Origin of the sequence: Mycobacterium sp. (genome assembly GCF_044223235.1) — a bacterium.
Taxonomy (GTDB): Bacteria; Actinomycetota; Actinomycetes; order Mycobacteriales; family Mycobacteriaceae; genus Mycobacterium.
This window is the reverse complement of the sequence record NZ_JBGAME010000005.1, coordinates 1-57,671: the sequence shown is the minus strand read 5'-3', so window position 1 is coordinate 57,671 and position 57,671 is coordinate 1. Positions and strand designations below refer to the sequence as shown.

General features: G+C 68.4%; 51 protein-coding genes and 1 pseudogene (1 of these 52 running past the window's edge). 18 read left to right on the top strand and 34 right to left on the bottom strand.

The features are described 5' to 3' along the window. Positions 1-866, top strand: the 3' portion of a protein-coding gene (locus ADBZ6K_RS09810; protein WP_526345977.1) for an aminotransferase family protein. 463 nt of this gene lie to the left of the window's left edge; 866 of the gene's 1,329 nt are visible here — the last part of the coding sequence; its start codon lies beyond the left edge, outside the window; it ends in the stop codon at positions 864-866. Positions 867-869: 3 nt separating this feature from the next. Here the strand turns inward: ADBZ6K_RS09810 and pdxR are convergent, their stop codons facing one another. Beyond that, a complete protein-coding gene (gene pdxR, locus ADBZ6K_RS09805) occupies positions 870-2,366 on the bottom strand; it encodes a MocR-like pyridoxine biosynthesis transcription factor PdxR (RefSeq protein WP_526345975.1) in 1,497 nt (498 codons plus the stop codon). A 79-nt stretch (positions 2,367-2,445) separates the two neighbouring features. On the opposite strand from pdxR, the gene ADBZ6K_RS09800 reads away from it, so the two are divergent. Next, positions 2,446-3,123, top strand: a complete 678-nt coding sequence (locus tag ADBZ6K_RS09800; protein ID WP_526345973.1) for a TSUP family transporter — start codon at positions 2,446-2,448, stop codon at positions 3,121-3,123. Positions 3,124-3,298: 175 nt separating this feature from the next. Here ADBZ6K_RS09800 and ADBZ6K_RS09795 read toward each other — a convergent pair whose 3' ends face one another. The 3 genes from ADBZ6K_RS09795 to ADBZ6K_RS09785 all read right to left on the bottom strand — a co-directional run bounded on the left by ADBZ6K_RS09795 (position 3,299) and on the right by ADBZ6K_RS09785 (position 5,971). Further along, a complete protein-coding gene (locus tag ADBZ6K_RS09795) occupies positions 3,299-3,919 on the bottom strand; it encodes a hypothetical protein (protein ID WP_526345971.1) in 621 nt (206 codons plus the stop codon). A gap of 137 nt (positions 3,920-4,056) precedes the next feature. Continuing rightward, complete coding sequence (locus ADBZ6K_RS09790; RefSeq protein ID WP_526345969.1) at positions 4,057-4,938, bottom strand: universal stress protein; 882 nt, start codon at positions 4,936-4,938, stop codon at positions 4,057-4,059. A gap of 163 nt (positions 4,939-5,101) precedes the next feature. Next, the gene (locus ADBZ6K_RS09785; protein ID WP_526345967.1) at positions 5,102-5,971 is read right to left on the bottom strand and encodes a MaoC family dehydratase; all 870 of its coding nucleotides are present in this window, start codon (positions 5,969-5,971) and stop codon (positions 5,102-5,104) included. A 108-nt stretch (positions 5,972-6,079) separates the two neighbouring features. On the opposite strand from ADBZ6K_RS09785, the gene ADBZ6K_RS09780 reads away from it, so the two are divergent. Next, entirely contained in the window at positions 6,080-8,077 is a 1,998-nt protein-coding gene (locus ADBZ6K_RS09780; protein WP_526345965.1) for an SDR family oxidoreductase, read from the top strand. Between the two features lie 57 nt (positions 8,078-8,134). Beyond that, positions 8,135-9,166 (top strand): nucleoside hydrolase, encoded by a 1,032-nt coding sequence (locus ADBZ6K_RS09775; RefSeq protein WP_526346329.1) that lies wholly within the window; start codon positions 8,135-8,137, stop codon positions 9,164-9,166. A 67-nt stretch (positions 9,167-9,233) separates the two neighbouring features. Here the strand turns inward: ADBZ6K_RS09775 and ADBZ6K_RS09770 are convergent, their stop codons facing one another. Together ADBZ6K_RS09770 and imuA' are read right to left on the bottom strand one after the other, a co-directional pair. Next, positions 9,234-10,910, bottom strand: a complete 1,677-nt coding sequence (locus ADBZ6K_RS09770; protein ID WP_526346327.1) for a DNA polymerase Y family protein — start codon at positions 10,908-10,910, stop codon at positions 9,234-9,236. Between the two features lie 43 nt (positions 10,911-10,953). Next, positions 10,954-11,655, bottom strand: a complete 702-nt coding sequence (gene imuA' / locus ADBZ6K_RS09765) for a DnaE2-dependent mutagenesis accessory factor ImuA' (protein WP_526345963.1) — start codon at positions 11,653-11,655, stop codon at positions 10,954-10,956. Between the two features lie 318 nt (positions 11,656-11,973). Here imuA' and ADBZ6K_RS09760 point away from each other — a divergent pair, with 318 nt between their 5' ends. The 4 genes from ADBZ6K_RS09760 to ADBZ6K_RS09745 are packed head-to-tail and all read left to right on the top strand — an operon-like array spanning position 11,974 to position 15,931. After that, a complete protein-coding gene (locus ADBZ6K_RS09760; RefSeq protein ID WP_526345961.1) occupies positions 11,974-12,246 on the top strand; it encodes a hypothetical protein in 273 nt (90 codons plus the stop codon). A 43-nt stretch (positions 12,247-12,289) separates the two neighbouring features. Beyond that, complete coding sequence (locus tag ADBZ6K_RS09755) at positions 12,290-13,912, top strand: S53 family peptidase (RefSeq protein ID WP_526345959.1); 1,623 nt, start codon at positions 12,290-12,292, stop codon at positions 13,910-13,912. A gap of 31 nt (positions 13,913-13,943) precedes the next feature. Beyond that, the gene (locus ADBZ6K_RS09750; RefSeq protein WP_526345957.1) at positions 13,944-15,167 is read left to right on the top strand and encodes a zinc ribbon domain-containing protein; all 1,224 of its coding nucleotides are present in this window, start codon (positions 13,944-13,946) and stop codon (positions 15,165-15,167) included. Next, positions 15,164-15,931, top strand: coding sequence for a hypothetical protein (locus ADBZ6K_RS09745; RefSeq protein ID WP_526345955.1), 768 nt, complete (start codon positions 15,164-15,166; stop codon positions 15,929-15,931). The genes ADBZ6K_RS09750 and ADBZ6K_RS09745 overlap by 4 nt, the downstream gene beginning before the upstream one ends. Positions 15,932-16,052: 121 nt before the next feature. On the opposite strand, the gene guaA is transcribed toward ADBZ6K_RS09745, so the two are convergent. Next, positions 16,053-17,624, bottom strand: coding sequence for a glutamine-hydrolyzing GMP synthase (gene guaA, locus ADBZ6K_RS09740; protein WP_526345953.1), 1,572 nt, complete (start codon positions 17,622-17,624; stop codon positions 16,053-16,055). Between the two features lie 162 nt (positions 17,625-17,786). On the opposite strand from guaA, the gene ADBZ6K_RS09735 reads away from it, so the two are divergent. The 3 genes from ADBZ6K_RS09735 to ADBZ6K_RS09725 all read left to right on the top strand — a co-directional run bounded on the left by ADBZ6K_RS09735 (position 17,787) and on the right by ADBZ6K_RS09725 (position 22,462). Beyond that, positions 17,787-18,521, top strand: coding sequence for a beta-phosphoglucomutase family hydrolase (locus tag ADBZ6K_RS09735; protein WP_526345951.1), 735 nt, complete (start codon positions 17,787-17,789; stop codon positions 18,519-18,521). Positions 18,522-18,539: 18 nt separating this feature from the next. Continuing rightward, positions 18,540-20,888 (top strand): glycosyl hydrolase family 65 domain-containing protein, encoded by a 2,349-nt coding sequence (locus ADBZ6K_RS09730; RefSeq protein WP_526345949.1) that lies wholly within the window; start codon positions 18,540-18,542, stop codon positions 20,886-20,888. A gap of 395 nt (positions 20,889-21,283) precedes the next feature. Then, complete coding sequence (locus ADBZ6K_RS09725; protein WP_526345947.1) at positions 21,284-22,462, top strand: FAD-binding domain; 1,179 nt, start codon at positions 21,284-21,286, stop codon at positions 22,460-22,462. A 7-nt stretch (positions 22,463-22,469) separates the two neighbouring features. Here ADBZ6K_RS09725 and ADBZ6K_RS09720 read toward each other — a convergent pair whose 3' ends face one another. The 4 genes from ADBZ6K_RS09720 to guaB all read right to left on the bottom strand — a co-directional run bounded on the left by ADBZ6K_RS09720 (position 22,470) and on the right by guaB (position 27,750). After that, complete coding sequence (locus ADBZ6K_RS09720; RefSeq protein WP_526345945.1) at positions 22,470-22,958, bottom strand: MarR family winged helix-turn-helix transcriptional regulator; 489 nt, start codon at positions 22,956-22,958, stop codon at positions 22,470-22,472. Between the two features lie 133 nt (positions 22,959-23,091). After that, a complete protein-coding gene (locus ADBZ6K_RS09715; RefSeq protein ID WP_526345943.1) occupies positions 23,092-24,831 on the bottom strand; it encodes a GMC oxidoreductase in 1,740 nt (579 codons plus the stop codon). Positions 24,832-24,898: 67 nt separating this feature from the next. Further along, a complete protein-coding gene (locus ADBZ6K_RS09710) occupies positions 24,899-26,071 on the bottom strand; it encodes a GuaB3 family IMP dehydrogenase-related protein (RefSeq protein WP_526346325.1) in 1,173 nt (390 codons plus the stop codon). Positions 26,072-26,208: 137 nt separating this feature from the next. After that, positions 26,209-27,750: an IMP dehydrogenase gene (gene guaB / locus ADBZ6K_RS09705; protein WP_526345941.1), complete on the bottom strand. Its 1,542-nt coding sequence runs from the start codon at positions 27,748-27,750 to the stop codon at positions 26,209-26,211. A 150-nt stretch (positions 27,751-27,900) separates the two neighbouring features. Here guaB and ADBZ6K_RS09700 point away from each other — a divergent pair, with 150 nt between their 5' ends. Next, positions 27,901-28,305, top strand: a complete 405-nt coding sequence (locus ADBZ6K_RS09700) for a DUF5319 family protein (RefSeq protein ID WP_526345939.1) — start codon at positions 27,901-27,903, stop codon at positions 28,303-28,305. Between the two features lie 27 nt (positions 28,306-28,332). Here the strand turns inward: ADBZ6K_RS09700 and ADBZ6K_RS09695 are convergent, their stop codons facing one another. The 3 genes from ADBZ6K_RS09695 to ADBZ6K_RS09685 all read right to left on the bottom strand — a co-directional run bounded on the left by ADBZ6K_RS09695 (position 28,333) and on the right by ADBZ6K_RS09685 (position 31,159). Beyond that, on the bottom strand, positions 28,333-29,688 hold the full coding sequence (locus tag ADBZ6K_RS09695; RefSeq protein WP_526345937.1) for an anti-sigma-D factor RsdA: 1,356 nt from the start codon (positions 29,686-29,688) through the stop codon (positions 28,333-28,335). Further along, entirely contained in the window at positions 29,681-30,259 is a 579-nt protein-coding gene (locus ADBZ6K_RS09690; RefSeq protein ID WP_526345935.1) for an RNA polymerase sigma factor, read from the bottom strand. The genes ADBZ6K_RS09695 and ADBZ6K_RS09690 overlap by 8 nt, the downstream gene beginning before the upstream one ends. Positions 30,260-30,352: 93 nt before the next feature. Beyond that, a complete protein-coding gene (locus ADBZ6K_RS09685) occupies positions 30,353-31,159 on the bottom strand; it encodes a hypothetical protein (protein ID WP_526345933.1) in 807 nt (268 codons plus the stop codon). Between the two features lie 480 nt (positions 31,160-31,639). Here ADBZ6K_RS09685 and ADBZ6K_RS09680 point away from each other — a divergent pair, with 480 nt between their 5' ends. The 3 genes and pseudogenes from ADBZ6K_RS09680 to ADBZ6K_RS09670 form a co-directional block, all read left to right on the top strand. After that, positions 31,640-31,930, top strand: coding sequence for a WhiB family transcriptional regulator (locus ADBZ6K_RS09680; RefSeq protein WP_526345931.1), 291 nt, complete (start codon positions 31,640-31,642; stop codon positions 31,928-31,930). A 146-nt stretch (positions 31,931-32,076) separates the two neighbouring features. After that, positions 32,077-32,523, top strand: a complete 447-nt coding sequence (locus ADBZ6K_RS09675) for a hypothetical protein (protein ID WP_526345929.1) — start codon at positions 32,077-32,079, stop codon at positions 32,521-32,523. Positions 32,524-32,639: 116 nt separating this feature from the next. Beyond that, positions 32,640-33,216 (top strand): annotated as a pseudogene (locus ADBZ6K_RS09670) (DUF222 domain-containing protein); the annotation flags it as partial. 182 nt (positions 33,217-33,398) lie between these two features. On the opposite strand, the gene ADBZ6K_RS09665 reads toward ADBZ6K_RS09670, so the two are convergent. The 16 genes from ADBZ6K_RS09665 to ADBZ6K_RS09590 form a co-directional block, all read right to left on the bottom strand. Further along, positions 33,399-34,049 carry a pyridoxamine 5'-phosphate oxidase family protein gene (locus ADBZ6K_RS09665; protein ID WP_526345927.1) on the bottom strand — a complete coding sequence of 217 codons (651 nt, stop codon included), beginning with the start codon at positions 34,047-34,049 and terminating at the stop codon, positions 33,399-33,401. A gap of 114 nt (positions 34,050-34,163) precedes the next feature. Continuing rightward, positions 34,164-35,129, bottom strand: a complete 966-nt coding sequence (locus ADBZ6K_RS09660) for an NADP-dependent oxidoreductase (protein WP_526345925.1) — start codon at positions 35,127-35,129, stop codon at positions 34,164-34,166. An 82-nt stretch (positions 35,130-35,211) separates the two neighbouring features. Continuing rightward, complete coding sequence (locus tag ADBZ6K_RS09655; RefSeq protein WP_526346323.1) at positions 35,212-35,466, bottom strand: cupin domain-containing protein; 255 nt, start codon at positions 35,464-35,466, stop codon at positions 35,212-35,214. Positions 35,467-35,872: 406 nt separating this feature from the next. Further along, positions 35,873-37,210 carry a threonine/serine exporter family protein gene (locus ADBZ6K_RS09650; protein WP_526345923.1) on the bottom strand — a complete coding sequence of 446 codons (1,338 nt, stop codon included), beginning with the start codon at positions 37,208-37,210 and terminating at the stop codon, positions 35,873-35,875. 597 nt (positions 37,211-37,807) lie between these two features. Further along, positions 37,808-38,794 carry a TIR domain-containing protein gene (locus tag ADBZ6K_RS09645; RefSeq protein ID WP_526345921.1) on the bottom strand — a complete coding sequence of 329 codons (987 nt, stop codon included), beginning with the start codon at positions 38,792-38,794 and terminating at the stop codon, positions 37,808-37,810. A 233-nt stretch (positions 38,795-39,027) separates the two neighbouring features. Continuing rightward, complete coding sequence (gene groL / locus ADBZ6K_RS09640) at positions 39,028-40,656, bottom strand: chaperonin GroEL (RefSeq protein ID WP_526345919.1); 1,629 nt, start codon at positions 40,654-40,656, stop codon at positions 39,028-39,030. 82 nt (positions 40,657-40,738) lie between these two features. Continuing rightward, the gene (gene groES, locus ADBZ6K_RS09635; protein ID WP_045384501.1) at positions 40,739-41,041 is read right to left on the bottom strand and encodes a co-chaperone GroES; all 303 of its coding nucleotides are present in this window, start codon (positions 41,039-41,041) and stop codon (positions 40,739-40,741) included. Between the two features lie 380 nt (positions 41,042-41,421). After that, on the bottom strand, positions 41,422-42,447 hold the full coding sequence (gene tsaD, locus ADBZ6K_RS09630) for a tRNA (adenosine(37)-N6)-threonylcarbamoyltransferase complex transferase subunit TsaD (RefSeq protein WP_526345916.1): 1,026 nt from the start codon (positions 42,445-42,447) through the stop codon (positions 41,422-41,424). Next, entirely contained in the window at positions 42,444-42,941 is a 498-nt protein-coding gene (rimI, locus tag ADBZ6K_RS09625) for a ribosomal protein S18-alanine N-acetyltransferase (RefSeq protein ID WP_526345914.1), read from the bottom strand. The genes tsaD and rimI overlap by 4 nt, the downstream gene beginning before the upstream one ends. Then, positions 42,938-43,609, bottom strand: a complete 672-nt coding sequence (gene tsaB, locus ADBZ6K_RS09620; RefSeq protein ID WP_526346321.1) for a tRNA (adenosine(37)-N6)-threonylcarbamoyltransferase complex dimerization subunit type 1 TsaB — start codon at positions 43,607-43,609, stop codon at positions 42,938-42,940. Before tsaB ends, rimI begins: the two co-directional genes overlap by 4 nt. Beyond that, complete coding sequence (gene tsaE, locus ADBZ6K_RS09615) at positions 43,597-44,076, bottom strand: tRNA (adenosine(37)-N6)-threonylcarbamoyltransferase complex ATPase subunit type 1 TsaE (protein WP_526345912.1); 480 nt, start codon at positions 44,074-44,076, stop codon at positions 43,597-43,599. Before tsaE ends, tsaB begins: the two co-directional genes overlap by 13 nt. Continuing rightward, positions 44,069-45,196: an alpha/beta fold hydrolase gene (locus ADBZ6K_RS09610; protein ID WP_526345910.1), complete on the bottom strand. Its 1,128-nt coding sequence runs from the start codon at positions 45,194-45,196 to the stop codon at positions 44,069-44,071. Before ADBZ6K_RS09610 ends, tsaE begins: the two co-directional genes overlap by 8 nt. After that, entirely contained in the window at positions 45,189-46,364 is a 1,176-nt protein-coding gene (gene alr / locus ADBZ6K_RS09605; protein ID WP_526346319.1) for an alanine racemase, read from the bottom strand. The genes ADBZ6K_RS09610 and alr overlap by 8 nt, the downstream gene beginning before the upstream one ends. Positions 46,365-46,419: 55 nt before the next feature. Beyond that, positions 46,420-47,838: a glutamate decarboxylase gene (gene gad, locus ADBZ6K_RS09600; protein ID WP_526345908.1), complete on the bottom strand. Its 1,419-nt coding sequence runs from the start codon at positions 47,836-47,838 to the stop codon at positions 46,420-46,422. Between the two features lie 2 nt (positions 47,839-47,840). After that, complete coding sequence (locus ADBZ6K_RS09595) at positions 47,841-49,262, bottom strand: NAD(P)H-hydrate dehydratase (protein ID WP_526345906.1); 1,422 nt, start codon at positions 49,260-49,262, stop codon at positions 47,841-47,843. 45 nt (positions 49,263-49,307) lie between these two features. Then, positions 49,308-49,439 carry a hypothetical protein gene (locus ADBZ6K_RS09590; protein ID WP_526345904.1) on the bottom strand — a complete coding sequence of 44 codons (132 nt, stop codon included), beginning with the start codon at positions 49,437-49,439 and terminating at the stop codon, positions 49,308-49,310. Between the two features lie 263 nt (positions 49,440-49,702). Between ADBZ6K_RS09590 and ADBZ6K_RS09585 the strand changes: the two genes are divergently transcribed. Then, positions 49,703-50,149: an FAD-dependent oxidoreductase gene (locus tag ADBZ6K_RS09585; protein ID WP_526345902.1), complete on the top strand. Its 447-nt coding sequence runs from the start codon at positions 49,703-49,705 to the stop codon at positions 50,147-50,149. A gap of 33 nt (positions 50,150-50,182) precedes the next feature. On the opposite strand, the gene glmS is transcribed toward ADBZ6K_RS09585, so the two are convergent. After that, positions 50,183-52,051 (bottom strand): glutamine--fructose-6-phosphate transaminase (isomerizing), encoded by a 1,869-nt coding sequence (glmS, locus tag ADBZ6K_RS09580; RefSeq protein ID WP_526345900.1) that lies wholly within the window; start codon positions 52,049-52,051, stop codon positions 50,183-50,185. 279 nt (positions 52,052-52,330) lie between these two features. Between glmS and ADBZ6K_RS09575 the strand changes: the two genes are divergently transcribed. Next, the gene (locus ADBZ6K_RS09575; protein ID WP_526345898.1) at positions 52,331-53,170 is read left to right on the top strand and encodes a hypothetical protein; all 840 of its coding nucleotides are present in this window, start codon (positions 52,331-52,333) and stop codon (positions 53,168-53,170) included. A gap of 36 nt (positions 53,171-53,206) precedes the next feature. Beyond that, positions 53,207-54,247 (top strand): LLM class F420-dependent oxidoreductase, encoded by a 1,041-nt coding sequence (locus ADBZ6K_RS09570; protein WP_526345896.1) that lies wholly within the window; start codon positions 53,207-53,209, stop codon positions 54,245-54,247. Between the two features lie 28 nt (positions 54,248-54,275). On the opposite strand, the gene ADBZ6K_RS09565 is transcribed toward ADBZ6K_RS09570, so the two are convergent. The 3 genes from ADBZ6K_RS09565 to glmM all read right to left on the bottom strand — a co-directional run bounded on the left by ADBZ6K_RS09565 (position 54,276) and on the right by glmM (position 57,601). After that, a complete protein-coding gene (locus tag ADBZ6K_RS09565; RefSeq protein WP_526345894.1) occupies positions 54,276-55,829 on the bottom strand; it encodes a hypothetical protein in 1,554 nt (517 codons plus the stop codon). 3 nt (positions 55,830-55,832) lie between these two features. After that, a complete protein-coding gene (locus ADBZ6K_RS09560; RefSeq protein WP_526345892.1) occupies positions 55,833-56,138 on the bottom strand; it encodes a type VII secretion target in 306 nt (101 codons plus the stop codon). Between the two features lie 116 nt (positions 56,139-56,254). After that, positions 56,255-57,601: a phosphoglucosamine mutase gene (gene glmM / locus ADBZ6K_RS09555; protein ID WP_526345890.1), complete on the bottom strand. Its 1,347-nt coding sequence runs from the start codon at positions 57,599-57,601 to the stop codon at positions 56,255-56,257. Between the last annotated feature and the right edge of the window lie 70 nt (positions 57,602-57,671).

Sequence of the window (57,671 nt, the reverse complement as noted above, 5' to 3'; positions counted from 1 at the left end):
CCGGAGACCCCAGGCGCTGGCCCAACGACTACGGTTCGGCGGGCAGCGTGCACTTCTTCGGGCCGTTCCTGTACCGCAGCCAATTCGGTTCGCAGACAACAGAAGAAGAGTGCGCAAAGGCGCTCGCGCATCTGCGCTCACTCGTCGAGTTCGAAGGCCCGAGTTCGTTCGCGGCGATCATCCTGGAGTCGGTACCGGGTACCGCGGGCATCATGGTGCCCCCGCCGGGCTATCTGCACGGTGTACGTGAGCTGTGCGATGAGTACGGCATCGTGATGATCCTCGACGAGGTGATGGCCGGCTTCGGCCGGACCGGAAAGTGGTTGGCGCTGGAGCACTTCGACGTCGCACCCGACCTCATCACGTTCGCCAAAGGGGTCAACTCCGGTTACGTCCCGCTCGGCGGCGTGATCGTCAGCGAGCCGATCGTCGAGCGTTTCAGTGCCAAGCCCTATCCGGGCGGTCTGACCTACTCCGGACATCCGCTGGCGTGCGCGGCGGCGGTTGCCACCATCGAGGCCATGCGAGCGGAGGCCGTCGTCGAGAACGCGGCGCTCATCGGGGTCGAGGTGCTCGGCCCGGGACTGACCGAGTTGGCCGACCGTCACGAGATCGTCGGCGATGTCCGAGGGCTCGGCGTGTTCTGGGCAGTGGAGCTGGTCAGCGATCGCGCCGCCAAGACACCGCTGGCGCCCTACGGTGGCACCTCGCCGCAGATGAAGGCGATCGCCGACCGCGCCCGCGCCAACGGACTGCTGATGTTCAGCAACTACAACCGGTTCCATCTGGTACCGCCGTGCAACGTCAGCCAGCAGGACACCAAGCAGGCACTGGCGATGCTGGACGACGCGCTCTGCGCGGTGTGATCGTCAGCCGTCGGGCAGCGCGGCGGCCAGCGCGCGGATACCGGGCTCGACCAGTTCGGTGGGGATCGAGCTGAACCCGATCCGCAGGTGGTTGTTGCGCCAGGTGCCGGGGAAGAAGTAGCGCGACCCGTCGGCCACCAGCACGCCGTGCGCCCGAGCCTGGACCGCCCACCGCTTGCAGTCGATCCCGTCGGGTGCGGTGTACCACAGACTCACACCGCCCGGTGGGAACGCGTCGGCATCCTCGGCGAGCGGAAGGTAGCGGTGCACCGACGCGGATAGCGTCTCCCAGCTGTTGCGCAGCCGCCGGCGCTGGCTGCGCAGCGTGCGGTGGTATTCGCCGGAGGTGATGAAGATGGCCAGCGCCCGCTGCAGATGACCTGCCAGGTGCTTGGACCTGTGGTGACGTTCGGCCCGCAACTCTGCGATGACCTCGGGGTGGGCCACCACGAAGCCCAGCCGGAGGCCTGCGGACAGGAATTTCGAGAACGATCCGAGGTAGATGACCCGGCCCTGGGTGTCGAGCGACTTCAGCGACGGCGTCGGCTGGCCGCGGAAGCGGAACTCGCTGTCGTAGTCGTCTTCGATGGCGAATGCGTCGCGCTCGTCGAGCAGGTGGAGCAGCAGTCGGCGCCGCGGCAGGCTCAGCGTCACATTCGTCGGGTGGTGATGGCTCGGGGTCAGGTAGACCGCGTCGAACCGCGGTGCGTCCTCCAGCACCGCACCCCAGTGGTCGGTATTGATCGGGACGACGACCGCGCCGATCCGCGAACTGATGTGCCAGGCATCGACGTATCCCGGATTCTCAACCGCGACAGTGCATTTCGTGGGCATCAGGACGTCGGCGATCAGCGACAGCCCCTGCTGGGCGCCCGAGGTCACCAATACTTCCTCCGGGGTGGCGTTGACGCCGCGGGGCGGCAGGATCTCGTTGCACAACGCCTCGACCAGCAACGGGTCGTCCTGGTCTCCGGCGTCGCGCACGCTGTAGGCCAGGTGCGGTGTGTGCAATGCCTCGACCGCGGAGCGCTGCCATCCGCGCACCGGGAAGCTGCCCAGTTCGGGCTGGGCGCTGATGAACGGGTAGCGAAAGTCGCGCCAATCCGGGAACGCGGGCGCCCGGGTCACGGGCAGCTGCGGCACAGAGCGCCGGCGTTCGGCCAGCCGGGCCGGCCAGTCCACGCCGACGCCCAACGACGAGGCGCTGATCCGTTGCGCCCCGCGCCCGTGCGGGGTGGTGACCGGGTACAGACCCGACCGCGGCCTGCTCTCCACCAGACCGGAGCTGATCAGCTCCTGATAGGCCAGCGCGATGGTGTTGCGGGATACGCCGAGCGCCTGTGACAGGTAGCGCGTCGACGGCAGCGGCCGGTTGGCGGTGTACACGCCCCGCGCCAGCTGGTCTTCAAGCACCGCACGGACCTGCCGGTAGAGCGGCACCGAGGAGTCCGGGTCGATGGCAGGCAGGCCGATCCCGGACGAGGTGTCGGGGGTCCTCACCCGCGCAGCCTAACTGGCACCGTGAGGTTGCGCTCTTCTGGACCTCTTCGGAGGACAGAATGCACGGAACGCTGGATGAGTGCTCACGACCGACCTGTATGCGCTGTCGGTCGCGGTCGTCGCCATCGCGGTCGCGGCCGCCGTGCAGGGGTTGACGGGGTCCGGGTTCGGGCTCACCGCGGCGCCACCGCTGCTGCTGGTGACGCCGGCGCTGGTGCCCGACACGCTGTTGTGGCTGACGGTGGCCGTGACCGGCTACACCGCGTCGACCGACCGGTCATCCGCCGACCGGGTCTTCGCGCGGCGTTGTGTGTTGGCGGCGCTGCCCGGGACCGCGGTCGGCGCGCTCGCGGCGACGTTCCTGCCGCAGTCAGCGCTCACCGTCGGGATCGCCGCCGCGGTGATCCTCGCCGGGTGCGCGGGACTGGCCGGTTTGCGCATCGCGGTGACGCCTGCCAGCACCGTGGCCGCCGGGGTGGCCGCGGGCGCGCTGAACTGGACCGCTGCGCTGCCCGGGCCGCCGGTTGTGCTCGTCTACCGGGGTGGGGCGGCGACGGTGCGCGCGACGCTGTCCCGGGTCTTTCTGCTCATGTCGGTGGTCACGCTGGCGGCGCGGTATGCATCGGCGCAGACCGACCTGACCGCGGCGCTGACCGCCGCCGCGCTGACCGCCGCCGTGGCCGTGGGAGTGCTGGTCGCCCGTCCGATGGCGCGCCATATCTCCGGCGCGCTGGTCGCCGCATCGCGCTGGCGATGAGTACGCTCGCCGGCGTCGCGGTACTGGTGCGAACCGTGGCCTGACCCCATTACTCCCCAGGCGATGACCCAGCAAGCCGTACGCATGCGGACCGATCACTCCGCGGCGGTGGTGTTGCTTTCCCGCTGATGAGGCTCGACACCGAAGGCCGTCGTCCTGTCTGCGCTGCGGTCGATCAGCGTCGTGATCTCTCCGGGGATTTCTCTGGGGCGCTCTCCGCGCTCTCGGCGTCGGCCTTGACGGTCCGCAGGGTCGCCCGCATGATGTGCCCGACGACCGGCCGGATCAACCACCAGTAGCGCAGAAACCGCCGGCGCGAGGCCGGGTCGGCGGTGACCGTGCGGCACTCGTAACTCACCAGCGTCGCGGCGCCGTACGGACGCAGCGAGAAGTTGGCGGCGATCTTGCCCCACCCAGGTTCGTCGAATGACGCATACTCGGCGGCCGACACGTCGCGCCATTCGATCACCGGCGTCCAGAACCTGCCCACCGCACCGAACGCGACCTCGTGGCCGGGGTTCTCCCCCAGCGTCAGCCATCCGGGCAGACCGACGCCGTCGCCGATCACCAGCCGCGGCGGCGACGGCGCTGCACGTCCCGCGACCCGGGCCGGCAGCCCGCGCAGCCACATCGCCGCGTCCACGACCGCGGAACGCACCGTCAGCAGGTCCAGATCCTGCACGGCCCGGTGGGTCGTGGCCGGATCCGCATCGACCACGATGTGTTCGGCGATGACGGCGTCGTAGCGCGGCATGGCGATTTCGATGATCGAGGGGCCGACCCCGGCTGCGGTCATATTCCGATTGTTCGGCCGTGACGGGCCGGTGCTTAGAGCCATAGGTCACCGGCCGTCGGGCCGTTGCGATCTTCTGCCAGCGGTGGCGGCGCGCGCATAGTCGACCCCAACGGAGCGTGCACGAATCGCCGGGGGTGCTACTCGTCCGCGGGCTGGAGATCCCTCGGTACGACCACCATCGGAACGTCGAGCACCCGCAGCATCTTGGCCGCCGTGGAGCCGAGGAACAGCCGTTTGGGCGCGCTGAGCCGGCTGGATCCGACCATGATCACGTCACCGTCGTGCCAGTCCAGCTTCTTGACGGCATCCTCGACGGTGGGACCGTCGACGATGGTCGACGTCACCGGAAAGCCTTCGGGGAGACCCTTTTTGGCGGCTTCGAGGGTGTCGTGCGCATGGGCGACGGCGCGGTCCCGCAACGCCTCGTCGTCCGCGCGCAGTGTGCCGAACACCGGGTCGAGCGCCACCAGGGACACCAACCGAAGCGGCGTCCCGGCCGCCCGACTGGCCCGCACCGCGGTGTCCAGCAGGAGATCGGCACCCCGGCGCTGGCCGAGCGCACAGGTGACCTCCCGGACGCGGTCGATGTGCGAGTCGCGGGCACCGCGCGGGGCCACCGCGACCGGGATCGGTGAGGAGTAGAGCAACTCGTTGACCACCGTGCCCAGGGAGTAACTGCCTGCCAGGCCGCCGCCCGAGCCGCCGACGACGATCGCGTCGGCGTTCAGGCGCAGGGCCTCGGAGATCAACCCGTCGGCGAAGGAATCGTCGAATCGGACGTGGCCGTGGGCGACGACATCAGCGGGTACCGAAGTGAGGGCTTCGGCGAGCCATTTCTCGCCCTGCTCGCCGAGCACTTCGTCGTAGGCGCCCGGCGACGCGCTCGAGGGGACGGCCCGGTCGTGCGGCAGCACGATGCAGATCTCCAACTCCGCACCCAGGGTGCGGGCGAACCGGACACCGACCGCCAGCGCATCGCCACCACCAGACGTAGCCAGGTAACCAACCACCAGATTCATCGCCACCCACCGCCGATCTCGCACCGCGTTGTACGACCCTTGCAGATAGATCCTGTCGATCCTGTCAAGGCCCCGCACCGCATACGGGCGCTTCGGCGAAACTCACCGGCGGTGGGCAGGAATTCGGTTCGGCGCGCTGCTGGCGGAGCGCATCTGGTCCCACCTAGTCCCGGTACTCGACCACACCGTCGTCGAGCACGAGGCGGGCATCGGCACCGTCGGGTCCGCTCGCCTCGGTCCGGAATACGGCCTGGCCCGGCGCCGTGCGCCAGATCGACGTGGTCAGCTTCTCCCCGGGAAACACCGGCGAGGTGAAGCGGGCGCCGATCGCGGTGATACCGGCGGCGTCGCCACCGGCCAATTCGGCGAGCAGGGCCCGGCCGGTCACACCGTAGGTACACAACCCGTGCAGGATCGGCCTGGGAAACCCGCCCAGTTCCCTGGCGAACCAGGGATCGCTGTGCAGTGGATTGCGGTCGCCGGAGAGACGATAGAGCAACGCCTGGTCCTCCCGCGTCGGCAGCGATATCCGGGCGTCGGGCTCGCTCGCAGGCATCGGCGGGCTGGCCGGTCGTTGGCCGGGCTGCCCGCCGAACCCGCCTTCACCGCGCATGACCATGGTCGAGACCGTCTCGACGACGCCCTCCCCGGTCTGCGGATCGCTGCCGACGCCCCTGAGGACGACGATCGCGTTCTTGCCCGCCCCCTTGTCCTGGATGTCGGCGACCTCCGACACCACCGTCAGGGAACCCGACGGCCCCAACGGCCGCAGCAACCGGATGTGCTGAGAGCCGTGCAGCATCGTGCCCAGGTTGAAGGTGCCGATCTTGCGGATCGCGCCGAACGCCGGGCACACGATCACCGCGTAGGTCGGCAGCACCTGCTGGGCGATGCCGTGGCTGTTCTCCGTGGTGAAGGCCAGATCCGCCGTCCCTGCACCGACGCCGAGCGCATAGAGCAGCGTGTCACGATCGGTCCATTCGACCGTGCGGGGCTTCGTGGTGGCCCCGACGGCGTTGGGGTCGATCGGCATGGGCACTCCCTTCGTGGACCAGACGGACCATAACCGCCGCGCACTCACGTCCTCGCGCCGGTCCGGCAGCCGATTGACGCCGCGCCACCATGCGGCCACCATGCTGGCATGCGCTATATCGTTACCGGCGGTACCGGATTCATCGGCCGTCGTGTCGTCTCGGAGATCCTGGCGCGCAGCGACGATGCGCAGGTCTGGGTCCTGACCCGTCGGCGGTCGCTGGCGCGGTTCGAACGGCTCGCGGACGGCGGCTGGGGCGACCGGGTCAAACCGCTCGTCGGCGATCTCACCGAACCCGGCCTCGGGCTCACCGACCGAACCGTCTCCGAACTCCGACCCGTCGACCATGTGGTGCACTGCGCGGCGCTATACGACGTCACGGCACCCGAGCGGGCCCAGCAGGCCGCCAACGTGGAGGGCACCCGGGCCGTTATCGCGTTGGCGCGCACCCTCGATGCGACCCTGCATCACGTGTCCTCGATCGCAGTCGCCGGCGACCATGCCGGGCCCTACACCGAGGACGACTTCGACGTCGGCCAGAAGCTGCCGACGCCGTATCACAGGACGAAGTTCGAGGCGGAGCGGCTGGTCCGCTCGGCCCCCGGCCTGCGACACCGGGTGTATCGGCCCGCAGTCGTGGTCGGCGATTCCCGCACCGGCGAGATGGACAAGATCGACGGGCCCTACTACTTCTTCGGGCTGTTGTCGAAGCTGGCGGCGTTGCCGCGGTTCACACCCATCGTCCTGCCCGACGTCGGCCGCACCAACATCGTTCCCGTCGACTACGTCGCGGCAGCGATCGTCGAGCTGATGCACGCCGATGGATGCGACGGTCAGACGTTCCAACTCACGGCGCCGCGCAGCATCGGACTGCGCGGCATCTACCGCGCGATAGCGGGGGCCGCCGGCCTGCCGAGCGCCCGCGGATCGCTTCCGCGCGCCGCGGTGAACCCATTCCTCAACGCCACCGGTCGAGTCCGGGTGCTGCGCAACATCGCGGCGACCCAGCTGGGCGTGCCCGCCGAGATCATCGACGTCATCGACCTCGCGCCCACGTTCACCACCCAGAACACCGAACGGATCCTGCGCCCAACCGGCATCGCGGTGCCCGAGTTCGCCACGTACGCACCGCTGCTGTGGCGGTATTGGGCGCAACACCTCGACCCCGACCGCGCCCGCCGTGACGACCCTGCGGGACCGCTGGTGGGCAGGCACGTGATCGTCACCGGCGCGTCGAGCGGGATCGGCAGGGCGTCGGCGGTGGCGATCGCCGCGCGTGGCGGATGCGTGTTCGCACTTGCCCGCAACGGAGCCGCGCTCGACGAGCTGGTCGACGAGATCCGCGCCGCCGGCGGGCAGGCGTACGCGTTCACCTGCGACATCACCGATTCGGCGTCGGTGGACCACACCGTCAAAGACATCCTCGGCCGGTTCGGACACGTCGACTATCTGGTCAACAACGCCGGCCGGTCCATCCGCCGGTCGGTGGTCAACTCCGCCGATCGGCTGCATGACTACGAGCGGGTGATGGCCGTCAACTACTTCGGCGCGGTCCGGATGGTACTTGCCCTGCTGCCGCATTGGCGGGACCGCCGGTTCGGTCACGTCGTGAATGTGTCCAGCTCGGGCGTGCAGGCGCACACCCCGAAATACAGTGCCTACCTGCCGAGCAAGGCCGCCCTGGACGCGTTCGCCGACGTGGTCGCGACCGAGACGGTATCGGATCACATCACGTTCACCAACATCCACATGCCCCTGGTCGCGACACCGATGATCACGCCGTCGAGCCGGCTCGACCCCGGCCGGGCGATCAGCGCCGAACATGCCGCGGCCATGGTGGTGCGCGGGCTGATCGAGAAGCCCGCCCGGATCGATACCCCGCTGGGCACGGCGGCCGAGCTCGGTCACTATCTGACGCCCAAGCTGTCGCGCCGGATGTTGCACCAGCTCTCGCTGGCCTACCCCGACTCGGCGGCCGCCCGCGGCGAGCCCGCCCCTGCCGCGTCACCGCCGCGCCTGCCGCAGCCGCGAGCCCGCGGCGCTTCGGCACGGACGCCCCGCGCACTCAAACGCGCCGTTCGGCTGGTTCCGGGCGTGCACTGGTAGGACCCCAGGCTTATCGTTGGCGGCGTGACAGCCGGGGACTCGGGCCAGCCGGACCGGCTGCCCGTCTTTGCGGACGTCGATACGGGTGTCGACGACGCGATGGCACTGGTGTATCTGCTGGCCAACGCCGACGTCGAACTCGTCGGAATCGGCTCGACCGCAGGAAACGTGCCCGTACAGCAGGTTTGCCGTAACAATGTGGGTCTGCTGCAGCTGTGCCGGGCCACCGCAGTGCCGGTGTCGATGGGCTCGGAGAACCCGGTCAGCGGCGCGCTGCGCACCGCCGAGGACACCCACGGTCCCGAGGGGCTGGGCTACGCACAGCTCCCACAGTCCGACGGCGAGCTCACCGCGTACACCGCCGCGGAAGCCTGGGTGCGCGCGGCGCATGCGCACCCCGGTGAACTGATCGGAGTGGCGACCGGCCCGCTGACCAACCTGGCCCTGGCGCTGCGCGCCGAGCCTGCTCTGCCCAAGCTGCTGCGCCGCCTGGTGATCATGGGCGGCTCCTTTGACTACCGGGGAAACACCACGGCGGTGGCCGAATGGAACATCAGCGTCGACCCCGAGGCCGCCGCCGAGGTCTTCGCCGTGTGGGGTGCGGCATGGGGGCTCGAGCAGCCCCGCCACGTTCCGATCGTGCTCGGTCTGAACCTGACCGAGAGCATCGCGATGACCCCGGCGTTGCTCGGACGGTTGGCGGCCGCGGCGGATTCGACGACCGTGCCGATGAGCGTGCTCGACGACCGGGGCACCCGTTCGGTGGCCGCCAACCCGTTGGTGCGCGTGCTCGAAGACGCGATGCGGTTCTACTTCGAGTTCCACTTCGACCAGGGCGAAGGCTATCTCGCCCACCTGCACGACCCGCTGGCCGCCGCGGTGGCACTGGATCCCGATCTGGTGAAGTGCCGGCCGGCGACGGTCGACGTCGAACTGACCGGCACGCTGACACGCGGTATGACGGTCGCCGACTGGCATGGGCGCTGGGGCAGGGAACCCAACGCGCTCGTCGGCGTCGACGTCGACCCGACGGTGTTCTTCGACCGGTTCATCGCCAGGGCCGGGGCGTTCGCCCGTCGGCTCGGCTGAGATTCGCGATGAAAAGCTGTTGTGCCGCAACACTTTTCGATGGAGTTCACGTCGATCATGGCGGGCGCTATTCATAGACACCTTCGATATACCAGCGCCGTTGGCGGTAACACAGCAGCAGAGCTTGCGCGGGACCCGCGGGGTCTGCGGGCTCGAGCAACACCTGCGCCCGTGCGGTGCGCCCGGCTCTAACCGACCCGGACGACCCTGAGGACCCCACCGGCCCCGCCCTAGGCGATGTAGGCGATGCCGCCGACGCGGGAGACCGGTGGGCCGGTTCCTGGTCCCACCATCGCTCGTCGACCGGCCACGGCCCCGCCCACCAGGACAACCGGCCACGGTAGCCGCCGCCGTCCAGGCGGGCGGGATCGCCGGAGAACAGGCCCCGGTTCGTCACCCGCACCGGATCACCGCCGTCGTCGAGCACTTGCACCGAATCGTCGAGCAGCACCGTCGGCGCCGGCTCGGGAAGACGGCCAGGCCATGGTTGACGCGGGTCGGCCCGCGGCACCGGTTCGTCACCGAGCGGCGTGAAGGTGATCCGTTCGGCGGGTCCGCGACCGCCGCTGAGCACCGGCATCTGCACGGCCTCCGGCCCGAGCAGTCCCTGCACCCGTACCAGCGCCCGGCGGGCGCGCAGTCTGTCCTCGTCGCCGACGCCGCCCCACAGGGGCAGTTGTAACGCCCCCGCCGAAACCACCTCGACGGGCACTAGGCGCAGCACGGTGATCGGGGCGGTGGGGCCTCCGCCCGCCCCCGCCCGGCGATTCAGCCAGCCGTCCAGTTGCCAACGCACCCGATCGGCGGTGGCATCCTCGGTCAGCGGCTCGGCGCAACGCCAAACCCGGTTCAGCTCTTCGCCATTGGCGGTGACGGCCAGGATGGCCAGCCGGGTGCATCCGACCCCGGCGGACTCCAGCCGCGAATGCAGGCCGGCGGCCAGCGAACGCCCGGCGAAGGCAGCGGCATCCACCCTGTCGATCGGCGGATCGCAGTCCATCGCCACCTCCAGTTCGGGCGGCGGTTCCCGCCCGGACGGTCCGCGCATCGGTTCCCCGCGGGCGAATCGGTGTGCGACCACCGCATCGGCACCGAACCGGGACGACACATCCGTCCTGGACAGCTCAGCGAACTGACCGATATTGCGGATCCCCATGCGCCACAGCAGATCAGCCAGATCCTCCCGCCCGGGAGAAGCCAGGCTCGGTTCCGTAGCCAGCTGCCTGATGGACAGCGCGGACAGGAACAGCGCGTCCTTGCCCGGCTCGACGATTCGGCCGGCACGGGCCGCGAAGACCGCGGTGGGCAGCCGATCGGCGATGCCGACCTGACATTCGGCACCCACTGCCGCCACCGCGTCGACCAGCCGCTCGGCGGCAGCCTGTTCGGATCCGAAGTAACGGCCCGCCCCCCTGGCGGACAGCACAAGCAGCCCCGGCCGCAGCACCTCCGCCCGCGGCACCAGATCGTCGACGGCCGCCGTCACACCCTCGAAATGACGGGCGTCGCGGGCCGGGTCGGCGGGGACGACGTGCAGCTGCGGGCAGCGTGCCTGCGCCTCCCGGCGGCGCAGACCTCGGCGCACTCCCGCCGAGCGGGCCGACGCCGAGCAGGCGATGACACGGTTTGCCAGTGTGATCGCGACCGGGTCGGTCGACGCCAGGCCACTGGCGGCCGCCGCGGCGACAGCGGGCCAGTCCATGCACCACACTGCCAACACCCGGGAGCGGCGATCGGAGGACATACCGCCGGCACGGGCACTGAACGCTGCAGCGGGGCCGGCCACGTCATCCGCCCACCGCGCGCATGGGACCGAGGGAGCGCCCGCCCGCCCGCATATCCAGCCGCACCCGGCCGATTCGGCCACACCCCGGTATCGGGGTCCCTGGGCCGGCACCGATGATCTCGTAGCCGCTGACCCTGGCCTCCAGCCGCGCCGAGGCGCCCTGCCAGGTGCCGTCGGTGACCAGCAGGGTGCAGCCCCGCTGCCGGGCGCGGGCCGTCACCGCACGGGCCCGCCCCGCCGTCACCGCACACCCGCCCAGGCCTAGCAGCACGAGATCCATGCCATCCATCAGCACCGCGGCCACCTCGACGGGATCGGTTCCCGGGTCGGGGATGACCGCCAGCCGGCTCAGATCCGCACCCATCTCCACCGCCGCCAGCAACCCCATCTCGGGTAAGCCGACGATCGCCGCGTGACCGCCTGCCGCAGTCGTCGCCGCCACTATGCCCAGCGGCAGCGACCGCGCACCGAGCACCACCGCTACCGTGCCGCGTGGCAATGCCGCGGGAAGCCGTCCGGCCAGCGCATCGGGCACCGGCAGCAACGTCTCCGAGTCGGGCAGCAGGTCATCGGACGCCACCTGCCCATGGTGCGACGCCCCCACCCCGCCCGAAACGCCCGATGCCCCCGATACCCCGGCCATCCTGCGGCGCAGCTGTTCGAGCTGTTCAGCCCGGCTGAGCCGACGCAGATCCGGGCTCATCGCCCTCTCCACAGCAACTCCTCCCGCACCGGAACCACCCGTCAACACCCCGCCAATAGGCACGGCCTGGCACCCATTTTTTCGAATGTATGTTCGATCAATCGAGTAAACACCCGGTCACCGACACCGTCAAGCGGTCGATCTCAGCGAAGCGACGCCACCAATGTTTCTGCAGGTGCGGGCGCATTACGCTAAAGTTTCAGTCACCAGAACCGGCTTCGGGAAAGGGCTGGCGTACGATCTCGGATCGTGCCGAATCGCAAGCGATTCACCGAAGGCAGCTCTGTCAGTACTCGGGGGATAGATAAGGAAGGCATCATGAGGTCACGATTGGCACGCCGACTGGCACTCACTGCGGGCGGCGCGGCGATCATCGGGATGGTCTCGCTGACCGCGGCGTGCGGTGGCGGCGAGCAGGCTCCCGAAACCACCACGGAAACAACTACGACCACCACCACCGAAGCCACGACCACGGCACCATCGGTGGAGCCCACCGAGAAGGCGCCGCGCCTCGATCCCGGCGGCCCCAACCCCTTCTCTCCGACGGTGATCGCACCTCCGGCGCCGACGGCCATCCCCGGCGATCACTAGCACCCCGCTCGCACGGGAGGCTGGATCGCCCAGTCGTTCGGCGATGACCGCACAACGCGGTTTGCCCGGAATTTCCGGGCACTGGCTGCTGGTCCTCTTGACGGCCGGCGTGCTGGTACTGGCATCAGACCTGCGGGTCGTGTCGGTACCCGGCGCGCCGGCCGTTATCGGTGGTCCCTATGCGTTGTTGCTGGGCGCCTCAACCGACCTCGGCCCGTCCCACAGTGACCGCGTCCAGCTCACCGTCACGCTGCGTGACTCAACCCAACCGGACAGACTGCTCGGCTGGGCGGGCGAACACCACCTGTCGGTGCGCTGGCGGCCCGGGGACGACTGGGCGATCGTCGAAGGTGGCCCGCAGGCCGTGGCAAATTCCTTCGGCGTCGAGGTACACGACTACCGGGGGCAGCTCGGCCAGGTGTTCTATGCATCCCCGCAGCAGCCGGTGGTCCCCGCACCGCTGCGCGGCCAGGTCACCGAAATGGGCCGGATCCTCGGCTACACCCCGCACCGCATGTCACGTCCGTCGATGATGCCGCTGGACGTGCCGGATCAGGGACTCTCCCCGCAGGCGTTGCTGACGACGTACAACGCCGACCGGCTGGCCCAACAGGGCTACACCGGCAAGGGGACCACCATCGTCATCTTCGCCTTCGACGGCTACGACCAGGCGGACCTGGATTCGTTCGCCACCCTGTTCAACCTGCCGAAGTTCACCCCTGTCCTGGTCGGTGGGCAGCCGGGGGAACCCAGGGGTGAGACCACGATGGACCTCGAGGTCGCCCACGCCGTCGCACCCGATGCCCGCAAGGTAGTCATCAATGCCCGGCCGACGGTGGCGGGAGACGGGGCGTTCGAGAAGATCGGCCAGATGCTCGAATCGGCCAATCAGCAGTTCCCCGGCGCTGTGTGGAGCTTCTCCATCGGCTGGGGCTGCGACAAGCTGCACACCGCCGCCGACATGGCACCGGTGCGCTCGGCATTGGTCAACGCGCACCAGCGCGGCACCACCGCGTTCAACGCCAGCGGCGATCTGGCCGGCCTGGAATGCAAGGGCGGGCAAGACTGGTCATCGCCTCCCGGAAACGCCGACATCGGGCTGGACTCGATCGCCTCGCTGCCCGAGATGACCGACGTCGGGGGCACCACCCTGTCCACCGATGCCGAAGGCCGGTGGCTGTCCGAACAGTCCTGGTTCGACGTTCCGCTGTCCCTCGGCACCGGCGGCGGCGTGTCGTCGATCTTCGAACGTCCCGAATGGCAACGCGGGCTGACCACACCCGACGGTCAGGATCCGGATGGGCAGCGACGGCTCACACCGGATGTGGCGGCGGTGTCCGATCCGTTCACCGGTGCGCGGATCGTCTTCAACCAGAAGGTGTTGCAGGGCGGCGGCACATCCCAGGCGGCGCCGCTGTGGGCGGGGCTTGCCGCGCTGATGAACCAGTACCTCGTCGAGAACGGCGGGCGTCTGCTCGGCGATCTCAATCCGGTGCTGTACCGGATCGCCGCGGGTGCACCGAGACCGGCGTTCCGCGATGTGGTTCTCGGCGGCAACGTCGTCGCCGATGCCGGTCCCGGCTACGACCTGGCAACGGGGCTCGGGACGCCGGACGTGGAGAATCTGGTGCAGAACATCCTGACGTTGCAGCGGGTGAGCCAATGAGCGGCCAGCGAGAGGCGAAGGCGGATCGCGCATGACAGATCCAGATTCCGGTCGACCCGGAGCCGACGATGTCGTGCCCACCATGGAATGCGAGGTGTGTCAGCTCGACGTGCCCGCGGGCAAGTTCTGCGGTTTGTGCGGCGCGCACCTGACGCCGCAGCGCGGCGACGGCCCGTGGTGGCTGCGCCTGAGTGCCTACGGCGCGGCACCCAACGAGGGTCTGTTCCGCCTGTCGCTGACCAGTTCCCTGTTCCCCCAGCTGCCCGAACGCAGCCGGATCCCGTTCCGGATCGGCCTGCTGGTGCTGCTCGCCGGATTGATCGCGTGCACCCTGCTTCGGCTGCCCGCCGCGCTGATCGCCCTGTCCGCGCTGGGCCTGCCCATGCTGTTCCTGATCTACCTGCGGGAATCCGACGCGTTCCGCGACCTGGCCGCCCGCGATCTGATCCTGGCCGTGCTGATCGCGATCACGCTCGGCGTGGGCTGGGTAATGCTGACCGGCGAGATGATGGCCCGGTCGTACGGCGTCCCGCTCGGCGTCGGGATCGCGGGCAGCCGGATCCTGCGGGAAGGCCTGGGTATCCCGCTCGGCGGCCTGCTGCTCATGCTGGTGCCCGCCCTCGTCGTCCGCCTGATCCCGACGCCCAACCGGGAGTCGCTGCAGGGGTTCGCGATCGGCGCGCTCGGGGCGCTGACCTTCACCGCGGCCGCCACCCTGACCCGGCTGGCACCGCAGTTCAGCACCGGGATGATCGCCCGCAACCGGCCCATGTCGGGGCTGATGGTGGAGGCCGGCATCCGCGGGATTGCGGTGCCCGTGACCGCCGCGGCGGTGGGCGGCCTGATCGGGGCGGCGCTGTGGTTCAACCGGCCCGCCAGCAAGACGGGCCAGCACCGCTCCTATGTCCGCATGATCATGATCGGCACCGGGCTGGCCGTCCTGGTGCTCTACGCGGGGATCGGGCTCATCGACGTCGCGCGCGTGCCGCAGTTCCTGCAGCTGTGCGTCCACCTGGCGGTCTCACTGCTGGCCATCCTGGCGTTGCGGGTCGGCCTGCAGCTCGCGCTGCTGCACGAATCCCACGATGCGATCGAGGCGGATGAACCGCTGCTCTGCCCCAACTGCGGTCACGTCGTGCCCGATATGGCGTTCTGCCCGGCCTGCGGGGTGGCGACACACGCCTCATCGCGATCGTCACGATCCGCGCGGCGCCGGGTGCGTCCCGTGCGCGACACCGAATCGAACAGCCCGTGACCACTGCCACCGACTCGGACGGCCCGGCGGCGGCCGGTCCCGCCACCACCGAGCTGTTTCCCGGCTACGCGGTGCCCCGGGGAAACTATTCGGCGACCCCGGTGCGCCGGACCTCGCTGGTCGGCGTGCTGCGGACATGGGGCGTGGCCATCCTCGTCCTGGCCGCCGCACTGGTCGGGCTGTCTGCGATCGTAAGTAAGCCGCCCGCGCGCTACGCGTGCCCCCCGGACTGCGGCAGTCCGCCCACGGGTGAGCCGGTCGCGGTCAACCCGCTCTTCACCGCACCCGACGGTTCGTTCTCCGTCTCTTACCCGGCCGAGGGCACGGCCTACCGGGTCACCACGAAGCCCAACGGGGTGACCGCCGACTTCCTCGGCGGCGACGGGGGCACCCTGCAGCTGTTCAGCGAGCCGGTCGCCGGGCGGACGCCGGAGCAGATCGCCACCGGTCTGGTCAACAGCACCTTCCCGGATACCCGCACGGCCTACGTGATCCCCAACACGATGGTGGGTTACCAGCCCGGCTACGGCCTGGCCGCCGACTGCTGGCCGCAGGGCGCCACGAGCAACTACACCCGGATGCGTGTGCTGGTCATGGTGGCCGTGAAGAACAACCTGGCGCTGGTCGCGTCGGCCGTCGGGCCATTCCGCCAGTTCGGACCGGAGTTCGGCCTTGGCAAACCGTCGGGCGCCAACCTGCAGATCGCACTCGATATGGGCAAGTACGTCAACAGCTTTCGCTGGCAGGGCGACCCGGCGCGGTGACGCTCAGTCGTACACGCATGAACCGGCCGGGCGCCTCGGCGTGCATTGGCCAAACCGGCACGGCGACACCCATTAGTGGCGAATCACGCTGCAGCACAACCGATTCGACAGCGCGAGGCGGCTACTCCCATTCGATGGTTCCCGGCGGCTTGCTTGTGACATCGAGCACCACGCGGTTCACCTCGGCGACTTCGTTGGTGATCCGGGTGGAGATGCGCTCGAGCACCTCGTAGGGCACCCGCGTCCAGTCCGCCGTCATCGCGTCCTCGCTGGACACCGGCCGCAGCACGATCGGGTGACCGTAGGTCCGTCCGTCGCCCTGCACACCTACCGAACGGATATCGGCCAGCAACACCACGGGGCACTGCCAGATCTGGTGATCCAAGCCGGCCGACGTCAGTTCCTCACGAGCGATGGCGTCGGCACGCCGCAGTGTGTCGAGCCGCTCGGCGGTGACCTCGCCGACGATCCTGATGCCGAGCCCGGGGCCCGGGAAGGGCTGGCGCGCCACGATCTCCTCGGGCAGCCCCAACTCGCGGCCCACCGCGCGAACCTCATCCTTGAACAGCAGCCGCAGCGGTTCGACGAGGGTGAACTTCAGATCGCCGGGCAGGCCACCGACGTTGTGATGGCTCTTGATGTTGGCGGTACCCGACCCGCCGCCGGACTCCACCACATCGGGATACAGCGTGCCCTGCACCAGGAAGTCGATCGCCCCGTCGTCTGATTCACCGGTACCGGAGAGGATGTCGCGCACCGCGCCCTCGAACGCACGGATGAACTCCCTGCCGATGATCTTGCGCTTACCCTCCGGGTTGGTCACGCCCGTCAGCGCCTCCAGGAACCTGTCGGCGACGTCGACGGTCACCAGGTTGGCGCCGGTGGCCGCGACGAAATCGCGCTGGACCTGTGCCCGCTCCCCCGCCCTGAGCAGGCCGTGGTCGACGAACACGCAGGTCAGGCGATCGCCGATGGCGCGCTGCACGAGAGCGGCCGCCACCGCCGAATCCACTCCGCCGGACAGCCCGCAGATCGCTCGGCCGGCACCGATCTGCTGACGCACCTGCTCGATCAGTGTGTCGGCGATGTTGGCGGGCGTCCACGCGGCGCCGATCCCCGCGAACTCGTGCAGAAAGCGGCTGAGCACCTGCTGACCGTGCGGGGAATGCATCACCTCGGGGTGGTACTGCACACCGGCCAGGCGGCGGGCCCGATTCTCGAAAGCCGCCACCGGCGCACCGGCGCTTGCGGCAACCACCTCGAAGCCCTCCGGCGCGGCGGTGACCGCGTCACCGTGGCTCATCCACACCGGCTGAAGGCTCGGAAGATCCGAATGCAGGTTCCCTCCAGCGACTTTCAGCTCCGTCCTACCGTATTCGCTGGTACCGGTGTGCGCGACCGTTCCCCCGAGCGCCTGCGCCATCGCCTGAAACCCGTAGCAGATGCCGAACACCGGCACCCCGAGGTCGAACAGGGCGGCGTCCAGCTGGGGGGCGCCGTCGGCGTAGACGCTAGCGGGCCCGCCGGACAGGACGATGGCCTGTGGGTCCTTGGCCTTGATCTCCTCGACGCTGGCGGTATGCGGCACGACCTCGGAGTACACCCGCGCCTCCCGCACCCGGCGTGCGATCAGCTGCGCGTACTGCGCTCCGAAATCGACCACCAACACGGGGCGGGGCGAGGGGGAATTCACGTGTGCAGTCTAGTGTCGGCGGATCGGCGTGTATCACGGCGCAGGCGCACGCGAGGAGCAATGCAGCCAGGCGCACGCGAGGAGCAATGGAGTCGTGGGGACACGCCTCGTCATGCTGGTGGGGGAACGGCAACGACGCCGAACTCGGAAAGCGAGGTCACCGTGCTGGGACTGCCCGATCACATCCGGGCCTGCCTCTTCGACCTCGACGGTGTGCTCACCGACACCGCAAGCGTGCACACCAGGGCGTGGAAGGCGATGTTCGACCGGTTCCTGCGGGCCCGCGCGCAGCGCACGGGTACCCCGTTCGTGCCGTTCGACCCGGTCGCCGACTACCGCCGGTTCGTGGATGGCAAGCCCCGCGGCGACGGTGTCCGGTCATTCCTGGCCAGCCGCGGCATCGACATTCCCGACGGCGACCGTGACGATCCCCCGGAGGCTGAGACGGTGAACGGACTGGCCAACAGCAAGAACGACGCCTTCCTGCAGACGCTGCACGGCGATGGCGTCGAGGTGTTCGACGGTTCGCGGCGCTACCTGACCGCGGTCTGGAACGCGGGCATGGCGGTGGCGGTGGTCTCCTCCAGCGCCAACACCCGCGAAGTGCTCGCCATCACCGGTCTGGACCGCTACGTGCAGCACCGGGTGGACGGTGTCACGCTGCGCGACGAGCACATCCCGGGCAAACCCGCTCCCGACTCGTACCTGCGGGCAGCCGAGTTGCTCGGAACCCCACCCGCCGACGGCGCGGTGTTCGAAGATGCCCAATCCGGGGTCGAGGCGGGCCGGGCCGGGGGATTCGGCTACATCGTCGGCGTCGACCGGCTGGGGCACGCCGACGAGCTGCGCCGCTGCGGCGCCGACGTGGTGGTGACCGACCTCGGCGAACTGCTGTAGGCGGTATCGGAGGCCATGATGATCACCCATGACGCCTTCCCCGTCGAACCGTGGCAGGTCCGCGAGACCCGGCTCGAACTGACCCTGCTCGCGCAGACCGAGTCGCTGTTCACCCTGTCCAACGGTCACATCGGATTGCGGGGCAACCTGGACGAAGGGGAACCGCACAGCCTGCCGGGCACCTACCTGGGCTCCTTCTTCGAGGTCAGGCCGCTGCCGTACGCCGAGGCGGGCTATGGCTACCCGGAGGCCGGTCAGACCATCGTGGACGTGACCAACGGGAAGATCTTCCGGCTGCTGGTCGACGACGAGCCCTTCGACGTCCGCTACGGCGACCTGCTCGAGCACGAGCGGATCCTCGACCTGCGGGCAGGCACGATGACCCGGCGCGCGGGCTGGCGATCACCGGCTGGCAAGCAGGTCACCGTCACGTCGACGCGGCTGGTGTCGCTGACCCACCGCAGCGTGGCCGCCATCGAGTATGTGGTCGAGGCGCGCGACGAATTCGTCCGGCTCACCGTGCAGTCCGAGCTCGTCACCAACGAGGACCAGCCGCAGATCTCCGCCGACCCCAGAGTGGCGGCGGTGCTGCGGAGCCCGCTGCAGGCGGTGCACCACGAGCACACCGACCGCGGGGCTCTGCTCGTACACCGGACCCGCGGCAGCGCGCTGATGATGGCCGCGGCGATGGACCACGAGGTCGAGGTTCCCGGGCGCGTCGAGATCAGCACGGACTCGCGGGAGGACCTGGCCAGGACGACGGTGATCTGCGGGCTGCGGCCGGGCCAGCAGCTGCGGATCGTCAAGTTCCTGGCCTACGGGTGGTCCAGCCTGCGCTCGCGTCCGGCACTGCGCGACCAGGCGGCCGGGGCGGTGGCCGCGGCCCGATACAGCGGCTGGCAGGGTCTGCTGAACAGCCAGCGGGCCTATCTCGAGGAGTTCTGGGACGGCGCCGACGTCGAGGTGGAGGGCGATCCGGACTGTCAGCAGGCGGTGCGGTTCGGCCTGTTTCATGTGCTGCAGGCCAGTGCGCGCGCCGAGCGCCGGGCGATCCCGGCCAAGGGCCTCACCGGCACGGGCTACGACGGACACGCGTTCTGGGATACCGAGGGATTCGTGCTGCCCGTGCTGACGTACACGGTGCCCGCTGCGGCCGCCGACGCGCTGCGGTGGCGGGCGTCGACGCTGGAGTTGGCCAAGGAACGGGCCACGCAGCTCGATCTGAACGGCGCCAGCTTCCCGTGGCGCACCATCCGTGGCGAGGAGTGTTCGGCTTACTGGCCCGCCGGTACGGCGGCCTGGCATATCAACGCCGACATCGCGATGGCGTTCGAGCGGTACCGCATCGTCACCGGCGATGACTCCCTGGAGCGGGAATGCGGCCTTTCGGTGCTGGTGGAAACGGCCAGGATGTGGCTCTCGCTCGGCCATCACGATCGGCATGGGGTGTGGCACCTCGACTGCGTGACCGGACCCGACGAGTACACCGCCGTGGTGCGCGACAACGTGTTCACCAACCTGATGGCCGCACACAATCTGCGTGTCGCCGCGGACGCCTGCACCCGCAACCCCGAGGCGTCCTACGAGATGGGCGTGACGACGGAGGAGACGGCTGCCTGGCGCGACGCCGCCGACGCGGTGCACATCCCATTCGACCACGAGCTCGGGGTACACCCGCAGTGCGAGGGATTCACGACCCTCGCCGAATGGGACTTTTCGGTCAACACCCGCTATCCGTTGCTGATGCACGAGCCCTATGTGCGGCTCTACCCGGCGCAGGTGCTCAAGCAGGCCGATCTGGTGCTGGCGATGCACTGGCACAGTCACGCGTTCACCGCGGAACAGAAGGCGCACAACGTCGATTACTACGAACGCCGCACCACGAGGGACTCCTCGTTGTCGGCGTGCACGCAGGCGGTGATGTGCGCCGAGGTCGGGCATCTGGAGCTGGCGCACGCCTACACCTACGAGGCGGCGATGATCGATTTGCGCGACCTGCACTCCAACACGCGCGACGGCCTGCACATCGCCTCGCTCGCGGGAGCGTGGACGGCGCTGGTCGCCGGGTTCGGCGGCCTGCGCGACGACGGGGGTGTGCTCGATCTCGACCCACACCTGCCCGACGGGATCGCGTGCCTGCGTTTTCGGCTGCGCTGGAAGGGTTTTCGGCTGACGGTGGATGCCAACCACACCGATGTCACCTATACGCTGCGCGACGGGCCCGATGCGGCACTGTCCATCCGGCACGCCGGACGGGCCGTCACACTCACTTCCGCCGCGCCGTCGACGCTGCCGGTTCGGCGCCGAATTCCGTTGCTGCCTACCCCGCAACAACCCCCGGGCCGCGAGCCGGCCCGGCGCCGGTAAGGAGCCGTAGCCCCAGCTGTCGAACCGGGTTGACAGCTTGCCCGCGGGACCAACCGGCCTGGCCGGGTGGCGCGGCACGAACCGCACGAACGGTAGCCATTCGCCGACGGCGCGGAAATCCGCATCCGAACCGTCCACCTCCAGCACGACTTCCCGCGGCTTTCCCGATGTCCGTCCGGTGTGGTTGAGCAACAGCAGCCGCCTGCCGAACACCCAACCCAGTTCGAGGTGGTACATCCGGATCGGCAGCCGCAACAGCCGGCGCCACAACCCCGAAGGCAGGGGTACTTGTCGAAGGACCTTCATGTCGCACCTCACAGCCACCCTTGAATAGGATAGTGCAACTATTGCATAGTGCTATGGTAGTCATATCCTTGCGACGGGAAAGGCACGCCATGAAAGTCGCGATCGTCGGTGCCGGCATCGCCGGGCCAACACTTGCCTACTGGCTGACTCACCACGGCCACGAAACGACGGTGATCGAGAAATCCCCGCACCTGCGCACCGGCGGCTATGTGGTCGATTTCTGGGGCGGCGGGTACACGGTCGCCCAGCGGATGGGTCTCGATGAGGAACTGCAGGCCAAAGGCTATGCCGTGAACGAGCTCCGGTTGGTCGACGGGCGCGGCAAACGCGTCGGGGGCTTCGGTGTGGAGGCGTTCCGACGCAATCTGGCAGGCAGGTTCGTCAGCGTCTCGCGCGGTGACCTGGCGGCGATGATCTACCACCTTGTGCAGGATCGGGTGGAAACTCTGTTCGGCCAAAGCATTTCCGCGATTGAGCAAGACGACGGGGAGGTCGCGGTGACTCTGGGGGACGGCGTATCGCGCACGTTCGATCTCGTCGTCGGCGCTGGTGGTATTCATTCACCCGTCCGCGGCATGATCTTCGGCCCGAATACCCGATTCGACCGGGATCTGGGCTACCGCGTCGCGGCGTTCGAAACCACCGGCTACCGGCCCCGGGAGGAGCTGGTGTACGTCGCGTACAGCACCCCGGGGCGCATGGTCGGCAGATTCACCCTCCGAGACGATCGCACGCTTTTTCTGTTCGTTTACCGCGACGGCGGGTCAGGTGACGATCCGGCGGACGCCGCCCAGACGCGGTCGGTCCTGCGCAGCCGATTCGCCGACGCGGGATGGGAATGCCCGCAGATCCTCGACAGTCTCGAGGAGGCCGACGACCTCTACTTCGACCGGGTCAGCCAGATCGTGATTGATCGCTGGTCTCGGGGGCGGGTGGCGCTCGTCGGGGATGCCGCCGCGGCGGTGTCGCTGCTGGCGGGCGAGGGCGCGGGACTGGCGATGGTGGCGGCCTACATCCTGGCCGGTGAGTTGGCGCGAGCAGGCGACGACTACGCCGAGGGTTTCCGCCGATACGAGGACCGGCTGCGACCGGTGATCGCGGACAGGCAGCAGTCCGCCCGCAGATTCGCCTCGGTGTTCGCACCGAGGACGGCTCTTGGCGTGTGGACCCGCAATCACGCCAGCAGTCTGCTCAACATGAAGTCGTTGGCCGACTGGACAATCCGCCGCGAATTCGCCGAGGACGTCGCGCTTCCGGCCTACCAGTAGATCTTCGTCACCGTAGCTGCTCGTCAACGTCGAGGTGCGCGTCGGGTTCGCTACCCGCGGCCGCGAACGCGGTCAATGCCCGCACCAGGCCCCGGCGGTCCCTGGCCGACATCTTCTGCACCACCCTGGCGATCTCGTCGCGGCGGTGCGCAGTGACCTCGTGCACGACGTCGCGCCCGCGGTCCGTCAGCTCGGCGACCAGCTCGCGGCGGGACTGCGGGTGCGGATTGCGCACGATCAGTCCCGCACCGACCAGCCGGTCGACCATTCGCCCTGTGGTCGACGGTTGCACGTCGAGCAGACCGGCCAGCGTGACAAGGTTCAGCGGGCCGTGATTGGCCAGGATGACCAGCGTCCGGAACTGCGGAATCGTGATCGTTTCGTCGACCCGAGCGATGGAACGCGCCGACAGCGCGACAAGCAGCCGTGATGCGGTGAGCAATGCATCGGTGATGGCATCCAGCGGTTCGGAGGGCTCCGTCGTTGTCCCGGTCACAGGCTTGCCTCCCGCTCGGCGCACACGCTCCCCTGCAGGACGCAACTATTGCATACAGCCACGGTCGCCGGATGCGCGACAGCACCTCATCCCGCGATGAGACGCAAGTGGCGCCGGATCCCGCGAAAATGGGTTACTTTGCGTCTGCTGGCGCCGGAACGGTGGGCCGGCCGCGCAGTGCCGCGGGCGCCGCTGCGGGCACCACCGGATGCTCCGGCGGGATCGCCGCCAGCCGAACGTAGGTTTCACCCTGCGGCGGCCGGGCTTCCCGCTGGCCCTTGTTCGGCCACAGCGATGCAGCCCGCTCGGCCTGCGCAGTGATCGAAAGTGACGGGTTGACACCGAGATTGGCCGATATGGCGGCACCGTCCATCACGTGCAGGCTGGGATAGCCGTAGACCCGCTGATAGGGGTCGATGACGCCGGTGTCGGGGCCGTCACCGATCGCCGCACCTCCCAGGAAGTGCGCGGTGAGCGGGATGTTGAACAGCTCGCCCCAGGTGCCGCCCGCAACGCCGTCGATCTTCGCGGCGATGCGCCGGGTCACCTCGTTGCCGACCGGGATCCACGTCGGATTCGGTTCGCCGTGGCCCTGCTTACTCGTCATCCGGCGGATGCCGAGCCGGCCGCGCGTGGTGAATGTGGTGATCGAGTTGTCCAGGTGCTGCATCACCAGCGCGATCACCGTGCGCTCGCTCCAGCGGCTGACGTTGAGCATGCGCAGGCTTGCGCGCGGATCCTCGCGGGCGTTGGCGAACAACTGCTTCCAGCGCGGCACGTCGGTGCCCTGCGGTCCGGTGCCGTCGGTCATCAGCGTCTGCAGCAGGCCCATCGCGTTGGATCCCTTGCCGTAGCGCACGGGCTCGATGTGGGTGTCCGGCGTGGGATGGATCGACGACGTGATGGCGACGCCGTGGGTGAGGTCAAGGTCGTCGCCCGTCTCCAGTCGTCCGGCGCCGACGATGGATTCGGAGTTGGTGCGGGTGAGCACACCCAGGCGGGCCGACAGCCGCGGTAGCTTGCCTTTGTCGCGCATCCGAAACAGCAGCTTCTGGGTGCCGAACGTGCCCGCGGCCAGCACCAGGTGGGTTGCGGTGAACGTATTCCGCCCGCGGCGCAACCGACGGTCGGTCCGGGCCGTGCGGACCTCCCATGACCCGTCGGGCCGCTGCTCGAATCCGGTCACGGTCGTCATCGGATGCACTTGCGCACCAGCAGATTCCGCGAGCCCGAGGTAGTTCTTCACCAATGTGTTCTTGGCTCCGTAGCGGCAGCCGGTCATACACGACCCGCATTCGATGCAGCCGGTTCGGGCGGGACCGGCGCCGCCGAAGTACGGGTCGGGGACGGTCCGGCCTGGCGCCTTGGTTCCGTCGGGCCCGAAGAACACTCCGACCGGTGTTGGCACGAAGGTGTCGCCGACACCCATGTCCTCGGCGACCTCCTTGATGATGCGGTCGGCGTCGGTGAACGTCGGGTTCTTGACCACTCCGAGCATGCGCTTGGCCTGCTCGTAGTGCGGCATCAGCTCGTCACGCCAATCGGTGATGTGCGCCCATTGGTTGTCGTCGAAGAACGGGTCCGGCGGGACGTAGAGCGTGTTGGCGTAGTTCAGGGAACCACCACCCACCCCGGCACCGGCCAGGATCATCACGTTGCGCAGCAGATGGATGCGCTGGATGCCGTACATACCCAGTTTGGGAGCCCACAGGAACTTGCGCAGATTCCACGACGTCTTGGCGAAGTCGGCGTCCTCGAATCTCCGACCCGCCTCCAGCACACCGACGCGGTAGCCCTTCTCGGTGAGGCGCAGCGCGCTGACACTGCCCCCGAATCCCGAGCCGATGATCAGGACGTCATAGTCAGGCTGCATCGCCCCAGTATGAACTTACCCGTCGGTAACTTCTAGACAGGATGCCCTAACTTGTAAAGCGGGCAGGTCAGCTGCCGACGGCCAGGCCGACCTTCTGGAACTCCTTGAGATCGCAGTAGCCGGCCTTCGCCATCGCCCTGCGCAGTCCGCCGACCAGGTTCAGCGACCCGAAGGGGTCGTCGGAAGGCCCATTGAGCACCTGCTGCAGCGACGGCCGTTCACCCGTCGCGATCTGCAGCAGTGCGCCGCGGGGCAGCGACGGGTGCGCAGCCGCGGACGGCCAGAACCACCCGTCGCCCAGCGCCTCGGCGGCGACGGCCAGCGGCGTACCCAGCACCACCGCGTCGGCACCGCAGGCGATCGCCTTGGCCAGCTCACCGGAGGTGTGGATGTCGCCGTCGGCGAGCACGTGCACGTAACGGCCGCCCGTCTCGTCGAGATACTCGCGGCGGGCCGCCGCGGCGTCGGCGATCGCCGTGGCCATCGGGACGCTGATGCCAAGAACCTCGTCGCTGGTCGTCGCACCGCTGGTGGAGCCGTAGCCGACGATGACCCCGGCGGCTCCCGTGCGCATCAGGTGCAGGGCCGTGCGGTGATCGAGCACACCCCCGGCCACGACGGGCACGTCCAGGTTGGCGATGAAGGTCTTCAGGTTCAGCGGTTCGCCGACCCCGTGATCCTGCGCCACCCGCTCGGCCGAGATGATCGTGCCCTGGATGACCAGCAGATCGATGCCGGCGGCGACCAGCGACGGCGTCAGCGCCTGCGCGTTCTGGGGGCTCACCCGGACCGCGGTCGTCACCCCGGCTTCGCGGATCCGCGCGATCGCCGCACCCAGCAGGTCGGGGTTCAGCGGCGCGGCGTGCAGTTGCTGCAGCAGCCGGATGGCCGCCGACGGCGCCGCCGGGCAGGAGCGGGGCGACCCGGGATCGGGTCCCTTCTCCTTTTCGGCGATCTCGATCACCTGGGCGATCTTGGCCTCGACGTCGGCGTGGCGACCGATCAGACCTTCACCGTTGAGTACGCCGAGCCCGCCGAGGCGGCCCATTTCGATGGCGAACTCCGGCGACACCAGCGCATCCGCCGGATGGGTTACCACCGGGATGTCGAACCGGTAGGCGTCGAGCTGCCATCCGGTCGACACATCCTTCGACGAACGGGTACGCCGCGACGGAACGATGTTGATGTCGGCGAGTTCATAGGTGCGGCGGGCGGTGCGGCCCATCCCGATCTCGACCATGTCACGCATGAGTCAGCCCCTTGCCGAGTGGCGAAATCGACATTTTGCAGGCAAAGCTCGAGTGGAGGTCTGCAAAACGTGGATCTCGGCGGATTGATGTGCCGCGTCCACCTCGTGGCATGACGTAGCGGTCCGTTCTAGCGGGTGTAGTAGTTAGGCGCCTCGACGGTCATCGTGATGTCGTGTGGGTGGCTTTCCTTCAGCCCCGCCGCGGTGATCTGCACGAACTGCGCCTGCTGCAGTTGCTCGATGGTCGCCGACCCGGTGTAACCCATCGCGGCTCGCAATCCGCCGGTCAGCTGGTGGATGACCGTGGCCAGCGGCCCGCGGAAGGGCACCCGGCCCTCGATACCCTCGGGCACCAGCTTGTCCTCCGACAGTACGTCGTCCTGGAAGTAGCGGTCCTTCGAGTACGACTTCGCACCGGAGCGGCCTTGCATGGCACCCAACGAACCCATGCCTCGATAACTCTTGAACTGCTTGCCGTTGACGAAGATCAGATCGCCGGGGGATTCGGCGGTACCCGCCAGCAGCGAGCCGAGCATGGCCGTCGACGCGCCCGCGGCGAGCGCTTTGGCGATGTCACCGGAGTACTGCAAGCCGCCGTCGGCGATCACCGGAACGCCGTGCGGGGCGCATGCCGCGACCGCTTCCAGGATCGCGGTGATCTGCGGGGCGCCGACGCCGGCGACCACGCGGGTGGTGCAGATCGAACCCGGCCCGACGCCCACCTTCACCGCGTCGGCGCCCGCGTCCACCAAGGCCGACGCGGCGGCGCGGGTCGCGACATTGCCGCCGACCACCTCGACGCGGTCACCCACCATGGTCTTTAGCCGGTGCACCATGTCGAGCACCGAACGGTTGTGGGCGTGTGCGGTGTCGACGATCAGCACGTCGACACCCGCGTCGACGAGAGTCACCGCCCTGGTCCACGCGTCGTCGCCGACCCCGACCGCGGCGCCGACCAGCAGCCTGCCGTCTCGGTCCTTGGTGGCCAGCGGGAACTGCTCGGTCTTGACGAAGTCCTTTACGGTGATCAGCCCGGTGAGCTTGCCGTGCCCATCGACGATCGGCAGCTTCTCAATCTTGTTGCGGCGCAACAGACCCAGCGCAGCTTCGGCGGACACGCCCTCGCGGGCGGTAATCAGCGGGGCCTTGGTCATCACCTCCGACACCGGCTTGTTCTGGTCCACCTCGAACCGCATGTCGCGGTTGGTGATGATGCCGACCAGCGACCCGGTGTCGTCGACCACGGGCAGGCCGGAGATCCGGAACCTGGCGCACATGGCGTCGACCTCGGCCAGTGTGTTGTCCGGTGAGCAGGTGACCGGGTCGGTAACCATGCCTGCCTCGGAGCGTTTGACGGTCTCCACCTGCCCGGCCTGCTCGGCCACAGGCAGGTTGCGGTGCAATACGCCCATTCCGCCCGCACGCGCCATCGCGATCGCCATGCGCGATTCGGTGACGGTGTCCATCGCGGAGCTGACCAGCGGCACCTTCAGCCTGATCTTCTTGGTGAGCTGGCTGGATGTGTTGGCGGTGGCGGGCACCACATCGGAAGCCGCGGGCAGCAGCAGGACGTCGTCGAACGTCAACCCGAGCATGGCGACCTTGGTCGGATCGTCGCCGCCGGTCGGCACCGGTACGGCGAGGGGAACGCTGCTTTCAGCGATCGACATGGGAGGGGCCTCCAGGGACAGGCGCAGAACAGATGCCTAATCTTATCGGCAGGGGCGCCGGAGCATTCGCTCCGGCGCGTCCGTTCGCGGCCGGCCGAACCTGATCGAGGTGGCTGGCGCGATACCAGCGGGGCTGCGTAGTGTGGAACTGTGCGTGACAACCTGCCGCCCGGTTTGCCGCCTGATCCCTTCGCCGACGATCCCTGCGACCCGTCGGCAGCATTGGACGCGCTCGAACCGGGCCAGCCCCTGGATCCGCAGGAGCGCACCGCCGTCGAGGCGGACCTGGCGGACCTGGCGGTCTACGAGGCGTTGTTGGCGCACAAGGGTATTCGAGGCTTGGTGGTGTGCTGCGACGAATGCCAGCAGGACCACTACCACGACTGGGACATGCTGCGGGCCAACCTGTTGCAGCTGTTGGTCGACGGCACGGTCCGTCCGCACGAACCGGCCTACGATCCCGAACCCGACGCCTACGTCACCTGGGACTACTGCCGGGGTTACGCCGACGCGTCACTGAATGAGGCGACGTCGGAGTCCGACGGCTACCGCTGAGCGTCGGCGCGCTTCCCGGCACTCCACTCACTCCCCGTCTCCGCCGCCACCGCCCCCCAGGATCGGCAACGGAATGATCAGCGTCGTCGTCACCGGACCGGGAAGCGACGGCCGGCCACCGATCGGGCCGCGGTCGGGAACCTGGACGTTCGGAACCTGGTTGGGAATCTGGACATCCGGAACCCGAATGGTGGGCACCTGGACGTCCGGGACCTGAACAGCGGGCACCTGGACGTCCGGGATCTGAACAGGTTCGGGCACCTGCAGAACCGGGCCACGCACCGTTGACGTCGACCCCTCGACGACGTCGCTGGTTGCGCCTCCCACGCCTGCCGTTTCCTCCGGCGCGGCGGATACACCCGCGTTGGTTGTGGTTGTCGTGGTGAATGTCCTCGTCGTCGTTGTTGTCGTGGGCTCTGTGGTGGTGGGTTCCGTCCTCGTCGTCGTAGGCGCCGTCGTTGTCGGTTCCGTGGTGGGTTCGGTTGTCGTCGGCCCTGTGGCTGTCGGCGCTGTGGTCGTCGGCCCTGTCGTCCCGGTCTGAGGCGCGGCGCTGGTCGTTCCCGACTCGGACGGCACAGTCGAGGTCGGGGTGGTCTCCGACGGCGACGTGGCGGTTCCCGATGTTCCCGATGTTCCCGATGTTGTCGTCGTTTCCGACGGTGACGTGGCTGTTCCCGATGACCCCGATGTGGTGTCCGACTGCGACGTGCTCGTCGAATCACCGGGGGCCACGACCACGGGCAGGTCGGGAAGCGTCGCCGGTGGAGCGTTCGGTGGGACGGTCGCGGCCGCATCGCGGGCCTCGACCTTGACCGACAGCTGTTGCCACTGGTCGACGAGTTGCTGCTGCCGCCCGGAATCGGTCACCTCGCGCACCGTCGTGGTTACGGTGTTCAGTTTCTCCTGCGCGGCGTCCCACTGACCGTCGTCGATCAGTTGCTGGACCTGTTCGAGTTCTGTCTGCGCGGCCAGCACGACCTGATCGTCGCGGGTCGTATGCTGCTCACCGAACATCATGGTGCGCAGGCCGTACAGTGCGTCGCCGGGCGCCGCGCCGTACACCACGGTGCCGAAACCGCCGATGCACAACAGCACCGCGGCGATCGAGCCGATCACAGCAAACGGAAACCGGCCGCGTGGGCGGGTTGCGACTGCATGGTCCAAGGCGGCGATCGCTTCGCTCTCCGTCGCTACCCCAGCGGTTCCCGGTGCGCGGACCTGGTCACGCCACCCCACGAGCAGCGAAGCGAGTTCCGCCTCGGCCGGGTCGGTCGAGTACGCCGGCTGCTCCGACGCCAACGCGTCGAGGAACCGGTCCGTGCGGTTGAGCTCATTGAGCGACGGGTCTCCGCCATTTGCCGTCCATCGACCGAAATCAGGCATGGTCGCCGCCTGTCGCGATGATCTCCGCCTTCAGCCGCGCCAGGGCCCGGTGCTGGGCAACCCGCACCGCGCCCGCCGTGCTGCCGACCGCCTCGGCGGTCTCCTCGGCGCTCATGCCGACGACGACCCGCAGAATCAGGATCTCGCGCTGCTTCTCCGGCAACACCTTGAGCAGTTCACTCATCCGGGCAGACGCCTCGGCCTCGACAGCCAACTGCTCCGGACCCGCTTCCGCGGAGAGCCGCTCGGGCACCGCGTCGGTCGGATCGGACCGGTTCCTTGCGACGGCCCGATGCGCGTCAGCAACCTTGTGCGCGGCGATGCCGTATACGAAAGCCAGGAACGGGCGTCCCTGGTCCCGGTAACGCGGCAGCGCCGTGATGGCGGCCAAGCACACCTCCTGTGCGATGTCATCCGCTGACAGACCACTCCGCTCCGTCGTTCCGATCCGCGCCCTGCAGTACCGCACAACGATCGGACGAATGGTCTCCAGCACCTCCCGGAGGGCGTCTCGGCTGCCGGCGACAGCCTCAGCAACGACAACATCGAGACGTTCTCCCGAACTTGTCATCGTGGGCAGCTTCTCCAGCGTTACGTGTGGGGACGCAACTAGTCGGCGTGGGGGGTCAGCTAAACAATAACGAGCCGACGCGCCCGAACCCGGTCAGCGACCCTCCCACACACCTCCCCTGTGATGCACCGCGTCGGCGGTGTCCCGGCGGATCTCGGCGATCTGCGCCATGGTGCGGCTGCCACTGCCGATGTCGCCCAGCAGGCAGGCCAGCGCCCAGCGAAGGGGGATGAGATCAAGTCGCTCCGCAGAGTCCAGTGCCGCATCGGCCACCAGGCGCGACCGGTCGATCATTCCCGCACTACACAGAGCCGCAGCCAGGATCACGTCCGTCTTGACGATGTGGCGCGCCGATCCCAACGCCGCCGCCAGCACCGCGGCCCGCTCTGCGTGCCCGACCGCCGCAGCGCCGTTGCCGGACGCCATCGCCAACTCCGCGCTCACCCATTCCAGCCGCACAGAAACCCGGATCGTCGGCCCCGCATCGCCGCAACGCTCACCGGCGCGCTCCAGCAACCGCGCCGACGTGCCGAACCTTCCGGTGCCCAGCGCATCGGCAGCCAAGCCGATCAACGCATCGGAAGCCGCTTCCACATCCGGGCCCGCGACGGCCAGCGCCCTGCCGTCCCAGCCGGCGGCGCGGCTGTGCCAGCCGAGTTGACGCAGGAACGACGCCCGGGTGCTGTGGGCAAGGGAAACGAACGGTCCGCCCCCATCCGCACGGGTGAGACGGGCCAGGTCCGCAAGCGCGCTGCCGTAACGGCCCTGCCCCCCGGCCGCGACCGCGCGCAACCACAGGGTCTGCGGAGTTGACCCCGACGGCAGAGGCCACCGCCACGGAGTGTGGCCAAAGGCACAATCCGCCAGAACGGTTGCCGAGTCGACATCTGGGGATGGCATTGGATCGCGACACTACCAACGCGGCGACGGCGCCGATACACCGAACTGCCTGTTCATTCGGCATATGCCCTATCGATCGATTCGGCAACTACCCAGGCGGGTAGGTGGGCTGCCCATTTGCCGGGTGCGGCTCGTTAACAATTTGTGGTCACTATGTTACGACAGTGTAAATCGTTGACAGGGCAACAGAAAGCAACAGCGCCGCGGCGTGGCACGCGAACAGCGGAAACGCGAGGCACGGTCTCTCGGCGCGGGATTCGATAGCACGTTTGTCGTTGCGAACGGGTCAGACCGATGAACGTGATGTAAATTCTCAACCTGCGATTATGTGAATCAGCACATGATCGGGCTATTGACTCTAATTATTCAGCCACCCTACTTTGTGTGCACGAGTAGTCATCGGCGACATGTGCTCGGATCGTTTCGACTTCTGACGATCTCCCGCGTTCTCGAAAAGGGTGTGTAGAGAGGGGTTTTCCCATGCCACAGCCGCAGCAGCTACCCGGGCCGAACGCCGATATCTGGGACTGGCAGATGCAGGGCCTTTGCCGTGGTGTCGATTCGTCGATGTTCTTCCACCCCGACGGGGAGCGTGGCCGTGCGCGCGCGCAGCGCGAGATGCGGGCCAAGGAGATGTGCCGCCGGTGCCCCGTGATCGCCCAGTGCCGCGCGCACGCGCTGGCCGTTGGTGAGCCCTACGGCATCTGGGGCGGGCTGTCGGAGTCCGAGCGCGAGCTCTTGCTCAAGCGCGGGATCCGCCGCACCGCCTAGCCCACAGACTTCCTTCAAAACGACTTCGCTTCCCACACGCTCGGCGTGTCGGAGGCGTTGTTCTGTTTGACTGACTCTGCTCTGATTGAGCGGTCCCGCCACTACGCTCAATCATCGTCGCAGCCGACAAGCCGACCGGACGGAAGGTGAACGACGTGGTCGAATCCCTCGAGACCGAGGGCAGCATCGTCGCATCGGAAGCCACGACTGCGAGCACGGTTGTGGCCGGATCGGCTGCCACCGTAGCCAGCTTTGCAGTCGCAGGATCGGCGGCGACGGTGGCCAGCACCACTGTCGCCGGGTCGGCGGCCACGGTCGCCAGTGCCGGCGTAGTCAGCTCGGCCGCCACCGTCGCAAGCACCGCCGTCGCCGGATCGATCGCCACCGCAGGCTCCGCCGCTGTCGCCGGAAGTATCGTCACCGCAATGTCACTCGCGGTCGCCGGGTGCATCGCATGCGTGGCGTGCGCCTTCTGCAAACGCTGTATCGCATGTCTGGGCTGCTTCGGCTGTACCAATTGCGTTGGGTGCGTGGGGTGTTACAACTGCACGGGCGTGCGCTTCGCCGTCGGGCTGCGCGACGTCCACGTCTGACCAGCCTCGAGGGACAGCATTTCTCCATAGGCGTGGGTATGTCTGGGCGCCAATGGTTTTGGTGAAGAGCCGATCGCGCGCGCGGTTTTGTCGGTGGTGGCCGTGATGATGGTGTCATGCCTTCGACCGCAACTTCTCCCGCCGCCCCGGTGAGCCGGGGTCAGCGGTTGGAGAGGTTGTTCGCGCGCTAGCGCAGTTGTGCGGGCAACGCAACGCGATCGATCGGCGCATCGTGGACATCGTCGCCGAAATCGACAGGCAGCGGCCGTGGGGCGCCACCGGGGTGCGCTCGCTGTCGGCGCTGGTGGCCTGGAAAAGCGGGATGTCACCGGCCAACGCGCACACCATCACCACCATCGCCGAGCGCCTACCCGAGTTCCCGCACTGCGCGGCCGGGCTGCGCGAGGGCCGACTGTCCCTGGATCAGGTCGGGGTCATCGCCACCCGAGCCACCGACGGATCCGACGCCCACTGCGCGCAGCTGGCCCAGGTCGCCACCGTCACCCAACTACGCACCGCGATCAAACTCGCCCCCCGCCCCACACCCGACCCAAAATCTGAACTCGAACGCTCGATCCACACAACCACCGACGACACGCACACCACCTGGCGCATGCGACTACCCCACCCCGACGCAGAGGTTTTCCAGGCCGCCCTGGCCTCCCACCGCGACGCCTGATCACCGAATGGAAACACGGAATCGCCGACCGCCCCACCACCATCGGCCAACCAGGAGGCGGTCAGTCATCGCGCGAGTCGTGGGTCTAGCGGGGCGCCGGCCCCGGAAACCACCACAACAAGAAACCCCGTGGCACTCAACCCACCCTCCAACCCGCCTCGCCGCTCGACCCGCGACCTGCAGGAACTCGGGGGAGTCAGGACCGCTGCACCGCTTGTGCCTCGAGTAGCCCGGCCCTGAGGGCGGCGTTCTCCTCCTCGAGCGCAGACAACCGTTGCCGCAGATTCGCCAGCGCCGGTTCGAGTTCCGCCGCCGAGAAGCGTCCGGTGATGTGCTGCGGACAGTTCCAGTCGAATGCGTCGACGGTGACGACGACGGCTCGTTCGACGACGGCGTCGTAGGCGGGGTCGCTCAGCAACCGCATCAGGTCCGGATCCTGGTGGGCAGTCACGAGGCGGGCATGTCCGAAGATCTTCAAGCGACTCCGCCGCCGGTAGTCGACGGCGATAAGCGCCACGCGATCGTTTCCGCCGAGGTTCCCCGCGCTGATGTACTGCAGGTTGCCTCGAAAGTCGGGCCAGCCAATCGTGTGATCGTCCAGCACGTGCAGGAATCCGACCGGCCCGCCGCGGTGCTGAACGTATGGCCAGCCCGATTCACTGACGGAGGCCAGATAGAAGCTGTCCCGCCCGGCAAGGAAGTCCTTTTCGTCGTCCGTCAGGGCGTCCGGCTCGGTGGATGCCTGAGCCGCCCTGCGCTTTCGGTCGTAGAAGGCGTCGCTGCCATGCTCGTGCTGGACGGCGCGCACGTCGTCGGTGAATGCGATCGCCGGATAGCGCTTACTCATCCGTCCTCCAGTCGACGTGCCCAGCGGGTAGCCCGTGCAACACCGAAGGTCTCGTCGTTCTTCCTCCGGAAACTAGGCCACTCCTTCACAGAATCCCGTGAGAACGAAAGTTCGTTACGGTCTGATTCCTCCGCCGGATCGTCGGTTGCCGGTTGCCAGTTGCGCGTCCATCACTCGGATCATCGTCCTGCCGCCGCTGCGGTTGGCCGGATCGAACGCGGCGGCAGCCTCTTCGAGGGCGTAGGTCCGTCCGAGGAGTGGCTGCAACCGTCCGTCTCGAAGCCTGCGCTCCAACTCGACGAGGCCCGTGCGATCGGGTTCGACGACGAAGAAGACGGCGCGCCTGCCCTCCCGCGGAACCGGCGGCGGTTCGGCGATGCTGACGAGTGAACCGCCGCGACGAACCAACATCGCTGAGCAATAAAGGATTTGGCCGCCCAACACATCGAACACCACGTCGACCTCGCCGATGTCCTCCAGCCGGTCGCGCTCCAGGTCCACGAAGATCTCCGCACCCAGACCAAGCACGATCGGTGCGTGTGCACCGCGGCCCGTACCGATCACCCTGGCCCCGGCCGCATGCGCCAGTTGCACCGCAAGCGAACCGACGGCGCCCGCGGCGCCGTGGATGAGTACGGTCTGACCTGTCTGGAGATGTCCATGCGTGAACAGTCCCTGCCAGGCGGTGAGACCAGAAATCGGCAGCGCCGCAGCCATGATGTGGTCTACCCCGGTAGACAGCGGCGCAAGGTTGCGTGCCTCGACCGCCACGAACTCGGCCAGCGTGCCGTTGCGGCACCAGTCGGTGAGTCCGAACACTCGTTGACCGACAGCGACACCGGTTGTCCCGTAGCCCAACTCGACAACGACACCGGAGACGTCGTGGCCGGGAATCGTCGGGGTCCGGTCTCGCCCGGCACGGTCGGTCCATGTCCCCGGCCAGTCGAGTTCACCCGGGGTGAAGCCCGCCGCGAACACGCGCACGATGACGTCGTTCTCGGCAGCATGCGGGTAGGGCATATCGGCCAGCGCAAGCCCTTCGACGCCTGCAGCGCGATCACACGCGACAATCGCTCGCACGGTGTTCAGCACCCAGTTCGGCGCGCTCTGGGGTGGCGCATTGCATCGCGAGCGGCGATCTCTTCAGGATCGAGCATGGTGATCATGTCCACATCTGGAGCACAGATGCAGACCGCCAAAACGCGGCTCCACCCCTGGCGTCCAAGTTCCTCATCTGATAATGCACCACTTCGCCACCGGGCTCCCAAAAGGCCTCACCCGCACCAATTTCAGTGGGTGCGTCTCGCTCGAGCTCGAAGCGGATCCTGCCCTCCAGTACGTAGCCGAATACCGGTCCAGAGTGACGATGTGGCTCCGGTCCGGCATCGGCGGGTGGAATCTCGACGAGTTGTGTCATCGCGTGTGCACCCTCCGGGATTGACGGTGGGGTGGCGGATAAGAGATCGGTGACGGTAGCACCAACCAGCCCAACCGAAGTCCGGGCCGCCAGCGACTTGCTGACCGTGCCGATGTACACGACGCCCGGCTCCACGGCAGCCGGGTGCCCCGCACCAATCGACCCGACCGGATCGCGACACAAATGGCGTCCATCACGCTCTCCCGTGCCCTGCCACCGGAGCGATCCAGGTGCAGATCCAATCCGGCGACCGGACCGCGGACGTTTGCCCCAACGATCCCGTGCATCGCGTCTTCTCTCCCGGTTTGCGATATCAGGAGAACGCAGGACGGTGTTCGCCGTATTGCACGACCAGCCGAACACCGCCCCGGGGTGCGCGATACGGGGAGTTCAGGGCCCCAGTGGGCTAGTCCGCAATCCCGGCCGCCGACTGCCCCACACGCGTGCTGCGGCTATGGCGGCGGGTCTGCAGTCCGCGTCGTCGGACCATCCACGAACTCCATTCGCCCAACGTGACCCCGGCAGCCAGGGCCGTCCCGACCGCGAATGCGCCCAGCACTGCGGCGAACCCGACAGCATGCTGATCGTTGAGGACAGCGTAGATGCCGTGCAGCAGTGCCAGACCTGGCAGAAGGGGCACGATGCCCGCGATCGACACGGCCAGCGGCGGCGCGAGATTGTGACGCTCCACCAGTCGGCCCACGAGGCCGATCGGCACGGCTGCGACGAACGACGCCACCACCGCCCCCAAGCCCGCGCCCTGCGCCACAAGGAACGCGACGGTGCCCGCGGCACCGCCGAACGCCGCAGCCACCGCCGCGGACCGTTCGGCATAGCAGGCCAGGGCGAAGGCCGCCGCGCTCGCCGCGCCGAACGCGACACGCGCAGGCAGTTCGGCCAGGGCAGGCGGTGCGTACCCGCTGATGGCGACGAACGGTGCACCGAAACGGTTGCCGAGGTGCAGGACCAGCGCCACCCCCGCGATCGTCGCACCCGTCATCATGACCAACTCGAAGAAGCGGCCCGCAGCGGTGACGGGGGCACCGCTGATGACATCGCCGACCGAGCCCACCAGCGAAAGACCCGCGAGCAGAACGACGAGGCCGGCCGCGATCGCCACGGTCGGTTCGAAGTGCCACCCCAGCTTGGGGCTGAGCCAATAGAGCAGGATCGGCGGCGCGGTGGCGATCGCGCCGCCAACCGCGTACTGGAAGAAGAACGGCAGCCCGTACTTGTTGAGACGCCTGTTGACGCGGTCGATCGTCATGGCGCTCAGGGCGCCGACCAAACACACCAGCCAGTCCGCACCGAGAGTTCCCGCCGTCGCAAATGCGAGCATGCCCCACGCCAGGGTCGCGACCCAGCGCTTGTAGGGGTGCGGTGCGGTGATGATGGCGTCAAGTTCGTCGCGAGCGTCCGACGTGGACACCTTTCCATCGCGGATGCGGGCGATCAGGCGGTCGACGGCCGCCAGTCGGCTGAAGTCCAAGGACCGGGATTGCACGTTGTGAAAGGTGCTGGCCGGCGGCGACGACGGTCCGCGGGAGGCGGCGATGTGGATCGCCGTGTTGATGACGTCGACTTCGCATCGCTCGATGCCGTAGGCGGCGGTGATCGCGCTGACCTGGTCCATCGTGGCGGTCGCGGGCATCCCGGTGGCCATCAGGATGGCGCCGATGGTCCCGGCTAGATCGAGTACCTCGCTTACGTGCGCGTCGGAGGCGTTATCGACTTCCGCGCGCACGGACGTCGCGATCCGCGGCAGGCCGTCCGTGGGTGGCTCCGTCTCCCGAACGATCCGGGTCAGGATCCCGCGCTGACGCGCCCGCCGCGGTTGGCCCGTGCAATCACGGGTCGACTCCACTACTACTGCCCTCCCCTGCCAGAGAACGATCTCAGGCACTAACGATGGCCGGGCACCGACGCTCCTCGCGCCCATGACCAGCCGCTTTGATTTCTTCTGTTTGCTTGTGCTCAACGCCGGAGTCGATGCTCAGGCCTTTGCGACCCAGACAGTCATGAGCAAAACCAAGTTTACTCATGGCAACACGGTGGATCATATGGCGGATTCTGTGAGAGTGACCACAGTCCGCCGGGGCTGAGGATCGCCGCCGCGCGCCTGAAAGGGCAGGAGCGCATCACGGGGGTCTCCGAGGCGCAAATCATGCACAAGGCAACGAATCGGGCGAACAGGCCCCAGGCCCCAACGACGGCCCGCGGGATAGCGCGACTGGCACAAAATTGGCGTGTCGCTGTGTAGTCCGCGCCCTGCGCCTAAGCGAAAGCGCTCACAAATCCCGAGCCTCACGTCGGCGTCACCTGAAGGGAAACGGAGGGCTCATCAGAGTAATCGTCGAGTAGGTCGCGGTGTAGCCGCGATCGCAGCCCCGACAAGGATCCCGTACACCGCTATCGATAACGCATCGACGACTATGGAGCCCAGGTCCACGGCGACGGCAAGACCGCCGAGAGCGCCTACGAATGTGCCCATGACGATGTGCTGTGGTGAATAGGTCGGCACCATGGCGGCGAAGGCCGACATGGCGAAACCGGCTGGGTAGGTCACGAAGATGTATCCGTCGCTGTTCGGCGCGATGCCAAGTACCGCGTTCTGGAACGCTCCGACCACCGCAGCCACAGCAACCGTGTGCCCCAGCGGCCATACGCTTCGTCTGGCTGCCGACACCACCACGGCCAACAGTGCCGCGGATAATGCGCCATTAAGCGTCGCAATGACGATGGACCATTGCACTTCGGAGTCGATATTCGGCTGGTAGCACTGAACCGTGATCGAGACTAGTCCCCCGATCAACGATAGGACGCCTGAACTTGCGGCAATCAATAATGGTGAGCGAGCCCAAGCCGCAGGTGGATTGATATGTTCGTCAATTCGCGCTACCAGTTTTTCGACCTCTGATCGCCATCCTTCCAGTGAAAGGTTCACATCTTGACGAGAACTGAGCATTTCAAGATCGTCAGGTAGATCGGCAGTCGTCGGCATCACCGCACCATTGACCAGCACCGGCACGACGAGTACTCCTCGTTTCAGGGCCTCCGTAACCTCGATGCGCACCCAGTCGTAGGGATCGTCGATACGACGTAGCCCGTCTGCCCGGCGGCCGAACCAGTTCGGCCCAATGACGGCGATCATCGCATTGCATTGGGCAACCCGGTGCCTGATGATGCCCGGAAAGTCGGCACCGAGCGGAGTGCTATCGATATCCCGATAGATGTTTGCAGCGCCGAATTGCTCGACAAGACGATCATAGAGTCGCCCCGTCTCCGCGCCTGAGTCATCACGGCGGTAGCTAAGGAATAGCGAGGACATTCAAGCAGGCTTCTTTTTGGCCAAGGCGTGGACGCCCATTCAGCAAGCGATAACCGTCGTAACGAATGCGTACCGCGCACCGCGCATTGCGTGCACCATAAACCTCCCCTCGCTCCGGACGTCAAGGCTATGTACGGGACGCGTTGGGTGTCCAGCCTCCTCTGGTGGATGGTCTCGGCCCAAATGAGAGCGCCCCCGGGCCAACAGGGCCGGGGGCGCTCCATAGCAACTACTCAGTGGTGGTGGTGCCCGTGGCCGTGCCCATGGCCATGGTCATCGGCGGCCGCAGCGGGCCGGTCGACGACCGCGGTCTCGGTGGTGAGAACCATCCGGGCGACCGACGCCGCGTTCAGCACCGCTGAACGGGTGACCTTCACCGGGTCCACGACGCCGTCGGCGACCAGGTCACCGAACGACAGCGTGGCGGCGTTGAGGCCCTGCCCGGCCGGCAGCTCGGCGACCTTGTTGACCACCACGGAGCCGTCCAGGCCCGCGTTGGTGGCGATCCAGTACAGCGGGGCGGTCAGCGCGGAGGCGAACACATCGACCCCGAGCGCCTCATCGCCGGAAAGCGACTCTCGCAGCGACGTGAGCACCGACCCGGCCTGCACCAGGGCGACGCCACCGCCGGGGACGATGCCCTCCTCGACGGCGGCCTTGGCCGCTGCGACGGCGTCCTCGACGCTTTCCTTGCGTTCCTTGAGCGCCGTCTCGGTGGCGGCACCGACCTTGATCACGGCCACACCGCCGGCCAGCTTGGCCAGCCGCTCCTCGAGCTTCTCGCGGTCCCAATCCGAATCGGTGGCCTCGATCTCGGCGCGGAGCTGCGCCTTGCGGCCGTCGATGGCGTCCTGCGTGCCACCGCCGTCGACGATGATCGTGGAGTCCTTGGACACCACGACCCGCCGCGCCGAACCGAGCACGTCCAGACCGACCTCGCGCAGCACCAGCCCGACGTCCGGGTTGACCACCTGGCCGCCCGTGACGACGGCGAGATCGTCCAGGAACGCCTTACGCCGGTCCCCGAAGAACGGCGCCTTGACCGCCACGGCCTTCAGCGTCTTGCGAATGGCGTTGACGACCAGCGTCGACAGCGCCTCACCCTCGACGTCCTCGGCGACGATCAGCAGCGGCTTACCCGCCTCGGCGACCTTCTCCAGCAGCGGAAGCAGGTCGGGCAGCGAGCTGATCTTCTCGCGGTGCAGCAGCACCAGCGCGTCGTCGAACGCCGCCTCCTGCGCGTCGAAGTCGGTGATGAAGTACGCCGAGATGAAGCCCTTGTCGAAGCCGACACCCTCGGTGACCTCCAGCTCGGTGTTGACGGTCGACGATTCCTCGACCGTGACGACACCGTCGTGACCCACCTTGGTCATCGCCTCGCCGACCAGCTCACCGATCTGCTCGTCGCGCGACGACACGGTCGCCACCTGAGCGATGGCCGTTTTGTCGCTGACGGGGGTGGCAGCGGCCAGCAATGCCTCGGACACGGCGTCGGCGGCCTTGCTGATTCCCACTCCGAGAGCGATCGGGTTGGCCCCCGCCGCCACGTTGCGCAGACCGCGCTTGACCAGCGCCTGCGCCAGCACGGTCGCGGTGGTGGTGCCGTCTCCGGCGACGTCGTTGGTCTTGGTGGCCACCGACTTCACCAGCTGCGCACCCAGGTTCTCGAACGGATCGTCCAGGTCGATCTCACGGGCGATGGTGACACCGTCGTTGGTGACCTGCGGTCCGCCGAAGGCCTTGGCGAGCACCACGTGCCGACCGCGCGGACCCAGCGTCACCTTCACTGCGTCTGCGAGTTTGTCGACACCGACTTCCATTGCGCGGCGTGCAGTTTCGTTGAACTCAATCTGCTTGCTCATGTATGTCTTTCCTGACTCCTGACGCGTGCCGCCCCGGACATCGCCCGTGGGAACGGGGATCTCCGGGGCGGAACACGACTGATTACTTGGAGACGACTGCCAGCACGTCGCGCGCGGACAGGATCAGGTACTCCTCGCCGTTGTACTTGATCTCGGTGCCGCCGTACTTGCTGTAGATGACGGTGTCGCCCTCCGACACGTCCAGGGGAATCCGCTTCTCGCCGTCCTCATCCCAGCGGCCGGGGCCTACTGCGACGACGGTGCCTTCCTGCGGCTTCTCCTTGGCGGTGTCGGGGATGACCAGACCGGATGCGGTCGTGGTCTCGGCCTCATTGGCCTGTACGAGGATCTTGTCCTCGAGTGGCTTGATGTTCACGCTCGCCACGATTGGAGCCCCTTCACTCTGTTCAGGTGGTCCGGGTGTATCCCGGGCCGGTTTGGGATTGCCAGGTGTTCGGCATTGGTCCCCCTCGCGCCGTCGTCGCGGGTGCCGACACAGGGGCGGGCCGTCTGCCACCTAGCACTCTATACACGCGAGTGCTAGCACTCAAGGCTGCCCCTGGCTTGGTCGGTCAGCGCTAGGTCTGACGACTGCGGTGTTGGTGGACGCGACGTTGGTTCACACACCGCCGTGCCTGCACCCATGCGCGTACTCGCCGCGCGAACTTGTCGTCGTCAAGACAATCTGACCGGGCGCGACGAATCGCCCGTTGCCTGACGGCACCGTCCGCCGCCGTTCTGAGCCCGGGCGTTCAGCCCGAGGGATCAGCCCACCTGCCCCTTGACCACCGGCAGGCCGGGGTCACTGGGCACGTCCAGCGGCGACGGCGCCGCGCCGGCGGCGATCAGGTGCGCCGCGAAGGAGGCGATCATGGCGCCGTTGTCGGTGCACAACCGCGGCCGCGGGATCCGCAGCGTCAGCCCCGCCGTCGCGCACCGTTCCGCCGCCAGCTCACGCAGCCGCGAGTTCGCTGCCACCCCGCCGGCGATGAGCAGCGTCGAGACGCCCAGATCGGTGGCCGCGCGCACCGCCTTGAGCGTCAGCACATCGGCGACCGCCTCCTGGAACCCCGCGGCGACGTCGGCCTGGGCGGCATCGGGATTCCGCTCGACATGGCGCGCGACTGCGGTCTTGAGACCGGAGAAGCTGAACGAGTACGGATCGTCACGCGGCCCCGTCATACCTCGCGGGAAGACGACGGCGTCGCGGTGGCCGACGCGGGCCAGCTCGTCGAGCACCCGCCCGCCCGGATACCCGAGCCCGAGCAGGCGGGCCACCTTGTCGTAGGCCTCACCGGCGGCGTCGTCCACGGTGCTGCCGAGTTCGACGATCGGCTCGCCCAGCGACCGCACATGCAGCAGGTTCGTGTGCCCACCCGACACCAGCAGTCCCACGCTCTCCGGCAGTGGACCATGCTCGAACACGTCGGCGGCCAGATGGCCGCCCAGGTGGTTCACCGCATAGAACGGCACCTCCCACGCCGCCGAATACGCCTTCGCCGCAGCCACGCCCACCAACAGCGCACCGGCCAGTCCCGGCCCGATGGTGGCGGCGACGACATCGGGCCTGCGCACCCCGGCGACGTCAAGGGCGCGGCGCATGGTGGGACCGAGCGCCTCCAGATGCGCACGCGAGGCAACCTCGGGCACCACACCGCCGAACCGGGTGTGCTCGTCGACGCTCGACGCGACCTCGTCGGCCAGCAACGTCACGGATCCGTCGGCCCCCAGTTGGGCGATGCCAACGCCGGTCTCATCGCAGGAGCTCTCGATCGCCAGGATGATCGTCACGGCCGCGATCCTTCCGCAGTAGAGCGCGGATCGCGGCGCATGGTGTACGCATCGGCGCCGCTGGCCCGGTAGTAACGCTTACGCAACCCGATCCTGACGAAACCCACGCTCTCGTAGAGTCCGATTGCGGGCTCGTTGTCGGTTCGGACTTCCAGGAACACCACACCGCCCGCCGCGTATTCGAGCAGTTCGGTGAGCATCGTCCGCCCGATACCCTTGCCCTGATGGGTCGGATCGACACCGATCGTGTGGATCTCGTACTCGTAGGGCGGTTTTCGACCCAGCCTGGCGATGCCGGCATAGCCGATCACGACATCGTTGTCACGGGCCGCGACGTAATGGTTGTGCTGCGCCTTCAACTCGGCCAGGAACGCCCGCGCTGGCCACGGATCGTCGCCGCCGAAGAGTTGCGCCTCCAACTCCGCGCACCGCGCGGCATCGCCGGCCCGCAAACCGTCGTAGACGAACCCGGTCGCCTTGCCCTCGGCGCTCACCTCGACACTGTGGTCTGCTCGGCCAGCGGTTTCGCGTCGGGACGGCGCAGGTACAACGGCACCAGCGGCACAGGGTCGACCGACCAGTCCGCGACCGCGCGCACCAGCCCGCCCGGCGTCGGGTACACCGCCAGGACACGCGGCGTCATTTCCGCAGGGTCAACCAGTGCGGCGTGCTCGGGTGATCCCGCGATCACATCGAGCCCGTCGGCGGTCACATCGGTGGGAGCGCTCACCGCAGGTCCGTGCGTCCGGATACCGTCGCGGTAACGCGCCCAGTACACCTCGCGACGCCTGGCGTCGGTGACGACGAGCGCCGCACCTGTCGTGAATACGCCGATGGCATCGAGGCTGCACACCCCGTGCACGGGTACGCCGAGCGCGTGACCGTAGGCCGCCGCCGTCGCCATGCCCACCCGAAGGCCGGTGAAAGGCCCTGGGCCACAACCGACCACGACGGCGTCGATGTCGCCGGGCGATACGCCCGCCACGCTCAGGGCTGCCACGATGTTGGGGGTCAGCCGCTCCGCGTGCGCACGGGCGTCGATGGTGACCTGCTCGGCGAGTCGCTCGACCACGCCGTCCTCGCCGCGCTGCACCACCCCGGCGGTGACTGCGGGCGTCGCGGTGTCGATCGTCAACACAATGCGGCCACTCACGGCACGCACCACTGCCAGATGGCGGTTCTGACCTCGGTGTCGGATCCCCGTTCGAGCCGGATGTCCAAGTGCCGATCCGAAAGCCGTTCGGCCAGGCCCTCACCCCACTCCACGACCACAACCGCGGCGTCGAGGTCGGTGTCGAGGTCGAGCGAGTCGAGTTCCCCGAGTAGGTCGTACCCGGAATGGTCAAGCAAGCGGTACATGTCGACGTGCACCATCGCAGGTGCGCTGGCACGCCGCGCCCGATGCACCCGGGCCAGGACGAACGTCGGCGAGGTCACCGGTCCCTCGACATCCATGCCCTCGGCGATCCCCTTGGCCAGCACCGTCTTTCCGGCTCCCAGCGGCCCGGACAGCACCACCACGTCGCCGGCGCGTAGCCCCCTGCCGAGCCGGGCACCCAGTGCCAAGGTGTCACCCGGGGTCGGCAGCTCCGCCGTGCCGTCGCGGCGCGGCGCGGACGGTTCAGCCATTGGGGCGGCTCCGTTCGCGCAGCCGCCGCTTCATCGCCGTGAGCTTGGACGGGGTGGCCCGCTCGACCAGCCGCACCAGCGCATCGTCGACGACCGACGGCTGCTCAAGCTGCACCAGATGGCCTGCGCCACCGATGATCTCGAGTTCCGAATCGGGCAGCTCCGCCGACATGGCCTGCGAGCGATCCATGGGGGTGATCAGGTCTCGGTCCCCGCAGGCGATCAGCGTGGGAACCCTGGTCAGGGTGGACAGCGCAGCGCTCTCGTCGTGCACCTCGAGGGCGTGCAGGAACTCGACCAGCGTGGCGATCGGGGTGTCGTGCATCATCTTCTCCGAGAACGCAACGACGCTGGGACTCACCTTCGTGTTGCCGTAGGACGCAGCCCGAAGGATCGGGCCAAGCACCGACCGTGCCGCGCCCCTGGTCCTGTGCAACATCCCCGGCGCGTACCGCCCGGCGAGTAGCGCGGCTTCCAGGGCCGGATTCTTGAGGATCTCCCCCAACGGAGATCCCGAAACTCCTTCAGCGGCAGAAGAGATGATCGCCGCACCGGCGATCTTGGCCGGATACCGATTGGGGAACTGACGCGCATGCGACAGGACCGTCATACCACCCATCGAGTGGCCGACGAGCACCACCGGGCCACGCGGCGCCATGACCGCCAGCACGGTCTCCAGATCCTGCCCCAACTGTTCCACCGTGTAGGTGTCCGAAGGAGCATTGCCGGAGCGCCCGTGGCCGCGCTGGTCGTAGAACACCATGCGGACCTGTGGGCCCCACTGCTCTGCCAACGCGGCCCGCTGAAAGTGGAAGGCGCCCATGCGCAGACAGAAGCCATGCGCGAAAACGACCGTCAGCGGCGCATCGTCGGGTCCCACCTCGCGAACGGCGAGGGGCACCCCGTCCGGCGTGGTGACCACGTAGCTGCGGTCGGCGTCGAGCAGTTCGAAATCCTCAGCGGCATAAGGGTCGTCTTCGACCTTGACCAACCGGGAGCCTACCGACCGCGCCACCGAGATCCCCGCTACCGTACCGAGCGTGGTCAACCCGGCGGCGCCTGCCAGCCAGCGGCCGCTCTGCCTGTGGGCGTGCCGCTGTCCGGTTTTGTTGTCACCCAAGACGGTTGGCCTGTCCTGGAGCTTCGCGGTAGGTCCGGACCACCCGGCCGCGCGGGCTGGTCACGATCTCATAGTGGATGGTGTCCAGCAGATCCGCCCAGTCCTGCGCCATGGGTTCGCCATCGGTTCCCGGTCCGAACAGGATCGCGTCGTCACCCTCGCCGACGCCGACCTCGCCGGGCCCGAGGTCGACCACGAACTGATCCATGCAGATCCGGCCGACGTTCGGGTAGCGCCTGCCGTTGATGAGCACCTCGATTCGACCGCTGAGGCCCCGGAAAACCCCGTCCGCGTAGCCGATCGGCAGCAGCGCCAGCGTAGTGTCGCGGTCGGCGATCCAGGTGTGGCCGTAGGACACCCCGTCACCGGCCCGCACCGAACGAACCATTGCCACATGACATTTCAAAGTCATTGCGGGACGAAGACCCATATCGCCGCACTCCGGGATGGGGCTCAGACCGTAGACGGCGATACCAGGCCGAACCATGTCGTAGGACAGATCGGGGCGGGCCATCACGGCCGGAGAGTTGCTCAGGTGCGCCACCTCGAAGCGCACACCCTGATCGCGGGCCTGACGGCGCATCGCGGTGAACCGCTGGGCCTGCAGGTCGTTGACCGGGTGCTGCGGATCGTCGCCGTTGACCAGATGCGACATCAGGCCGCGCACCCGTATGGCGTCGGCGGCGACGGCGCGCCGCAGCGCGGTCAGCACGGACGGGTAATCGGCGGCGGCGACACCGTTGCGGTTGAGGCCGGTGTCGACCTTGACGGTGACGGTGGCCGTGCGGCCCGTCAGGTTCACGGCATCGAGCACCCCGTCGAGCTGGCGCACCGACGACACCGCGACCTGCACATCGGCACGCAGCGCCGGCGCAAAATCCGTACCGGGCGGATGCAACCACGCCAGCACCGGCGCGGTGATGCCGTCGCGGCGCAACGCCAGCGCTTCGTCGATGGTCGCGACCCCGAGTTCGGCGGCGCCCGCCGCCAGTGCGGTGCGCGCGACGTGGGTGGCGCCGTGGCCGTAGCCGTCCGCCTTGACCACGGCCATCACCTGCGCGCTGCCCGCGTGTTCCGCCAGTACTCGCACGTTGTGCTCGACGGCGCCGAGGTCGATGACGGCCTCGGTGCCGGGATTCAGGGATGTCCTCAGTTCGGTCGTGTGCATGCTCATGTCACCATCGCCGATTGTCCCAGACCACGCGACCCGCGGTACCGAGACGTCAGTGTGCGAACGGTCTCAGCTGGTCGAACTGGCCGCGGGGCTTGAGCGTGTCGAGGTGACCGAGTGCGGTAATCACGTCGTCACGCAGCGCGCGGGCGAGGTCGGCCGAGAAGCCCTCGCGCACCACCACCCGCAGCACCGCCACGTCGGTGGCGTCGTCGGGCATGGTGTAGGCAGGCACCTGCCAGCCGAATGCGCGCAGCGATTCGGACACGTCGAATTCGGTGTAGCCGCGCTTATCCTTGAGCCGGAAACTGACCACCGGAATTGCCGAACCGTCCGAGATCAGCTCGAAGTGCTCACTGCCACGCAGCTGGTCGCCCAGCCAGCGGGCGGTCTGGGACAGGCACTGCATCACCTGCCCGTAGCCCTCGCGGCCCAGCCGCAGGAAGTTGTAGTACTGGCCGACGACCTGGTTGCCCGGCCGGGAGAAGTTCAGCGTGAAGGTCGGCATGTCCCCGCCGAGGTAGTTCACCCGGAACACCAGGTCCTCCGGTAGATGTTCGGCGCTGCGCCACACGACGAACCCGATGCCCGGATACGTGAGCCCGTATTTGTGCCCGCTGACGTTGATCGACACCACGCGCGGCAACCGGAAGTCCCATACCAGGTCGGGGTGCAGGAACGGTACGACGAAGCCGCCGCTGGCCGCGTCCACATGCACCGGGACGTCGGCGCCGCCGCCCGAGGCCAGCGTGTCGAGCGCCGCACAGATGTCGGCGACCGGCTCCAGCTCGCCGGTGAAGGTGGTGCCCAGGATGGCCACCACCCCGATGGTGTCCTCGTCGACGTTGTCGAGCACCTGCTGGGGCGTGATGACATAACGCCCCTCCTCCATCGGCAGGTAACGCGGTTCGACGTCGAAGTAGCGGCAGAACTTCTCCCACACGACCTGGACGTTGGACCCCATCACCATGTTCGGCGTGCGGCCCTTCCAGGCATCCGTCTGATCTGCTCCTCGCGTGCGCTGGCCGACCTTCTGGCGCCACCGCCACTTCATCGCCAGACCGGCCAGCATGACGGCCTCGCTTGACCCGATGGTGGACACCCCGGTGGCGCTGGCGGGGTCATCGTCGCGCAGGTCTTCGGCGTGGAACAGGTCGGCGACCATGCACACGCAGCGTTGCTCGATCGCCGCGGTGGCAGGGTACTCGTCCTTGTCGATCATGTTCTTGTCGAACGTCTCGGCCATCAGCTTCTCGGCCTCGGGATCCATCCAGGTGGTGACGAACGTCGCCAGGTTCAGCCGCGAGCTGCCGTCGAGCATCAGTTCGTCGTGGATGAACCGGTAGGCCGTGCCGGGGTCCATCGCGTCGTCGGGCAGACGAAGAGACGGCACCGGGGCCATCGCCAACCGCCCCGTGTAGGCCGGGGCGATGTGGGGGACGTGGGTCGGATTTCGCGGCATGCCGATCATTACTACACGCTGGCGATGGCGGCCCGCAGGTGGGCCAGGATGCGCGACGCGGAGGTCGGCGCGGGACGGGGACCAGGGTCGGCGGCGGACAAGTTGGCGGCCCGCGCGTGCACGAAGGCCGCTGCCGCGGCCGCTTCTGCGGGTGTCAGGCCGGCAGCCAACAGGGCGCCGATCACTCCCGAGAGCACATCACCCGACCCGGCAGTGGCCGCCCACGACCCGCCGGCCGGGTTGAGGAACACCCGCGCGCCCGGTTCGGCGATGACCGTGACATTGCCCTTGAGCAGCACGGTGGCGCCCAGCCGGTCGGCCAGGGCGCGGGTTGCCCCGACGCGATCGTCTCCGGGCGGTTGCCCTGCCAGCCGTGCGAACTCGCCCGCATGCGGTGTGAGCACCGTGGGTGCCGCACGGCCCGCGACGAGGTCGGGGTGCGCGGCGAGCAGGGTGAGCGCATCGGCGTCGACGATCACCGGCAGCTCGGTGTCCAGGACGTGGCGCAGCGTGTCCGCAGCCGCCGCATCGGTGCCCATGCCGGGCCCGACCACCCAGGCCTGAACCCGGCCCGCGGACGCGGCATCGCCAGTGGCGATCACCTCGGGCCAATGCGAAAGCACCTGCTGTGCAGCGCTTCCCGCGTACCGAACCATGCCCGACGTGGCAGCGACGGCGGCGCCCGTGCACAGCACGGCCGCACCCGGGTACGTCGCCGAGCCTGCCATCACGCCGGTGACGCCCTGGGTGTACTTATCGTCGGTGGGTCCGGGCAGCGGCCAGCGGGCCGCGACGTCGGCGGCCTCGAGACCCAGCACCTCGGTTGGCGGTAGGTCCAGGCCGATGTCGACGAGTTCCACGCGACCGCAATCAGCCAGGGCGTGAACGGGTTTGAGGCCGCCGAAGGTGACCGTCAGCGCGGCGTTCACGTGTGGCCCGCTCACCGCGCCAGTGTGGACGTCGACCCCGCTGGGGAGGTCGACCGCCACGACCGGGATGCCCGCACCGTCCGCCGCGGCGAACACCTCGGCGGCCGCCGGCCGCAGCGGACCGGATGCGCCGATGCCCACCACGCCGTCGATCACCAGGTCGGTGCCCGCCGGAGTGCGTTGCACCACACGCCCACCCGCGGTGAGGAACGCCGAAAGCGCCTTGCGATGCGCACGTTCCGGATCGAGCAGCACCGCACTGGTGGACGCGCCGCGGCGGCGCAGGAACGTCGACGCCCACAGCGCGTCACCGCCGTTGTCGCCAGAACCGATGACAGCGCAGACGCTTCTGCCGGTCAGCCCGCCGGTGCGCGCCACCAGTTCCCGGATGACCGCCATCGCCAGCCCGTACGCCGCGCGCCGCATCAGGACGCCGTCGGGCAGGCTGGCCAGCAACGGAGCCTCGGCGTCGCGGATCGCATCCGCGGTGTAGTAACGGCGCATCCTAGTCAGGATCGCACGCCCGGGGGCGCCGCCAGGGTGGTGGGCTCAGGGATTCGGCGCGGCCTGCGTTGCCAGCCCGGAAACGATGACGGTGATGCCGAACTCGAAGCGCGCGTCGAAGTCGACCAGCGACGCGCCGAACGGTTCGACCTCGTGATCGGCTCCGACGGAATCCATTCAGAGGTGCGAAGAAGGGTCTTCGGTGACGGTGCCGCGCGGGTCCACCTCGACACCTATGTCGCGTTCTGGACCGCCGAGAATCATCTCGGGCTGGCCGACGAGTCCGTGATGTACAGCGAGCCGGGTCGCAGCATCGGCATGCGCACCATCCTGGGCGGCTCGAAAGTGATGGCGTTCTTCACATTCGTGGCGGTAAACCCGCCTATCACCACCGCGACACCGAGACGCAGAAGCGCATCACCGAACTGCGCGGCGCAGGAATGGGCTGGGAAGCCGCCCCGCTATTGGCCCAGGTCCGCACCGCCGACGACTTCTACTTCGATGCGTGCGCCCAGATCAAGCTGGACAGCTGGGCGCGCGGCCGTGTCGGTCTGATCGGCGACGCCGCCTACTGCGCCTCTCCGCTTTCCGGGCACGGCGCGACGATCGCGATGGTCGGCGCCTACGTCCTGGCGGGCGAGCTGGCGACCGCAGGTGGCGACCACACGGCGGCGTTCGCCCGGTACCGGGAGCGACTCGCGCCGCGGATCGCCCGCATACAGGACAGCGCGCCGGCCAACGGCCGGACGATGACACCGGAGACCAACCTCGGGATCTGGTTCCGCTCGACCCTCACCCGCCTCACCGAGCGGTTGCCCGCCAAGGCGCTGCTGGTGCGCGACCAGGTCGAGATGTCGAACGCGTTCGTATTGCCACGCTACGCGTGAGCCTGCCGACGATCCTCGTCACCGCCGGGTCGGTCACTCGACAGTGACGGACTTGGCCAGGTTTCGTGGTTTGTCGACGTCGTAGCCGCGGGCGCACGCCACCGACGCGGCGAACACCTGCAGCGGGATGGTCGACAGCAACGGCTGGAAAAGCGTTGTTGTCGAAGGCAACTCGAAGATATGGTCGGCGTAGGGGCGGACCGTGTCATCCCCTTCCTCGGCGATGACGACGGTGACCGCACCGCGCGCCTGGATCTCGCGGATGTTCGACAGCAACTTGGCGTGCAGCATCGCCGAACCCTTTGGCGAGGGCATCACGACGATGACGGGCAGGTCGTCCTCGATCAGCGCGATGGGCCCGTGTTTGAGCTCACCGGCCGCGAAACCCTCGGCGTGCATGTACGCCAGCTCCTTGAGCTTGAGCGCACCCTCCAGCGCGACGGGGTAGCCGACATGTCTGCCGAGGAACAGCACGGCCGGCGAATCGGCGAACCGGCGGCCCAGCTCGACGATGGGTTCGAGATTGTCCAGCACCTGCTGCACCAGCCTGGGCATGGCCTCCAGTTCCCGGTATTCGCGGGCGACCTCGTCCGGGTACTTGATGCCCCGGGCCTGCGCGAGCGCCAGACCGACGAGGTAGTTGGCGGCGATCTGCGCCAGGAACGTCTTGGTGGCCGCCACGCCGATCTCCGGGCCGGCACGTGTGTAGAGGACGGCGTCGGCCTCGCGGGGGATCTGGCTGCCGTTGGTGTTGCAGATGGCCAGCACCTTGGCCTTCTGGCTCTTGGCGTGGCGCACCGCCTCCAGCGTGTCGGCGGTCTCGCCGGACTGGGAGATCGCGACGACAAGGGTGCTGCGGTCCAGAACGGGGTCGCGGTAGCGGAATTCGCTGGCCAGCTCGACCTCTACGGGCAGCCGCGTCCAGTGCTCGATCGCGTACTTGGCGAGCAGGCCGGAGTGATACGCGGTGCCGCAGGCCACCACGAACACCTTGTCGACATCGCGCAGCTCCTGGTCGGAGAGTCGCTGCTCGTCGAGCACGATCCGGCCGTCGACGAAATGCCCGAGCAGGGTGTCGGCTACCGCGTCCGGCTGCTCGGCGATCTCCTTGAGCATGAAGTAGTCGTGGCCGCCCTTCTCGGCGGCCGACACGTCCCAGTCGATATGGAAGTGCCGGGCATTCGCGTCATCGGGGTTGCCGTTGAAGTCGGTGACCCGGAACCCGTCGGCGGTGATGATCACCGCCTGGTCCTGTCCCAGTTCGACGGCGTTGCGGGTGTGCTCGATGAACGCCGCCACATCGGAGCCGACGAACATCTCGCCGTCCCCGACGCCGAGAACCAGCGGAGTCGAGCGCCTGGCCGCGATGATCATCCCCGGCTCGTCCGCGTTGGCGAAGACCAGGGTGAAATGCCCTTCGAGCCTGCGCAGGACGGCCAACACCGACGCGGGGAAATCTCCCGCGGTGTCGCCGTGCCGGTACTCGTGGGCGACCAGGTGCACCGCAACCTCCGTGTCGGTGTCGCTGGCGAACTCGACGCCGGCTACCTCGAGTTCGTGGCGCAGCGACGCGAAGTTCTCGATGATGCCGTTATGGACGACGGCGATCTTGCCGGCGGCGTCACGGTGGGGGTGAGCGTTGCGATCGGTCGGCCTGCCGTGCGTGGCCCAGCGGGTGTGTCCCATCCCGGTGCTTCCCACGAGGTGGGCATCACCGGCCTCATCGAGAGCCGCCTCCAGGTTGGCCAGCCGGCCGGCGCGGCGGTGAACCGTCAGTCCGCCGTGTCCGTCCAGCAGTGCCATACCCGCGGAGTCATAGCCCCGGTATTCCATTCGACGCAGGGCATCAACGACGACATCGCGTGCGTTGCCCGACCCGACGTAGCCGACGATCCCACACATAGCTACTCAGAGTAGTGCAGCACCGTGCCGCCCACCGGGAACGTGTTGACACCGTTGTGTTTGCTACCACATACCAAACGTGTCGTCGCCCTCTGGCAACGTCGCTGCTGAATCCCTGTTCCATCCGCTTTCCGTAGATCGGATCGCACGAATGACGGCTAACACACAATGTTGCCCAAGGGTACAAAACTCCGTCGCCCGACGGTGTGGTTTTGTCGGTGCGCGGACCGTGGTCACGCGTAGAGCGGGCAGGCGGCTCCGATGGGTTACGGTCATCGGGTGGCGAGCACGAAGAGGCTGTTCAAGGCGTTGACCCGGCGCGGGCCCCATCGCGTTCTGCGCGGCGACCTCGCGTTCGCCGGGCTGCCTGGCATCGTCTACACCCCGGAATCGGGTCTGAATCTGCCTGGCGTCGCCTTCGGCCATGACTGGCTCGCCACGGCGGACCGCTACCGCGGCACGCTGGAGCATCTGGCGTCGTGGGGAATCGTGGCCGCCGCGCCGAACACCGAGACGAGCGTCGCGCCCTCGGTGATGAACCTGGCCTTCGACCTGGGCACGGCGCTGGACATCATTACCGGCGTGCGGCTGGGGCCCGGCAAGATCAGCGTGCATCCCACCAAGCTCGCAGTCGCGGGCCACGGGTTCGGGGGCGCGGCCGCGGTGTTCGCGGCGGCCGGTATGCCGGTGAAGCCGAAGGCCGCGGTTGCGCTGTTCCCCACCGTGACCAAGCCGCGCGCCGAGCAGCCCGCGGTGTCACTGAAGGTGCCGGGGCTGGTACTGACCGCGCCCGGCGATCCGGTCACGCTGCGGTCCAACGCAGTCGAGTTGGCCCGTGCGTGGCAGACCTCGACGCTGCGTACGGTCGACGTAAAGGCGGGTGGGCTGATCGAGGGACGCCGGCTGGCCCGGGTCGTCGGACTGCCCGGCGCGGATCGTGACAGCCAGAAGGTAGTGCGGGCATTGCTGACCGGATACCTGCTGCACATGCTGACCGGTGACAAGGAATACCGGGAGTTCGCAGATCCCGACGCACCGCTCCCCAAGACCCGGCCGGCCGACCCGAACGCGAACCCGGTGGACCTCGAGGACAAGGTCGTCGCACTGTTGAAGCCCTGATGCGGGCCAACAACCGGTCGTGTGTATAACTCAGCGATGCGCACCGGGATCTTTCTCAGCTACGCGGGCGGGTTCCGCGAGGCCGTCGAGGACATCGTCGAACTGGAACGGCTCGGCGTCGACATCGCCCTGGTGGCCGAGGCGTACACCTTCGACGCGGTGAGCCAGCTGGGCTACTTGGCGGCCAAGACCAGCACCATCGAGTTGGGGTCCGGCATCCTGCCGATCTACATCCGCACGCCGGCGTTGCTCGCGATGACGGCGGCCGGACTCGACTACGTCTCCGACGGCCGGTTCCGGCTGGGTATCGGGACGTCGGGGCCCCAGGTGATCGAGGGATTCCACGGCGTGCCCTTCGACGCACCGATCGGCCGCACCCGCGAGGTCGTCGAGATCTGCAGGCAGGTATGGCGCCGCGAGGACGTCCGCTATGACGGCAGGTACTACCAGATTCCGCTGCCCGCCGGTCGCGGAACCGGGCTCGGCAAAGCGTTGCACCTGATCAATCACCCTGTCCGAGAACACATTCCGATCACAATCGCGGCGCTCGGACCGAAGAACGTCGAGCTCGCGGCCGAGATCGCCGAGGGATGGCAGCCCATCTTCTTCTATCCCGAGATGGCCGACGCGGCGTGGGGAGGTGCGCTGCGTACCGGGCTGGCCAAGCGCGACCCGGCGCTGGGACCACTCGACACCGTGGTCAGCGCGAGCCTGGCGATCGGGGAGGATGTGGCTGACCGGCTCGCCTGGGTCAAACCGCAGCTGGCGCTCTACATCGGCGGGATGGGTGCCCGCGGCAAGAACTTCTACCACAACCTCGCCACCCGCTACGGCTTCGGCGCCGAGGCGGACCGCATCCAGGATATGTACCTGTCCGGCCGCAAGGGCGAGGCCATCGAGGCCGTCCCTGACGAGCTCGTGCGCAACGTGTCCCTGATCGGGCCGCGCGGTTACGTCAAGGAACGGATCGAGGCATACGCCGCCGCCGGGGCCACTACGCTGCTGGTTCACCCGCTGTCCGACGACCGCGGTGAACGCATCCGGATCGTCGAGGAGTTCCAGGAACTGCTTCCCTGACAGCGGCTCCGACGGCGTGAAGCAGCGGTCATCGACCGGCCTGCGGTAGTTCATCGGCGGCGATCTCACACGGCGTCTCCCCCTGCCCCGGCACCGCTGGCGGCTCGAGCGGTGCGATCGGCGGCGCCGCAGGCACCGGCGTCGCCGCGGGCTCGGGCGGCGGGTCCTCGGCCGACGGCCCGATGACGGATGCCTCCCCATCCGCGGTTGCCTCGCCGCCGCCCCCGTCGTCCTCATCGTCGATGTCCCCGGCGCCTTCACCGTCGATGTCCTCATCGTCCTCGTCGTCTTCACCGACGATGTCCTCATCGTCCTCGTCGTCCTCGTCGTCCTCGTCGGACACCTCGGACTCCCCGGCCTTGTCTGCTTTCTCACCGTCCGGGCCGGTATCACCGTCCTCGCCGGTCTCGCCGGCCTCGTCCCCGCCGTCCGCCTTGTCGCCGCCTTCTTCACGCGCGCCCTCGCCCCCGGTGGGGTCGCCGTCGAAGCCCGGGTCGGCACCCCCGAGCTCGGGTAAATCGAACCCGTCCCCGGCGGGCGGCATCAGGCCACCCAGCCCCTCGACAAGCCGTCGACCGAGATCGGCCAGTCCCGACACCCCGCCCACGCCGGGCAGGCCCGGTCCCGACAGCCCCGCCAGGCCCTCCTGCGGCGCTGCGGCGGGCGCCGTCAGAGCCGGATTTGCCGGTAGCGCCTGCTCCTGGGGAGCCGGCGCGGACGGCGCGGCCATCCACGCGGGCGGCTCGGCGGGCGCCGCACTCAACCGCGGTGACGGCGCGGCCGTCCATGCGGGCGGGGGCGCCGCGGAGAACACCTCGCCGCCACTGGTGGCACCCTCGGCCGTTCGCGCGGCCACAGCGGGCTCGCCCTCCGACGGGTTCCAGGGCGGCGCGAGGTCACCGGCCAAGGGAAACACGACCCCGGATTCCGCCCTCAGCTGGGCGGTCGCGGTGTCATAGGCGGTGCCCACCGCGGCCAGCGAACTGCGCATCGCCGTCAGGAAGTCCACCCGTATGTCGTTGTGCACGAACGGCGTCACCTGCTGGTCAATCAACTCGCTTGCCGCCGCGCGATCGCCTGCTCCCGTCGCGACCACCCGCGCCGCGGCCAACCACCCCGGCCGCTCGGCCTCCCGGCTCCCGTCGATGGCGATCACCGCGGCCACCTTCCGGTCCACGATCTGCGACAGGCTCTCGCACAAGGTGCCCAGCGCGTCGGCCGCGGCGCGGACCGCGGCGACACAATGTTGCGACGCGTCGCGGTGGCGGCGCAGGAATTCCAGCGCCACGTCGGCGCCGCCGCCGTGCCACGCCGCGCCAAGCGAGGAGACCTGGTCGTCCTGCAGGAGCAACGCGCGCTCCGTCGCCACCAGGGCCGCGGTCAGCGCCGCGCGGTCGCCGTCCAGTGCCGGCAGATCGAGGCCGTCCTCACTGCCGTACCAGTCGTTGAGCTGGGCGGGGTGTGCCGTCAGGTCCGGGTGCCGAAAACCGAGCAGGTGGGCGGCCCACACGTAGTCCTGGAGATTCTCGGCCGCGGGCCTGCCCTCTGCCAGACGGCCATCGACGTCGTGCGGCGCCGCCACGACTCAGCCCAGTCCCGCCGCCGCGCGGGACTCCGCGGTGCGGTAGCGATCGGCGGAGCCGCGCAACGCCGCGGCCACCTCGGCGGCCGCGCGGGACCACAACCGAAGCTGGTCGGCAACGTCCTCGACTGCCAGACGCAGCGCGTCACCCGACGCGACGTGAGCGCGCCCTGCCCTGGACCCGTCGAACGCCAAACCACTCAGGTGGTTGCGCGCCGCGGCTTCGACGACCGACACGACCTCGTCGTACTGGCGCGCCGCTGCGATCAGCGCCGCGACGTCGACGCGTGCGACATGAGCTTGTCCCATACCGGCTATGACGAAGCGGCCGCGCGGGCGGTTCCGTTTCTTCCCCCGGTCGCTTCGCTCCTGCCCCCTCGGGCCGTCTTCCCCCGGGTCGCTGCGCTCCTCCCGCGAGGCCGCGTTCAGCGCAGATTGCTGACGGACTCCGCGACCCGGACCGCCAGCTGTCGGGCGGTGTCCTCGTCGGCGGCCTCCACCATCACCCGGACCACCTGCTCGGTTCCCGAGGGACGGAGCAGGATGCGCCCGGTGCCGGCGAGCTCGGCTTCGGCCTGCTCCACCGCGGAACGCACCGACGATGCGGTAGCGACGGTCGCCTTGTCTGCGACCTCGACATTGATCAGCACCTGCGGCAACGTCCGCATCGGCGCCGCCAGCCCGGCGAGCGGCAAGCGCGTCTGCGCCATCCGCGACATCAACCGCAGACCGGTGAGGATTCCGTCGCCCGTCGTGCCCAGTGCAGGCATCACGATGTGGCCGGACTGTTCGCCGCCCAGCGAGAAATCACCCGCGCGCATTTCCTCGAGCACATAACGGTCGCCGACGCTCGTGGTGCGGACGTCGATACCCGCCGAACGCATTGCCAGATGCAGGCCCAGGTTGCTCATCACGGTCGCCACCAGCGTGTTCGACGCCAGCTCACCCGACTCCTGCATCGCAAGCGCCAGCACCACCATGATCGCGTCGCCGTCGATAAGGCGTCCGTTGGCGTCCACGGCCAGGCAACGGTCGGCGTCGCCGTCGTGGGCGAGCCCGAGGTCGGCGCCGTAGGACACGACCGCCGCCTGCAACCCCTCGACGTGGGTGGAGCCGCAGCCGTCGTTGATGTTCAGCCCGTTGGGTTCGGCGTTGAGCGCGATGACGTTGGCACCCGCCGCACGATAGGCGCGGGGCGCCGCCACCGACGCCGCGCCGTGCGCGCAGTCGACCACCACGGTCAGCGCATCCAGCCTTGTCGTGACGCCTTTGCCGATGTGCCTGAGATAGCGATCGAGCGCGTCGGCGGCGTCGACAACCCGCCCGATGCCCGCGCCGACGGGGCGGTCACCCGGACCGGCGTGCACCAGCTCCTCGAGGCGATCCTCGGTCGCGTCGTCGAGCTTGTGACCACCGGGCCCGAAGATCTTGATGCCGTTGTCGGGCATCGGGTTATGGGAGGCGGAGATCATCACGCCGAAGTCGGCGTCATAGGCACTCGTCAGATAGGCGACGGCGGGGGTGGGTAGCACCCCGACCCGCAACGCGTCGACACCCTCGCTGGTGAGTCCGGCGATCACCGCCGCCTCCAGCATCTCTCCGCTTGCCCTTGGGTCACGTCCCACCACCGCGACGCGGCGGCGTGCGTGCGCCGCGGCACCGGTGCCCGCGAGCCGGCGGGCCGCCGCCGACCCGAGCGCCAGCGCCAGTTCGGCGGTCAGCTCGGCATTGGCGACACCGCGCACTCCGTCGGTACCAAACAGTCGACCCATGCCGTCAACCTCTCACAGGGTGGCGTCTGACCCAAAACGATCCGCCGAGCGTGCGTGTTTGCGCGACGAC

Excerpts from the sequence above, each read along its gene's own strand:
- ADBZ6K_RS09795 (WP_526345971.1), bottom strand. The coding sequence starts at position 3,919 with ATGACCGCAGCCGGGGTCGGCCCCTCGATCATCGAAATCGCCATGCCG.
- ADBZ6K_RS09790 (WP_526345969.1), bottom strand. The coding sequence starts at position 4,938 with ATGAATCTGGTGGTTGGTTACCTGGCTACGTCTGGTGGTGGCGATGCG.
- ADBZ6K_RS09785 (WP_526345967.1), bottom strand. The coding sequence starts at position 5,971 with ATGCCGATCGACCCCAACGCCGTCGGGGCCACCACGAAGCCCCGCACG.
- ADBZ6K_RS09780 (WP_526345965.1), top strand. The coding sequence starts at position 6,080 with ATGCGCTATATCGTTACCGGCGGTACCGGATTCATCGGCCGTCGTGTC.
- ADBZ6K_RS09770 (WP_526346327.1), bottom strand. The coding sequence starts at position 10,910 with ATGTCCTCCGATCGCCGCTCCCGGGTGTTGGCAGTGTGGTGCATGGAC.
- imuA' (WP_526345963.1), bottom strand. The coding sequence starts at position 11,655 with ATGAGCCCGGATCTGCGTCGGCTCAGCCGGGCTGAACAGCTCGAACAG.
- ADBZ6K_RS09760 (WP_526345961.1), top strand. The coding sequence starts at position 11,974 with ATGAGGTCACGATTGGCACGCCGACTGGCACTCACTGCGGGCGGCGCG.
- ADBZ6K_RS09755 (WP_526345959.1), top strand. The coding sequence starts at position 12,290 with ATGACCGCACAACGCGGTTTGCCCGGAATTTCCGGGCACTGGCTGCTG.
- ADBZ6K_RS09750 (WP_526345957.1), top strand. The coding sequence starts at position 13,944 with ATGACAGATCCAGATTCCGGTCGACCCGGAGCCGACGATGTCGTGCCC.
- ADBZ6K_RS09730 (WP_526345949.1), top strand. The coding sequence starts at position 18,540 with ATGATCACCCATGACGCCTTCCCCGTCGAACCGTGGCAGGTCCGCGAG.
- ADBZ6K_RS09725 (WP_526345947.1), top strand. The coding sequence starts at position 21,284 with ATGAAAGTCGCGATCGTCGGTGCCGGCATCGCCGGGCCAACACTTGCC.
- ADBZ6K_RS09715 (WP_526345943.1), bottom strand. The coding sequence starts at position 24,831 with ATGCAGCCTGACTATGACGTCCTGATCATCGGCTCGGGATTCGGGGGC.
- ADBZ6K_RS09710 (WP_526346325.1), bottom strand. The coding sequence starts at position 26,071 with ATGGTCGAGATCGGGATGGGCCGCACCGCCCGCCGCACCTATGAACTC.
- guaB (WP_526345941.1), bottom strand. The coding sequence starts at position 27,750 with ATGTCGATCGCTGAAAGCAGCGTTCCCCTCGCCGTACCGGTGCCGACC.
- ADBZ6K_RS09695 (WP_526345937.1), bottom strand. The coding sequence starts at position 29,688 with ATGCCTGATTTCGGTCGATGGACGGCAAATGGCGGAGACCCGTCGCTC.
- ADBZ6K_RS09690 (WP_526345935.1), bottom strand. The coding sequence starts at position 30,259 with ATGACAAGTTCGGGAGAACGTCTCGATGTTGTCGTTGCTGAGGCTGTC.
- ADBZ6K_RS09685 (WP_526345933.1), bottom strand. The coding sequence starts at position 31,159 with ATGCCATCCCCAGATGTCGACTCGGCAACCGTTCTGGCGGATTGTGCC.
- ADBZ6K_RS09680 (WP_526345931.1), top strand. The coding sequence starts at position 31,640 with ATGCCACAGCCGCAGCAGCTACCCGGGCCGAACGCCGATATCTGGGAC.
- ADBZ6K_RS09665 (WP_526345927.1), bottom strand. The coding sequence starts at position 34,049 with ATGAGTAAGCGCTATCCGGCGATCGCATTCACCGACGACGTGCGCGCC.
- ADBZ6K_RS09655 (WP_526346323.1), bottom strand. The coding sequence starts at position 35,466 with ATGACACAACTCGTCGAGATTCCACCCGCCGATGCCGGACCGGAGCCA.
- ADBZ6K_RS09645 (WP_526345921.1), bottom strand. The coding sequence starts at position 38,794 with ATGTCCTCGCTATTCCTTAGCTACCGCCGTGATGACTCAGGCGCGGAG.
- groL (WP_526345919.1), bottom strand. The coding sequence starts at position 40,656 with ATGAGCAAGCAGATTGAGTTCAACGAAACTGCACGCCGCGCAATGGAA.
- tsaE (WP_526345912.1), bottom strand. The coding sequence starts at position 44,076 with ATGGCTGAACCGTCCGCGCCGCGCCGCGACGGCACGGCGGAGCTGCCG.
- alr (WP_526346319.1), bottom strand. The coding sequence starts at position 46,364 with ATGCACACGACCGAACTGAGGACATCCCTGAATCCCGGCACCGAGGCC.
- gad (WP_526345908.1), bottom strand. The coding sequence starts at position 47,838 with ATGATCGGCATGCCGCGAAATCCGACCCACGTCCCCCACATCGCCCCG.
- ADBZ6K_RS09595 (WP_526345906.1), bottom strand. The coding sequence starts at position 49,262 with ATGCGCCGTTACTACACCGCGGATGCGATCCGCGACGCCGAGGCTCCG.
- ADBZ6K_RS09590 (WP_526345904.1), bottom strand. The coding sequence starts at position 49,439 with ATGGATTCCGTCGGAGCCGATCACGAGGTCGAACCGTTCGGCGCGTCG.
- ADBZ6K_RS09585 (WP_526345902.1), top strand. The coding sequence starts at position 49,703 with ATGGGCTGGGAAGCCGCCCCGCTATTGGCCCAGGTCCGCACCGCCGAC.
- glmS (WP_526345900.1), bottom strand. The coding sequence starts at position 52,051 with ATGTGTGGGATCGTCGGCTACGTCGGGTCGGGCAACGCACGCGATGTC.
- ADBZ6K_RS09570 (WP_526345896.1), top strand. The coding sequence starts at position 53,207 with ATGCGCACCGGGATCTTTCTCAGCTACGCGGGCGGGTTCCGCGAGGCC.
- ADBZ6K_RS09560 (WP_526345892.1), bottom strand. The coding sequence starts at position 56,138 with ATGGGACAAGCTCATGTCGCACGCGTCGACGTCGCGGCGCTGATCGCA.
- glmM (WP_526345890.1), bottom strand. The coding sequence starts at position 57,601 with ATGGGTCGACTGTTTGGTACCGACGGAGTGCGCGGTGTCGCCAATGCC.